General features: G+C 65.2%; 48 protein-coding genes. 17 read left to right on the top strand and 31 right to left on the bottom strand.

Annotated elements, in window-relative coordinates; all coding sequences use genetic code 11:
* A partial coding sequence (locus MF609_RS18235; protein WP_242417109.1) for an integrase catalytic subunit occupies nt 1-93 on the top strand: 93 nt, incomplete at its 5' end.
* Here the strand turns inward: MF609_RS18235 and MF609_RS18230 are convergent.
* The 8 genes from MF609_RS18230 to cyoA form a co-directional block, all read right to left on the bottom strand.
* Nucleotides 90-1,724: a diguanylate cyclase gene (locus MF609_RS18230; RefSeq protein ID WP_242417501.1), complete on the bottom strand. Its 1,635-nt coding sequence runs from the start codon at nt 1,722-1,724 to the stop codon at nt 90-92. The genes MF609_RS18235 and MF609_RS18230 overlap by 4 nt on opposite strands.
* 102 nt (nt 1,725-1,826) lie before the next feature.
* Nucleotides 1,827-2,654: a universal stress protein gene (locus tag MF609_RS18225; RefSeq protein WP_037447240.1), complete on the bottom strand. Its 828-nt coding sequence runs from the start codon at nt 2,652-2,654 to the stop codon at nt 1,827-1,829.
* A gap of 16 nt (nt 2,655-2,670) precedes the next feature.
* On the bottom strand, nt 2,671-3,741 hold the full coding sequence (gene adhP, locus MF609_RS18220) for an alcohol dehydrogenase AdhP (protein ID WP_037447237.1): 1,071 nt from the start codon (nt 3,739-3,741) through the stop codon (nt 2,671-2,673).
* A 107-nt stretch (nt 3,742-3,848) separates the two neighbouring features.
* Nucleotides 3,849-4,514 (bottom strand): SURF1 family protein, encoded by a 666-nt coding sequence (locus MF609_RS18215; protein WP_322788196.1) that lies wholly within the window; start codon nt 4,512-4,514, stop codon nt 3,849-3,851.
* A 67-nt stretch (nt 4,515-4,581) separates the two neighbouring features.
* Nucleotides 4,582-4,962, bottom strand: coding sequence for a cytochrome o ubiquinol oxidase subunit IV (gene cyoD, locus MF609_RS18210; RefSeq protein WP_037447234.1), 381 nt, complete (start codon nt 4,960-4,962; stop codon nt 4,582-4,584).
* Nucleotides 4,959-5,594 carry a cytochrome o ubiquinol oxidase subunit III gene (gene cyoC, locus MF609_RS18205; protein WP_037447231.1) on the bottom strand — a complete coding sequence of 212 codons (636 nt, stop codon included), beginning with the start codon at nt 5,592-5,594 and terminating at the stop codon, nt 4,959-4,961. Before cyoC ends, cyoD begins: the two co-directional genes overlap by 4 nt.
* Before the next feature lies 1 nt (nt 5,595).
* Nucleotides 5,596-7,596, bottom strand: a complete 2,001-nt coding sequence (gene cyoB, locus MF609_RS18200; protein WP_037447228.1) for a cytochrome o ubiquinol oxidase subunit I — start codon at nt 7,594-7,596, stop codon at nt 5,596-5,598.
* A 22-nt stretch (nt 7,597-7,618) separates the two neighbouring features.
* Nucleotides 7,619-8,785 carry a ubiquinol oxidase subunit II gene (gene cyoA, locus MF609_RS18195; protein WP_037447463.1) on the bottom strand — a complete coding sequence of 389 codons (1,167 nt, stop codon included), beginning with the start codon at nt 8,783-8,785 and terminating at the stop codon, nt 7,619-7,621.
* 129 nt (nt 8,786-8,914) lie between these two features.
* On the opposite strand from cyoA, the gene MF609_RS18190 reads away from it, so the two are divergent.
* From MF609_RS18190 to hemN, 4 genes are all read left to right on the top strand, one after another.
* Nucleotides 8,915-10,246, top strand: coding sequence for an MFS transporter (locus MF609_RS18190; protein WP_037447225.1), 1,332 nt, complete (start codon nt 8,915-8,917; stop codon nt 10,244-10,246).
* Nucleotides 10,247-10,273: 27 nt separating this feature from the next.
* Entirely contained in the window at nt 10,274-10,951 is a 678-nt protein-coding gene (locus MF609_RS18185; protein ID WP_051749601.1) for an NAD(P)H-dependent oxidoreductase, read from the top strand.
* 22 nt (nt 10,952-10,973) lie between these two features.
* The gene (locus MF609_RS18180; protein WP_037447224.1) at nt 10,974-11,501 is read left to right on the top strand and encodes a hypothetical protein; all 528 of its coding nucleotides are present in this window, start codon (nt 10,974-10,976) and stop codon (nt 11,499-11,501) included.
* A gap of 282 nt (nt 11,502-11,783) precedes the next feature.
* Nucleotides 11,784-13,175 carry an oxygen-independent coproporphyrinogen III oxidase gene (gene hemN, locus MF609_RS18175; protein ID WP_307724545.1) on the top strand — a complete coding sequence of 464 codons (1,392 nt, stop codon included), beginning with the start codon at nt 11,784-11,786 and terminating at the stop codon, nt 13,173-13,175.
* A 70-nt stretch (nt 13,176-13,245) separates the two neighbouring features.
* Here the strand turns inward: hemN and MF609_RS18170 are convergent, their stop codons facing one another.
* On the bottom strand, nt 13,246-13,902 hold the full coding sequence (locus MF609_RS18170) for an OmpW/AlkL family protein (protein WP_277991338.1): 657 nt from the start codon (nt 13,900-13,902) through the stop codon (nt 13,246-13,248).
* A gap of 139 nt (nt 13,903-14,041) precedes the next feature.
* Between MF609_RS18170 and MF609_RS18165 the strand changes: the two genes are divergently transcribed.
* The 8 genes from MF609_RS18165 to MF609_RS18130 all read left to right on the top strand — a co-directional run bounded on the left by MF609_RS18165 (nt 14,042) and on the right by MF609_RS18130 (nt 19,924).
* Nucleotides 14,042-14,737, top strand: coding sequence for a Crp/Fnr family transcriptional regulator (locus MF609_RS18165; RefSeq protein WP_239024935.1), 696 nt, complete (start codon nt 14,042-14,044; stop codon nt 14,735-14,737).
* 72 nt (nt 14,738-14,809) lie between these two features.
* Nucleotides 14,810-15,619 carry a universal stress protein gene (locus MF609_RS18160; RefSeq protein ID WP_037447218.1) on the top strand — a complete coding sequence of 270 codons (810 nt, stop codon included), beginning with the start codon at nt 14,810-14,812 and terminating at the stop codon, nt 15,617-15,619.
* A 101-nt stretch (nt 15,620-15,720) separates the two neighbouring features.
* Nucleotides 15,721-16,134, top strand: a complete 414-nt coding sequence (locus tag MF609_RS18155) for an ion channel (RefSeq protein WP_336945088.1) — start codon at nt 15,721-15,723, stop codon at nt 16,132-16,134.
* A complete protein-coding gene (locus MF609_RS18150; protein WP_234703088.1) occupies nt 16,131-17,621 on the top strand; it encodes a PAS domain-containing sensor histidine kinase in 1,491 nt (496 codons plus the stop codon). Before MF609_RS18155 ends, MF609_RS18150 begins: the two co-directional genes overlap by 4 nt.
* Nucleotides 17,618-18,250 carry a response regulator transcription factor gene (locus MF609_RS18145; RefSeq protein ID WP_037447212.1) on the top strand — a complete coding sequence of 211 codons (633 nt, stop codon included), beginning with the start codon at nt 17,618-17,620 and terminating at the stop codon, nt 18,248-18,250. The genes MF609_RS18150 and MF609_RS18145 overlap by 4 nt, the downstream gene beginning before the upstream one ends.
* A 34-nt stretch (nt 18,251-18,284) precedes the next feature.
* Nucleotides 18,285-18,647: a response regulator gene (locus tag MF609_RS18140; protein WP_037447209.1), complete on the top strand. Its 363-nt coding sequence runs from the start codon at nt 18,285-18,287 to the stop codon at nt 18,645-18,647.
* Nucleotides 18,648-18,738: 91 nt separating this feature from the next.
* Entirely contained in the window at nt 18,739-19,644 is a 906-nt protein-coding gene (locus tag MF609_RS18135; RefSeq protein WP_164523927.1) for a L,D-transpeptidase family protein, read from the top strand.
* Nucleotides 19,645-19,735: 91 nt separating this feature from the next.
* The gene (locus MF609_RS18130; protein ID WP_037447206.1) at nt 19,736-19,924 is read left to right on the top strand and encodes a hypothetical protein; all 189 of its coding nucleotides are present in this window, start codon (nt 19,736-19,738) and stop codon (nt 19,922-19,924) included.
* Nucleotides 19,925-19,936: 12 nt separating this feature from the next.
* Here MF609_RS18130 and MF609_RS18125 read toward each other — a convergent pair whose 3' ends face one another.
* The 4 genes from MF609_RS18125 to MF609_RS18110 all read right to left on the bottom strand — a co-directional run bounded on the left by MF609_RS18125 (nt 19,937) and on the right by MF609_RS18110 (nt 24,881).
* Complete coding sequence (locus MF609_RS18125; RefSeq protein ID WP_037447203.1) at nt 19,937-20,920, bottom strand: HWE histidine kinase domain-containing protein; 984 nt, start codon at nt 20,918-20,920, stop codon at nt 19,937-19,939.
* A 212-nt stretch (nt 20,921-21,132) separates the two neighbouring features.
* Entirely contained in the window at nt 21,133-22,275 is a 1,143-nt protein-coding gene (locus tag MF609_RS18120) for a TniQ family protein (protein WP_242417500.1), read from the bottom strand.
* A gap of 3 nt (nt 22,276-22,278) precedes the next feature.
* On the bottom strand, nt 22,279-23,202 hold the full coding sequence (locus tag MF609_RS18115) for a TniB family NTP-binding protein (protein WP_147035902.1): 924 nt from the start codon (nt 23,200-23,202) through the stop codon (nt 22,279-22,281).
* Nucleotides 23,199-24,881, bottom strand: coding sequence for a Mu transposase C-terminal domain-containing protein (locus MF609_RS18110; RefSeq protein ID WP_147035901.1), 1,683 nt, complete (start codon nt 24,879-24,881; stop codon nt 23,199-23,201). The genes MF609_RS18115 and MF609_RS18110 overlap by 4 nt, the downstream gene beginning before the upstream one ends.
* A 260-nt stretch (nt 24,882-25,141) precedes the next feature.
* On the opposite strand from MF609_RS18110, the gene MF609_RS18105 reads away from it, so the two are divergent.
* Nucleotides 25,142-25,840, top strand: coding sequence for a site-specific integrase (locus MF609_RS18105; protein WP_242417499.1), 699 nt, complete (start codon nt 25,142-25,144; stop codon nt 25,838-25,840).
* An 82-nt stretch (nt 25,841-25,922) separates the two neighbouring features.
* On the opposite strand, the gene MF609_RS18100 is transcribed toward MF609_RS18105, so the two are convergent.
* Both MF609_RS18100 and MF609_RS18095 read right to left on the bottom strand, forming a co-directional pair.
* A complete protein-coding gene (locus tag MF609_RS18100) occupies nt 25,923-26,747 on the bottom strand; it encodes a hypothetical protein (protein ID WP_126014483.1) in 825 nt (274 codons plus the stop codon).
* Between the two features lie 20 nt (nt 26,748-26,767).
* Nucleotides 26,768-27,349 carry a recombinase family protein gene (locus tag MF609_RS18095; protein WP_007406331.1) on the bottom strand — a complete coding sequence of 194 codons (582 nt, stop codon included), beginning with the start codon at nt 27,347-27,349 and terminating at the stop codon, nt 26,768-26,770.
* Between the two features lie 164 nt (nt 27,350-27,513).
* Between MF609_RS18095 and MF609_RS18090 the strand changes: the two genes are divergently transcribed.
* The 3 genes from MF609_RS18090 (at nt 27,514) to MF609_RS18080 (ending at nt 31,838) form a co-directional block, all read left to right on the top strand.
* Entirely contained in the window at nt 27,514-30,480 is a 2,967-nt protein-coding gene (locus MF609_RS18090) for a Tn3 family transposase (protein ID WP_018250482.1), read from the top strand.
* A 38-nt stretch (nt 30,481-30,518) separates the two neighbouring features.
* Entirely contained in the window at nt 30,519-31,274 is a 756-nt protein-coding gene (locus MF609_RS18085) for a DUF3800 domain-containing protein (protein WP_419723120.1), read from the top strand.
* Between the two features lie 171 nt (nt 31,275-31,445).
* Nucleotides 31,446-31,838 carry a hypothetical protein gene (locus MF609_RS18080; RefSeq protein ID WP_242417502.1) on the top strand — a complete coding sequence of 131 codons (393 nt, stop codon included), beginning with the start codon at nt 31,446-31,448 and terminating at the stop codon, nt 31,836-31,838.
* Between the two features lie 259 nt (nt 31,839-32,097).
* On the opposite strand, the gene MF609_RS18075 is transcribed toward MF609_RS18080, so the two are convergent.
* The 16 genes from MF609_RS18075 to MF609_RS18000 form a co-directional block, all read right to left on the bottom strand.
* Nucleotides 32,098-32,706, bottom strand: coding sequence for a DedA family protein (locus MF609_RS18075; protein ID WP_047867287.1), 609 nt, complete (start codon nt 32,704-32,706; stop codon nt 32,098-32,100).
* Between the two features lie 12 nt (nt 32,707-32,718).
* A complete protein-coding gene (locus tag MF609_RS18070; protein WP_047867288.1) occupies nt 32,719-33,096 on the bottom strand; it encodes a hypothetical protein in 378 nt (125 codons plus the stop codon).
* Between the two features lie 98 nt (nt 33,097-33,194).
* Complete coding sequence (locus tag MF609_RS18065) at nt 33,195-33,650, bottom strand: MgtC/SapB family protein (RefSeq protein WP_242417497.1); 456 nt, start codon at nt 33,648-33,650, stop codon at nt 33,195-33,197.
* A 523-nt stretch (nt 33,651-34,173) separates the two neighbouring features.
* On the bottom strand, nt 34,174-36,675 hold the full coding sequence (locus tag MF609_RS18060; protein ID WP_242417496.1) for a heavy metal translocating P-type ATPase: 2,502 nt from the start codon (nt 36,673-36,675) through the stop codon (nt 34,174-34,176).
* A complete protein-coding gene (locus tag MF609_RS18055) occupies nt 36,672-37,280 on the bottom strand; it encodes a cation efflux transmembrane domain-containing protein (RefSeq protein ID WP_041043238.1) in 609 nt (202 codons plus the stop codon). The genes MF609_RS18060 and MF609_RS18055 overlap by 4 nt, the downstream gene beginning before the upstream one ends.
* The gene (locus tag MF609_RS18050; RefSeq protein WP_037457577.1) at nt 37,277-37,963 is read right to left on the bottom strand and encodes a ZIP family metal transporter; all 687 of its coding nucleotides are present in this window, start codon (nt 37,961-37,963) and stop codon (nt 37,277-37,279) included. Before MF609_RS18050 ends, MF609_RS18055 begins: the two co-directional genes overlap by 4 nt.
* Before the next feature lie 3 nt (nt 37,964-37,966).
* On the bottom strand, nt 37,967-38,350 hold the full coding sequence (locus tag MF609_RS18045) for a hypothetical protein (RefSeq protein WP_058733671.1): 384 nt from the start codon (nt 38,348-38,350) through the stop codon (nt 37,967-37,969).
* 5 nt (nt 38,351-38,355) lie between these two features.
* Nucleotides 38,356-39,243, bottom strand: coding sequence for a bestrophin family protein (locus MF609_RS18040; RefSeq protein WP_242417495.1), 888 nt, complete (start codon nt 39,241-39,243; stop codon nt 38,356-38,358).
* Nucleotides 39,244-39,274: 31 nt separating this feature from the next.
* Nucleotides 39,275-39,616: a flagellar hook-basal body complex protein FliE gene (gene fliE / locus MF609_RS18035; protein ID WP_058733724.1), complete on the bottom strand. Its 342-nt coding sequence runs from the start codon at nt 39,614-39,616 to the stop codon at nt 39,275-39,277.
* 45 nt (nt 39,617-39,661) lie between these two features.
* Entirely contained in the window at nt 39,662-40,036 is a 375-nt protein-coding gene (locus MF609_RS18030; protein ID WP_058733723.1) for a hypothetical protein, read from the bottom strand.
* Nucleotides 40,033-40,521, bottom strand: coding sequence for an SRPBCC family protein (locus tag MF609_RS18025; protein WP_041043242.1), 489 nt, complete (start codon nt 40,519-40,521; stop codon nt 40,033-40,035). The genes MF609_RS18030 and MF609_RS18025 overlap by 4 nt, the downstream gene beginning before the upstream one ends.
* Before the next feature lie 55 nt (nt 40,522-40,576).
* A complete protein-coding gene (locus tag MF609_RS18020; protein WP_058733722.1) occupies nt 40,577-43,822 on the bottom strand; it encodes an efflux RND transporter permease subunit in 3,246 nt (1,081 codons plus the stop codon).
* Nucleotides 43,823-43,825: 3 nt separating this feature from the next.
* On the bottom strand, nt 43,826-45,004 hold the full coding sequence (locus MF609_RS18015) for an efflux RND transporter periplasmic adaptor subunit (protein ID WP_058733721.1): 1,179 nt from the start codon (nt 45,002-45,004) through the stop codon (nt 43,826-43,828).
* The gene (locus MF609_RS18010) at nt 45,004-46,281 is read right to left on the bottom strand and encodes a TolC family protein (protein ID WP_242417494.1); all 1,278 of its coding nucleotides are present in this window, start codon (nt 46,279-46,281) and stop codon (nt 45,004-45,006) included. Before MF609_RS18010 ends, MF609_RS18015 begins: the two co-directional genes overlap by 1 nt.
* A 60-nt stretch (nt 46,282-46,341) precedes the next feature.
* A complete protein-coding gene (locus tag MF609_RS18005; protein WP_126053548.1) occupies nt 46,342-46,638 on the bottom strand; it encodes a hypothetical protein in 297 nt (98 codons plus the stop codon).
* 244 nt (nt 46,639-46,882) lie between these two features.
* Entirely contained in the window at nt 46,883-47,065 is a 183-nt protein-coding gene (locus tag MF609_RS18000; RefSeq protein WP_170171054.1) for a hypothetical protein, read from the bottom strand.
* Nucleotides 47,066-47,089 lie beyond the last annotated feature (24 nt).

Below are 47,089 nucleotides of genomic sequence, written 5' to 3'. Positions count from 1 at the left end.
GCCCCGGAAGCGGCGACACCGCCATTGCCGGCCTCCGGTTCCGCTTCGCTCCACCTCCGACCGGCAATGGCGGCGGAGACGACAATGCACTAACTATCAACCCGGACCACCCGGTGGGGGCTGCTCACGCACGCGGCGCGTGCCTCGGCCAGCCTCACATCTAAGTAGAGCACAGCGAACTCTTCCCCACCAAGGCGTGCGACTGCATCCGTGCCGCGGGTATTCGCTGTGAGCACAGAGGCGAAGGTTCGAAGTACATCATCGCCCGAGGCGTGACCGAACGTGTCGTTCACCGCCTTGAAGCGATCTATGTCGAAGAGGGCGAGGAACTGCTGCCCAGGTTTGCCTGCCTGCGCGAGCCGCTCCCTAGCGATCTCTAGGCCACGGCGATTTGGAAGACCGGTTAGCGCGTCTGTCGCAGCGGCGCGGGCGAGGTCGAGCTCGACCGCCTTGCGGCGCGAGACCTCCCGCACCACGTTCACGGTTCCGCTCGCCTGGCCATGCTCGTCCGAAATGGCGCAGGCATGGCTTTCGAACCATGCCATCTCTCCCGACGCCTTCATCGCCCGGAACTCGAAAATGATGGTCTGGTCCGGCGAAAGCATAGCGCGCCGGTGCGCGTCGACGATCTGCTCCACGTCCTCAGGAGAGACGATCTCACGCGCAAGTTTGCCGACTACTGCTTCGGGCGCAAAGCCGGCGATCTTCATCAGCGATGGAGATACGAAGCTGATCCGGCCGTCTGCAGTGACCGCCATGATGATGTCGCCACTGCGGTCGGTAATGATTTTGTGAAGGGCGGCTTGCTCCTGCACCTCCGAAAAAAGGATCTTCCGCCGCTTCAGCTCCGTCGCCGCGGGAAGCGCCATCAGCGTCGCGACGGCAAGGTAGAGTTCGATAAGCTGGATTCTGCCGCCCGCACTCAGCTCCGGCATCGCAACAGGTCCCAGCCCGCGAGCAGTGCATACCGAGCCGATGATCGTCAGCAATAGTAGCGCCAAGGCGGCGCCTAATCGGCCGAACCGGAAGACCATCAGCATCAACGGAAGCAGCGGCACGAACAGGAGCGGCAGCTGCGTCTGAGCGAAGACGAGCACCGCAACCGTGACGTGCAGCGTGGTTAGGGCCGCGAGCTCATAAAGCTCTCTCCGGCGCACTGCCTTGCTCCACGCCGTGACGTCCCCGCCGATTACCAGCTTGACGATCGGCATGACCGTCAGTGTGCCCAGCGAATGGGCGACGAACCAGTTGAACGCGTTGCGCCAAACAGGAAGGTCTGCGGCCCCATGCGCAAGAAGACCTGCCGGTAGCGCGGTCGCGGCCGGGACCGCGAGCCCAGCGACCAGGAGCAAAAGGCCGAGTTCGCGCAGGGACGTGAGGTGACGAGGCGTCGGCTCGACCCGCCGCATGAGCCAGGCGATCGCAGCCCCTTCCGCAACGCCGAGCAGGGCGAATGGAAGGGCCACCTGCAAGCCAAGTCCGTGGATGGTGGTCGCGAGGGCGCTTGCGATTGCACAGCCCACCAGCCTCAGCGTCCAGGAGCGCTCCGGACGATAACGGAGATCGACCGCCAGCAACGGCGTGGCGAACCATAGAAGGGCAACGCCGCCTCCCACGCGCGTGTAGGTGACAGCTACATAGGCTGCGATGAAATAGGCGATGGCGAGAAGTGACGCTTGCGCAAGCTCCTTCCTCAGTATTTGCAAGAGGGTCACGTTCGGCATGCGAGAGTGTTAGGATAAAGTGCTTAACGAATGTTAATCGCGCCTCGGGCGAAGACGTCGTCGCGCCAGTTTGTGCCTCATTGTCGACGCGAGGAAGTGTCTCTAACCAACAACCACGAGCGGCGTCTCGGTGCGCTCGAGCAGGTCGCCGGTGACCCCACCGAGCAGGATCTCGCGGATGCGGGAATGAGCGAACCCGCCGATCGCGATCAGATCGGCACCGATTTCTTGCGCATAGAGAGTCAGCGTCTCCGCCTCGCTCTTGTCGTCGTTGACGACCCAGTGCCCCTGAGCGTCGAAACCGTGCCGGAGCAGGTGTCGTTTGACTTCGGCGTGCGCCTCCTGCTCGCCCTCGCAAGCGTGCAGGGACGTGCCGACCGTCACGACATCGATCAGCGCGCCCGGGTCAGCCAACTGCACCAGCGTGTGCATGGCACGGGTTGCCTCAGGTCCGGCCTTCCACCCGAGCACTGCGCGACGGACAGGTTTGAGCGTCTGCTCTTCAGGCAGGATCAGCAGCGGGGTTCCGCTGGCCCGGATGAGCGTCTCTGCGACGCGTCTGCGCAGCCACGGGTTCGCCCAGGTCTCGCGCGCGCCGATCGCGATCAGGTCGGCCACCTGCCGCCTTCGTTTGAGATTGCCGGCAAGCCAGCCGATGTCGTCATGCAGGCCGAAGATCTCGGCCGATGACCCGGCGGCGGCGAGATGAGCGCGCACCCGTTCGACATTGGCCTGATCGTCGCCCATCAACACCCACTCAGGAACGTATAGCGTTCCGAACGGCGCGGTCCCTGGCGAGGCTGTCGGAGCGGGCGTGAGCGCGGCGACCTCCAGCGTCGCTTCACGAGCCGCCGCGAGCTCGGCAACCGTCTTCAGGAAGGTTTGTGCGTGATCGCCGTCATCGACGATGGCCAAGATGTCCTTGATCATCGGCTTTCTCCCCAGGTCAGGCGGCGGTCGCCAGGTCGGTCTCTTGCAGCGGTGCCGCCTGGGCATTGATGTCCAGCACCACGCGTCCTTCGATCGACCCTGTCCGCATGCGATCGAAAACGTCGTTGATGCGCTCCAACGGCGCTGTTTCGACCGTCGCGCGGACCTTGCCGAGTGCAGCGAAGTCGAGCGCTTCCTGCAGGTCGAGGCGGGTTCCCACGATGGAGCCGCGCACGGTGATGCCGTTCAGCACCGTGTCGAAGATCGACAGCGGGAAGTCGCCCGGTGGCAGGCCGGTCAGCGACATGGTCCCGCCCCGACGCACCATCCCAAGCCCCTGTGCGAAGGCGGTGGTAGAGACCGCGGTTACGAGCACGCCATGCGCGCCGCCGATCGCCCGCTTGACGAAGGCGACCGGGTCGCTGGTAGCCGCGTTCACGGTCAGCGCGGCCCCGAGCCGTTCGGCCAGCCGCAGCTTGGCATCGTCCACATCGACCGCGATCACGTGCAGGCCCATCGCGACCGCATATTGGACCGCCATATGGCCCAGGCCGCCGATGCCGGACACGACCATCCAGTCCCCCGGCTTGGTGTCGGTGACCTTCAGTCCCTTGTAGACCGTGACGCCGGCGCATAGCACCGGCGCAATCTCGGCGAAGCTCACCCGATCGGGGAGGTGCCCGACATAGCCGGCATCGGCGACCACGTAGTCGGCGAAGCTGCCGTTGACCGAGTAGCCGGTGTTCTGCTGGCTCTCGCACAGCGTTTCCCAGCCGCCCAGGCAATGCGGGCAGTGGCCGCATGCGGAGTACAGCCAGGGCACGCCGACGCGATCGCCCTCCTTGACGTGGATGACGCCGGACCCGGTGCCGACGACGGTTCCGACACCCTCGTGACCCGGGATGAACGGCGGCGCCGGCTTGACCGGCCAATCGCCATCGGCAGCGTGGAGATCGGTGTGACAGACTCCGCAGGCCGCGACCTGCACCAGAATCTGCCCGGGGCCGGGGCGGGGGACGGCCACTTCCTCAATCACCAGCGGCTCGCCGAATCCGCGCACGACCGCGGCCCTCATCGTCTTGTCCATCGTCGATCTCCGTTGTGCGCGAAGTATCTCGCCCAAACAGAGATGGCGCGGCATTGGGGATGTTACGGAGGCGGCGAACCGGCTGACCCGCCCCTTGGTCGCCGATCTCAGGCGCGGGTCCGTCGTACGATCACCAAGGCGACGAGGCACAGGCCGGCAAGCCCGAACCAGGTCAGCGCATAGACGAGGTGATTGTTCTGGAAGCGGATGACGGTAAGCCCGGCGCGCGGCCAAGCGTGCTTCGGCCGGGCATCGGCGTCGGCATCGATAAAGTATGGCGCCACGCGAACGAGCTGGCGCGCAGCCGCGATCGCCTGGACATCGCGGGAGAACCAGCGATCTGCCACGGGATCATTGCGGCGGAGAAAGGCACCACCAGGCTCCGACGTCCTGAGCAGACCCGTGACGGTCGCGTGCGCCGGGAGGTTGCGAGCCCGGGTGGCCTGCACCGCACGCTCCGGGGGGACATAGCCCCGGTTGACGAGCACGACGAAGCCGGTGTCGGTGCCTAGCGGCGTGAGCACCCAGAAGCCCGTGCCCAGGTCCGTCACCGCCCGCACCAGCGTCTCGCGGTCGTGGAGGAAGCGACCGCGCGCGACGACGTGCAGATAGGCGTGGCGCTCACGTTCGATCGATGGCCAAACGGCCGGAGGCGGCGCAGACACGGGCGATGCCTGCACGCGCGCGTCCACCGCTTCGATCAGCGCCAGCTTCCAGCTTCGGCGCTCGACCTGCCAGATGCCGAGCGCGCTGAAGAGGACGATACCGAACACGGCCAGGACCGTGAGGGCGGTGCGCTTGCGCCTACCCGGACGCGACCGCCCCATCACCAATCTCGCTTCAGCGAACCGGGCCGGTCATGCCGCCGGGCATCGGCATCATGTTGGTGTTAAGGTGGAACATGACCCACACCGACCCACCGATCGTCAGCACCACGATGACCGCGGTGAACAGGAACGCCAGCAGCGTCCAACCGCCCTCGGAGCGGGTGTCCAGGTGCAGGAAGCAGACGACATGGACGACGATCTGCACCAGCGCGAGCGCGAAGATCACCGCGGCGGTCCAGCCCGGCGCGGGCCCCTGCTGCGACATGACAAGCCAGAAGGGCACGACCGTGAGGATGATCGCCAGCAGCGAGCCGATCCGGTGGCCGCGGCGGCTGCCGTGACCCATCGTGTCGCCGTGCGCGTGGAGCGCGTGATCGTAGGGTTCGGTGCTCAACGGATCACTCCATACAGGTACACGAAGGTGAAAACGCCGATCCAGATGATGTCCAGGAAGTGCCAGAACATCGACAGGCAGATCAGCCGCCGCTTCATCGGCAGCGACAGGCCGTGCTGCCCGAGCTGGATCAGCATGACTGTGAGCCAGATCAGGCCTACCGCGACGTGGGCGCCGTGCGTGCCCACCAGCGTGAAGAAGGCCGATAGGAAGGCGCTGCGCTGCGGGCTCGCGCCTTCGGCGATCAGCTGCCCGAACTCGTAAAGCTCGATGCCGAGGAAGGCGAGGCCGAGCAGCCCCGTGATCGCCAGCCACGCCCGGGTCTGCCCGACCCGGCCGGCCTCCATGTGCGGCATGGCTTCGCCGAAGGTGATGGAGGAGGCAAGCAGCAGCGCGGTGTTGAGCGCGACGAGCTTAAGGTCGAAGATCTCGCGCGGGATCGGACCGCCGGCATAGCTGGTGCTCACCACGCCGAACATCGCGAACAGCGAGGCGAAGATGAGCGCATCGCTCATCAGGTAGATCCAGAAGCCCAGGATCGTGGCGCCGCCTCCGCCGTGATCATGGTCCTCCTGCTCGGCAAGGTGCCAGGTCGGGCTGGCCGCGCGAGGGTCGAGTGCGTGGTCCGTCATGTCAGGCTCCGGCGCCGAGCAGCAGCTGCTGCCGCTGGCTTTCTGTGCGGGACACCTCGTCCGCGGGGATGAAGTAATCGCGATTGAGATTGAAGGTGTGGCCGATGGCGACCGCCAGCAGGCCGGCGAAGCTGAGCGCGGCGAGCCACCACATGTACCAGACCATGCCGAAGCCGAGCGCCAGAGCGAGGCCGGAGAGGATGACGCCCGTGCCAGTGTTGCGCGGCATGTGGACCGGCCGGAAGCCGTCACGGGGCCGCTCGTACCCGCGTGCCTTCATGTCGTGCCAGGCGTCGAGCGCGTGGACCACCGGCGTGATCGCGAAGTTGTAGGCCGGCGGAGGCGAGCTGGTCGACCATTCCAACGTCCGGCCGTTCCACGGATCGCCGGTCGTGTCGCGGAGCTGCTCGCGCTTCAGGAACCCGACGAGGATGCTCATGACGAAGCCGAGGATGCCGACCAGGATGATGAGCGCGCCGATCGCCGCGATCACGAAGTAGGGCTGGATACTGGGGTCGTCGAAGTGGTTGACCCGGCGCGGCTCGCCCATCAGGCCGACAATGTAGATCGGCGTCCAGGCGACCCAGTAACCGATCACCCAGCCCCAGAAGGCGACCTTGCCCCAGAACTCGTCGAGCTTGAAGCCGAACGCCTTGGGGAACCAGTACACCATCGCCGCGAACAGGCCGAATACCACGCCGCCGATGATCGTGTTGTGGAAGTGCGCGACCAGGAACAGCGAGTTGTGGAAGACGAAGTCGGCGGGCGGGATCGCCAGCAGCACGCCGGTCATGCCGCCGACGACGAAGGTCAGCATGAAGGCGACCACCCACATCATCGGCAGCTCGAAGCGGACGTCTCCCTTGTACATGGTGAACAGCCAGTTGAAGACCTTGGCGCCCGTCGGGATCGAGATCACCATGGTGGCGATCCCGAAGAAGCTGTTGACGCTGGGGCCCGCGCCCATGGTGAAGAAGTGGTGCAGCCAGACCAGGTACGACAGGATGGTGATGACCACCGTGGCATAGACCATTGACGAGTAGCCGAAGAGCGGCTTGCCCGAGAAGGTGGAGGTGATCTCGGAATACATGCCGAACGCCGGCAGGATCAGAACGTATACCTCCGGGTGGCCCCAGATCCAAACCATGTTCCAATACATCATCGGCGCGCCGCCAAGGTCGTTGGTGAAGAACGCGGTGCCGATGTAGCGATCGAGCATCAGCAGGAAGAAGGCGGCGGTGAGCGCCGGGAAGATCGCGATCGCCAGCACGTTGGAGCAGAGCGCGGTCCAGACGAACACCGGCATTTTCATCATGGTCATGCCCGGCGCGCGCATCTTCACGACGGTGGCGACCATGTTGATGGCGCTGAGCGTCGTTCCGACGCCCGCGATCTGGAGCGCCCAGAGATAGTAGTCGACGCCGGTATCGGGACTGTACTGCAGCCCGGCGAGCGGCGCATAGGACAGCCAGCCGGTGCGCGCGAACTCGCCAACGAACAGCGAGATCATCACCAGCACCGCGCCCGCGACCGTGAGCCAGAAGCTAAGATTGTTGAGGAACGGGAAGGCCACGTCGCGCGCGCCGATCTGGAGCGGCATGACGTAGTTGATGATGCCCACCACTAGCGGGATCGCCACGAAGAAGATCATGATCGTTCCGTGCGCGGTGAAGATCTGATCATAATGGTGCGGCGGGAGGTATCCCTCGTTCGCGCCGAACGCGATCGCCTGCTGCGCGCGCATCATCAGCGCGTCGGCGAAGCCACGCAGCAGCATGACGATGCCTAGGATGATGTACATGATGCCGACCTTCTTGTGGTCGACGCTCGTGAACCATTCGGACCAGAGATAGCCCCACAGGCGATAGCGCGTGACCACACCGACGATGCCGAGCCCCAGCAGCGACACGACGATGAAGGTGCCGAACAGAATGGGCTCGTGAATCGGGAACGATTCAAACGTCAGCCGGCCGAAAATAGTCTTGAGGATGGAGTCGCTCATCGTGGTTCCGATCGCGCGGGGGTCAGGCCCGCACGGCGCCAGCGGCGCCGCGGAGGAAGGAGGGAAGGGCGGAAAGGTCGCGGTTGCGCTGGTCGCCCGGCTTCAGCTGGCCTGGAGCCTTCCCGGGCTTCGCCGGCTTGGTGACATTCGGGCCTGAGCCCTTGTCTTCGGGCGCCTTCTGGAGCGCGGGCGTGGGCTTTTCACCCATGATCGGCGCGGCGCCGCGGCCGGGCGGCATGCCGGCGCCCATGCGGTGATCGTGCGGGTTGCCGCCGGCACGCGCCATGTCGCGCGTCATCACGTCCATCATGCACGGCTTGCCTGCCTCGACGCAGCGGTTGACGATGCGATCGAACAGCTGCGGCTGCACGGCGGCGAAGCGCATCACCGGCACCTTCTCGCTCGGCTTCGCCAAGGCGACGAAACGCTCCGTGGGAAGCGAGCCGCCTTGCGCCTTCACTCCGGCCACCCAACGTGCGAAGTCTGCCGGCGACTGCCCGTGCATCTTGAAGCGCATGTTGGAGTAACCTGCGCCGGAATAGTTGGCGGAGTAGCCCTCGCTCGTTCCCGGCTTGTTCAGGACCGCATTCAGCTCGGAGCGCATGCCCGGCATGGCGTAAATCATGCCTGCCAGCGTCGGCACGTAGAAAGTGTTGAACTGATCGTTGGAGGTGATGGAGAAGCGCACCGGCACGTCCACCGGCAGAGCCAGCTCGTTCACCGTGGCGATGCCCTGCTCGGGATAGATGAACAACCACTTCCAATCGAGCGCGACAGCCTGGATCTCGAGCGGCTTGGTGCCGGCGGGCACCGGGCGGCCCGGCGAGATCCGCTCCAGCGGCCGGAAGGGATCGAGCAGGTGCGTGCTGGTCCAGGTCACGGCGCTCAGCGCAATGATGATCAGCAGCGGGCACGACCAGATCACCAGCTCCAGCGTGGTGGAGTGGGTGAAGCTCGGATCGTAGGTCTTGTTCGCGTTGCCGCGGCGGTACTTGCGCGCGAACACCACGGTCAGCACCATGACCGGCACGATGATGAGCAGCATGACGCCTGTAGAGAACAGGATCAGGTCGCGCTGCTGGACCGCGATGTCGCCGGTGGGGTTCATGACCACCATGTCGCAGCCGCCGAGCAGTGCCGGCAGCGCCAGCATCGCCAGACGCTGTGGCAGGCGCAGAGCGCGTCGCATGAGGTTGGATCCTGTCTTGAGCATGCCCGTCCGCTAACCGGCACGCCGCCCTCTCGACTTTGACAAAAGTCAAAGGTTCGCCGGTCGCCCGAGATTACGAGAAGACGTCAGATTGAAGGACTTGGAAGCATGGTAGCCAGCACCCTGGGCCCGGCGAACTCGACGGCACTTGAGCGAGACGCCAGCCTCATCAATGCCGAACGGCACGACGTTCGCCCGGGCGACATCGCCGTCGGCGTCATCATCGGCCGCTCGACCGAGTTCTTCGACTTCTTCGTCTACGCGATCGCGTCGGTGCTGGTGTTCCCAAGCCTGATCTTCCCCGACGTGAGCCCGGTGACGGGAACGCTCTACTCCTTCGCGATCTTCGCGCTGGCCTTTGTCGCGCGCCCGTTCGGCGCGATGGCGTTCCTGTGGCTGGATCGGAGGCACGGGCGAGGGGTCAAGCTGACGGTGGCCATGTTCCTGCTGGGCGGCTCGACCGCGGCCATGGCGTTCCTGCCTGGCCATGCGCAGGTCGGCTGGATCGCTGCGGCCCTGCTCGCGCTCTTCCGGATCGGGCAGGGGATCGCGCAGGGCGGCACATGGGACGGGCTGCCGGCGCTCCTGTCGCTGAACGCACCGGCCAACCGCCGCGGCTGGTTCGCCATGATCCCGCAGCTCGGCGCACCGATCGGCCTGTTCGTGGCCGCGGCCGTGTTCGCGTTCCTGCTCAACACGTTGAAGATGAGCGACTTCCTCGACTGGGGCTGGCGCTATCCCTTCTTCGTCGCCTTTGTTATCAACGTGGTCGCGCTGTTCGCCCGGCTTCGGCTCATCTCGACGCCCGAGTTCCAGGAGCTGTTCGAAAGCCGAGAGCTGCAGCCCTCGCCCGTTACCCAGATGTTCCGGGAGGAGGGGCGCACCGTGGTGCTCGGCGCCTTCGCCGCGCTCGCCAGCTTTGCGCTATTTCACCTCGTCACCGTCTTCCCGCTCTCCTGGGTGGTGCTGAATGGGGGCAGCGCTATCCGCTTCCTGACCATCGAAATGGTGGGTGCAGCCGTCGGACTCCTTGCGGTCACGGCTTCAGGGGCCATCGCCGACCGGATCGGCCGGCGGGTGCTGCTGGGCGTGTCGGCGGCGATGATCGGCGCGTACAGCGGGTTCGCACCGCAGCTCCTTGATCGCGGGCCGGCGGGCGAGTGGACCTACATGATCCTCGGTTTCGTCCTGCTCGGGCTGTCGTTCGGGCAATCGTCCGGCGCGACCAACGGCAGCTTCTCGCCCCGGCATCGCTACACGGGTGCAGGTACCACCGCGACGGCGGCCTGGTTCGTCGGTGCCGCCTTTGCACCGTTGGCGGCGCTGTTCCTCGCCAGCCGCTTCGGGCTGATCGCCGTGGGGGCGTACCTGCTGTCGGGCGCCGCCTGCACGCTGGGCGCGCTCGCGCTGAACCGTGACTGGGGCCGCAAGGCCGCCTGAGCCGGCCACCGCTACTGGAGTGAAGCCATGATGTTCCGTCACCTCGTTGTGCTCGCCAACCCGACGCCTGAAGGGTTCGACCACGCCATCGTCGATGCCTATCGGGAGGCGGTTGCAGCCAACCACCATAGCGTCGAGGTCCGCGATCTCTATGCATTGGGGTTCGACCCGGTGCTGCGCACCAGCGAGCGTCCGACTGAACCCGGCTGGTCGCCTGCAGCGGACGTCGCAGCCGAACTAGCCCATCTGGAGCGCTGCGACATTGTCGTCTTCGTCTACCCGATCTGGTTCGGCCTGCCGCCGGCCATGCTGAAGGGCTATGTCGAGCGTGTACTGGGGGCGGGCTACACCTTCCGCGATCTGCAGGCTGCTTCCGGGCAGTCGGTGGTCGCAGGAAAGCCACTTCTGTCGTTCAGCACGTCAGGCGCCTCGCTCCCCTGGCTCAACGAGCAGGGGCAGGTACTGTCGTTGAAAGAGGTGTTTGACGTCTATCTCTGGCGTGGACTGGGTATGGGACAGGCCGAGCACATTCGAATCGACTCCGTCGTGCCTGACATGGATGCCTCTTACGCCGGGGAGCAGTTGGAGCGGGTGCGCCAGGCCGCGGACAAGGCGTGCGCGATGCTCGCTGACGGTCGGTACCGCGCGCAGGCTCAGGCGGCGCTGCAGCGGCGTTCGCAAGAGGATAGCAGCCGGACGCAGTGACCAGAAAGCTGGAGGCTTTGCCGTGGAACAGCCTTTCTCGCAGGTGCTGCCCTTCGTGCGCAGGTCCAAGGTCATCGACGAGGTCGATGTTGGAGCTCTTTTGTCGGATCATGCCGACATCAGAGAAATGTGCGACCGGGTGGAAGCGCTCGCCGATCGCCTCCTGGAGGCACCGGACCATGACGAGCGTAGTGCGATCGCCGACCTGATCCAAAGCCGCTTCAGAAAGCATGTCGAGATCACCAGCAGGTTTCTCGACCGCGTGTTCGCGGGCGAACAGCTCCGCGTCGGGGCGGGTATGTTGCGACGCATCCTTCTTGAGCAGGTCGCGATCGGCATGCACGCGGAGGATGTCGGCGAGATGCTCCGAGAGAAGGGTGTCGACGACTCGCGAACGGACATGCTCAGCTACATGCTTCGCTGCCTGTTCGATGGTTGCCGGCGCTTGCTGGACTATGAAGAGCTGGCGTTCCTGTATCTGGGCGCTCGCCGATACACGCCGGGCGCAAGAATGACGCTGGAACAGGCGCTCGACGGAGCGTCCCACTAGGTTGCTGCCGCGAGCGCCGGCCGATGGAGGGCTCGCGGCCAATCACCATTTGTGGGCCAGGCCCCAATCAGGGATGCCGGCGTTCGCTGACGGTCACGAACATCATGGTCAGCATAAAAAGGCCCATGGCGCCTGCCGCGAGATACAGAAACCAGTCGTTCGGAAGATGGATCATCGTCGCCTCCTTTTGCTCGAGGCCTACGGGGTGCCGCGCTACTCGGCTGCTGCCGTTGACCAACCGCAAGGGCGTTGATCCGGCATTATACGTAGCGGCTCTGACATTTGACGATCGTCAAGGCGCAGGCAAATGTCGCCGGTCATCGCACGCTCATGACCGCTTACCATGCTGACCTCGCCGCGCTGAGTGTGCCACGCTACACCAGCTATCCAACCGCAGTTTCGTTCAGCGGGAAGGTGGGAGCTTCCGAACAACGGCAAGCGCTGGGAGCGCTGGCCGATGACGCAAAGCTCTCGCTCTACCTGCACGTTCCCTTTTGCGAGACGATCTGCTGGTACTGCGGGTGCAACACCGGTGCCGTCGGCCGCGCGAGCCGGGTCACCCGGTACGTCGAGGCGCTGCTAAGTGAGATTGAAACGGTAGCGCAGCTCGTCCGCGGCTGCGTCACCCATGTCCACTTCGGCGGCGGCAGCCCCAATGCCCTGCCGGCAGCCGAGTTCAGTAGGATCTGCGCGGCGCTTCAGCGATCGTTCCGGGTCGACCCTGCCGCCGAATGGGCTGCGGAACTCGATCCGCGTAGTCTCGACGCCGATTATGCCCGCACGCTGGCCGGCTGCGGTATCACGCGGGCCAGCCTCGGCGCCCAAACCTTTTCCCTGCGGATCCAGCAGCAGATCAACCGAGTACAGCCGTTCCGGGAGGTGGCGCTCCGCGCGGCCGAGCTGCGCGCGGCCGGTGTTGCCGCCATCAATCTCGACCTCATGTACGGACTGCCCGGCCAGACGCTGGATGACATCGCATGCACGCTTGCGCGGACGCGGTTGCTTGCACCCTCCCGTGTGGCGATGTTCGGCTACGCGCACATGCCCCGGATGCTGCCGCGCCAGCGCATGATCGACGACACGCTGCTGCCGAACGCGCATGCTCGCTTCACGCAGTCGCTGCTGGCTCATGAGATGCTCGAGGAGCAGGGTTTTGCCACAATCGGCTTCGACCACTACGCCAGGCCCGACGACCCGCTCGCCGAAGCCGCGGCGGCCGGTCGCCTCCGGCGCAACTTTCAGGGTTTCACGGATGACGACGCCGATGCCCTGATCGGCCTCGGTGCTTCCGCAATCAGTCAGGTGGGCAACGTCATCGTACAGAACGGGAAGCACCTCGGTCGGTATGTCGAAATGGTGAACTCCGGTGGGCTGGCCGGGGTCAAAGGCGTCACGCTACAGCCGACTGATCGTGCGCGCGGCTGGGTGATCGAGCGGCTGCTCTGCGACGGGCAGGTGGACCTGGACATCGCGCACCGGACGTTCGGCATTCGTGGACTGCTCGACCGAAGGGCTCATGATCGGCTGGAAGATCTTGTGCTGCGCGGCCTGGTGACGATCTCGGGCGCGACGCTCGCGCTGACCCCGGAGGGGAAGCCCTACGCCCGCCTGGTCGCTAGCGCGTTCGACGAGCACTCGGCGCTCAACGTCCAGCGGTTCAGCCGCGCAGTCTGATCTTCGGGCGCAAAAAAGCGGCCACGTCGGGGAACCGGCGTGGCCGCTGAGTTCGGCCGGAGAAAGGGCGTTAGAAGCGCATGCCGACGCCGACGCCGATTACCAGCGGATCGATGCTGACACGCACACGGTTCGTCCCCGCGGCGGTGGTCAGCCGGGCCGTGGTGTCAATGTCGATGTACTTGACGTCGACGTTCAGGAAGGTGCGAGGCCCGATGTCGACATCGACGCCCGCCTGCAGTGCGTAACCGGCGCTGTCGCTCATGCGCACCTTCGTCGACCCGAGCGCGCCTTCCAGTGCGTCGCTGGCATTCTCGGCATAGAAGACCGTGTAATTGACGCCGGCGCCCACATAGGGCCGGATCTTGCCGGTGGGCGCGAGATGGTATTGCAGGGTCAGCGTCGGCGGCAGCACCCACGTACTCGCAACCGTATCGATGGCGGCGATTGAGCCTCGCCCCGTCGCCTTGTGCTTCGTCGTGGCGACGATCAGCTCCGCGCCGATGTGGTCGGTCGCCATGTAGGTGAAATCAACCTCGGGCATCACGCTGTCGGTCACGCCCACCCGGCTGCCCGGAAGGCCGGAAACCTCACCGGAACTCTCCGTCGGCGACACCACGATGCCGCGGACGCGCACCAGCCAGTCGCCGGCGGCGGTCTGCGCCGCGGCCATGCCGGGAGTGAGCAATGCCGCGGTGAACAGGGCGGCGGTCGGGTAGGCGCGCATGGGAGACTCCTCGAAGTGAGCTCCGCGGCTAGTCCCTGATCTCCCGGTCTCGATTTGACCTGCGACAACCCGGGACCTTCGTACAATCCCTTATGCCCGAGGGCGCGGCAGCTCCTTATCGGCGGTGGGGAAGGGAAGTATGATGCAATTGGCCGCCGCTCAGTCGACACTCTCATCGCGTTGCATGGGCTGCGCTGCCCGCAGCCGTTCGCTCTGCAGCAACTTCTCGCCGGAGGCGGCACGCGAGTTCGACCGGCTCGCCCGCCCGATCACGCTCGCGCGCGGCGAGACGCTGGTCTGGGAGGATGACGACACGCTGCTCGTCGGCTTCGTCGTGTCCGGAGTCCTTAAGCTGACCGCGTCGCTCGCCGATGGACGCGAGCAGATTCTGGGACTTGCCGGCATGGGGGACGTGGTCGGCAGGCCGTTCGGTACACGGAGCAGCTATTCCGTCACAGCGCTCGGACAGACCCGGCTTTGCGTTTTGGGGCGACCGGCCTTCGAGCAGTTCGCCGCAACCCACCCGGAGGTCGAGCATGCACTGCTGCTGCGCGCCCTGGACGAGCTCGACAGGGCGCGTCGATGGATGCTGTTGCTCGGCCGCAAGTCGGCCGGTGAGCGGGTTGCCAGCCTGCTAGTCGAGTTTGCGGAACGATCGCCAGAGGACAACGTCGCGTTTCCCCTCACCCGACAGCAGATGGGCGACCTTCTGGGGCTCTCGCTCGAGACAGTCAGCCGCGAGCTGAGCAAGCTCAAGGCCAGAGGCCTGATCACCTTGTCGGTGAAGCATTTCCGCGTCGAGGACGAGGCGTGCCTTCGCCAGCGCGCGGCCTGACATCCGGAACATTGCGGATATTGGCGCCGCGGTCGCCCTCCTAGCATCGATCCAGGCTAGAGGAGGGAACCCATGAAGAACATCCTGCTGCTGATCCACGGCGATGAAGGACAGGAGGCCCGGTACCAGTCGGCTCTCGACGTTGCGCGCGCGGTGGGCGGGCATCTCACCTGTCTCGACCTGACGATCATCCCCGAGGTGATGGGCGACTATGTGGCGATGGGCGTCGGCGGCCTTCTGCTCGCCGAGGAGCAGGAGAGCGAGACCCTTCACGGTGTCCGGATGCGGGCGCGGCTCGAGCGCGAGGACGTCCCGTTCGACTGGACAGAGACGACCGGCTTTCTGTCGCAGACGATCGAAGCTCGGGCGCGAATGACGGACCTGATCGTGCTCAGCACGGACGAGGACGGCAAGCTTCTCCCGCGCATGCGGGACGTGATCGGCGATCTGCTGGTGCACACCGGCAAACCCGTGCTCGCCGTACCTCCGGCTTCTCGCAAGCTCGATGTGCGGGGTCGCGCGATCGTCGCTTGGGACGGCTCGCCGGACGCGGAGGCGGCGCTGACTGCGGCCATGCCGCTCCTGTCGCTCGCCCGCTGCGTCACGCTCTACTATGCCGACGACAAGTCGATGGACACGCCGATCGAGGATGCGGCCCGCTACCTCTCGCGGCATGGGATCGAACCCGTGATCAAGAGGGAGCCGATCGGCATCGACCGGGTGGACGTCGCGCTCCGGTGCGAAGCCGAAATGGGTCACTATGACCTGGTCGTCATGGGCGCTTATGGCCACGCTCGCACGATGGAGACGATCTTCGGTGGCGCGACGCAGGGCATGCTGAAGCGGTGCCGGGTACCCCTGCTGCTCGTCCACCACCGCTAAAGGATCAGGGAAGGACGAGAACGTCGCGGGCGGCAGTATCTCGCTGTCGCCCGTGACAACCGTCACCGATGCAGCTCCTCGTTGAACTTGCCGCGGCCACCATGCTGGTCGCCATCACGTGCGCGGTTCACCTGATGGGTATCGCCGCGCTGATGCTGCTGCTGCGCCTGCATCGGCGCCGGCGGCCGGCCGATGCGAGGCTGATATGGGAAGGCCTGGCTATCGTGGGCGCGGCGACCGGCCTCTTTGTCCTGCATGGCATAGAGATTTGGCTCTATGCCGGCTTCTATCTGTTCGTCGGAGCGTTGCCCTCTCTTGAAGCGGCCCTCTACTTCTCGACCGCGTCCTACACGACGGTCGGCTATGGCGATGTGGTCCTTGCGCCGGGATGGCGGGTGCTCGGCGCCATCGAAAGTGCGAACGGCATCATCCTGCTGGGCTGGTCAACCGCCTTCTTCGTCGCCATCGTGGGCCGCATCCGCTGGCTGGAATCCGAGATCGAGAACACGCAGTGATCAACGCCGAGACCACCCCCGCCGCGACCGCGGAGGACCTGGCGCTGTTCGTTGCGAGCGTGACCGACCGCGCCCTGTTGCTGGCGGCGCCCGACGGAACGCTGACCTATTGGGGCGAGGGAGCGGAGCGGCTGCTCGGCACGCCGAGGAGCGAAGCGGTCGGGCGCAGTATCGACGCCTTCTGGCCAGCGGCGAGCGGTCGATGGCCACAAGCCGGCGCAAGCATCACTGTTCGGCTGGAAGACTGGTGCAAGCGTGCGGACGGTTCGGAGTTCCTCGCCGATATCACGGTCGCGCCCGTGTTCGACGGCCAGAAGCTCCGCGGCTACGGACTGATGATCGCCGACGTCACGGGGCGGCGCGCGGCCGAGCACATGCTGGCCGAGAGCGAGGCGCATATGCGCTCGGTGCTCGCGACTGTGCCGGACGCCATGGTCGTGATCGACGAGCGGGGGCTGATCCAGTCGTTCAGCGCCGCGGCCGAGCGCCTGTTCGGCTACGGGGAAACAGAGGTCCTCGGCCGCAACGTCAGCCTGCTGATGCCCGGCGACCACCGGGCGCGGCACGATCGCTACATCGGTCATTATCTCGAGACCGGCGAGCGACGGATCATCGGCATCGGCCGCATCGTCGTCGGGCAGCGCAAGGACGGCACCGAGTTCCCGATGGAGCTGTCGGTCGGGGAGGCTCACGGCGCCAACGGCAGGATCTTCACCGGCTTCATCCGCGACCTGTCGGACCAGCAACGCGCCGAGTTGCGGTTGAAGGAGTTGCAGGGCGAGCTGATCCATGTTTCACGGTTGAGCGCGATGGGGACCATGGCCTCGACACTCGCGCACGAGCTGAACCAGCCGCTGACCGCGATCGCCAATTACCTGGAGGCGGCGCGTGACCTGCTGGACGCGGAGGATGCGCCCAGAGAGCTTCTGGCCGAGGCGGTCGGCGAGTCCGCCAACGAGGCGCTCCGCGCCGGCCGCATCGTGCGGCGGCTGCGCGAGTTCGTAGCCCGCGGCGAGACCGAGCGTCGCATCGAGCCTGTACCGTCCCTCATTGAGGATGCGATCCGGCTCGGGCTTACCGGCGCGCGCGAGCGCGGCGTGCGCAGTTTCGTGTCGCTCGACCCGGCGGCCAGTCATGTGCTCGCAGACCGCGTCCAGATCCAGCAGGTGCTCGTCAATCTGCTCCGCAATGCGGTGGAGGCGCTGGGCAACGGCGAGGTCAGCGACATCACGACGTCCACGATCCGCGACGGCGCTCATGTGCGTATCGGGATCACGGACACAGGCCCGGGGTTGGATCCAGCAATCGCACCACGGCTCTTTCAGGCCTTCACGTCGAGCAAGCAGGACGGCATGGGCCTGGGCCTGTCCATCTGCCGGACCATCGTGGAGGCGCATGGCGGACGCATCTGGGCGGAGCCCGGCACGGACAAGGGCGCGGCCTTCTACTTTACGCTACCGGCTGCGTCGGAAGGGGACGAGGTATGAGCGAGCGCCGGCTCGTCCATGTTGTCGATGATGAGGATGCCGTCCGCCGCTCGGTCGGCTTTCTGCTCCGCACCTCGGGCTTCGACGTGCAGAGCCATGCCTCGGGCGTAGCCTTCCTCAAGGAGGTCAAAGCGGCGGAGCCTGGGTGCGTGCTGCTCGACGTCCGCATGCCCGAGATCGACGGGCTTGAGGTCCAGCAGCAGATGGCGCAGCGCGGCGTCGGCTGGCCGGTGGTGATCCTGACCGGACATGGCGACGTGCCTATCGCCGTTCAGGCGATGAAGGCGGGCGCTGTCGACTTTCTGGAAAAGCCGTTCGACAAGGCGTCGCTGCTGCGCGCACTCGCCGCCGGTTTCGCGATCTTCGACCGGCATGATGCGGCCGCTGCCTCGGCGCAGGAGGCTGCCACGCGCATCGCCGCGCTGACGCCCCGCGAGCAGGACGTTCTGCGCGGGCTTGCCGATGGTCTGCCGAATAAAACTATCGCCTTCGATCTCGGCATTTCGCCCAGGACGGTCGAGGTGCACCGGGCCAATCTCATGACCAAGCTCGGTGTTCACAGCTTGTCCGAGGCGCTTCGGCTTGCCTTCGCGGCCGGCCTCGGAGGGGAAGCTCGTACATCTACGTAGAGCGTTGTCGCCATAACGAGGGCAGGGTGGCTCGATGGAACAGAACCCCCGAGCGCTCGCCGTCATCGTTGAGGACGACCAGGCCGTCCGCCGATCGTTACAGCTGCTGCTGCACTGGCGCGGGTATGACGTGCGCGCCTACGGCACGGCGCAGGCGAGCGTTGCGGGCGACGACCTCGCCTCCGTAGGCCTGCTGGTGGCGGACTACCAGCTGCCTGATGGGGATGGGATCGGCGTTCTCCGGGCGCTGCAGCGACGTGGCTGGTGCGGACGAGCCGTTCTGGTCACCGGACACCCCAGCGCCGGGCTGAAGGATGCGGCGCTCGCGAGCGGTTTCAATGCTGTTCTCGAAAAGCCGCTCCGCCGACACGAACTGCTCGGCGCGCTCTCACGCTGAGCGATCGCCCACGCGGCACGGGGTGATTTCGCGGTAGACTGAGGGAAGATACGGATAGGCCACGACCCGGCTTCGGTCGATGGTCCATTCCATGTTGTCTATTGCCTTCCTTCTTATGCTCGCGTCCGTGCCGGAAGCGCCTGCGCTGACCGCCGGCACCGTGGCGCAAGCTGCGGCGCGGCTTCGACCGGGCCAGTATCTCTGGGCCCCGCAGGTTGCACCCAGCGGTCCCATGATCATGGTCGTGAACCTCAGGACGCAGCGAGCGACGGTGTACCGCAACGGCATACCGATCGGCATCACCACGGTGTCGTCCGGTCGGCCCGGGCACGAGACACCGCCGGGCGTCTATACAATCCTGCAGAAGGAAGCGGACCACCGCTCCAACTTGTACAACAACGCGCCCATGCCGTTCATGCAACGCCTGACCTGGGACGGCATCGCGCTGCACGGCGGCGCTCTTCCTGGCTATCCGGCCTCCCACGGCTGCATCCGCCTGCCGGAGGCGTTCGCGCGCTTGCTCTTCGCCGAAAGCCGACTGGGCATGATGGTGGTCGTCACGCGGCTTGATACGATGCCGGTGATGGCGGCTACGGAAGCGGCGCCGCTCCTGCCTGATCGGATCGAGCCTACCCTCTGGAAGGCGGAGAAGAGAGGTGCCGCTGCCCTTTCGGTCGTAGTGAGCACGACTGATCGTGAGGTGCGGGTCATTCGCGACGGAAAGGAGATTGGGGCGGCGCCCGTGACGTTGACGGGCAACGTCACGGGCCCGGTCGCTTACCAGCGGCAGGTCGACGGCCGTTGGCTGCGCCTCGACCTGCCAGGCTCGGGGAGGGCCGTCGTACCCGATCTCGGGCCGGACGTGATCGGGGTCGATCCCGACTTTAGCGCCCGCGTGCTGGATGCAGCGGGTCCGGGGACCACTGTGGTGGTTACTCCAGATCGCCTTCGGCCAGAGCTATCCCTTACGTCAACCTTGATGACGGGGAACGAGTAGACCCCGCAATCAGGCAAACGTGACCGATCGTGGCCGCTCTTGGACCTGAGTGCTCCTGCCAGCGTTGATCGTTGCGGAAAGGAGAATTGAGATGAAAGAGGTCCATGATGAGGCCTCGGCAGCAACCGCGAACAACGGCGTCGTCGACGTGAGCGGTCCGGACGCAGTCAATGTGAGCCTCAAGCCTGCCGCAGCGCTCAAGACAGCGGAGCGGATCAGCAGCGCGGCAGTTGAGGCGCTCCTGGAGCAGACGAGCCAGGCATCGAAGGAACGCCACTAACAAATCAGACTTTCAGGTGGCGAGGCGCTCTAGTGGCGCATGGAGGGACCAGACGAGGCCGGACGGTAGCTCCTGTATCCCGCATTGCCCACCGAGACGACGCGGCGTTGCCACGCTTAGCAAGCGGTCGCTCCAAGCTGAAAGTGGTGCCCTCATCTGCGGTCCGTCGCGATCGGCCCATTGCAGCCATAAGTAAGACGCCTCGACATCGTTGGCGCTCCAGCTGATCTCGACGTAGCCATTCCTGCTGCTCAAGGCCCCGGTCCTGAATGAGTGAACGTGCAGCTCGTGAAGCGCCAGGCCAAGCGTCACCGCGGCGCCAGGACCGACCAGCACTGATGGACCAGTTACCTTGCAGCGCTTGTCACCGACAACGTTCATGAGGCGAGACACAAGGACCTGCAGATCCGTAGAATGCGATTGCGGCTGCAGGAGAAGATCGCCGATGCTGCTCAGCATCGCAGTCCGCGCGGCGAGATCCCGAGCCTTGTCGATCAAGGGTCGATCCTCGTCGAGAACTTGATTTGTTATCGCGGAGACGATCGCAAGGAGGTTGCGCAACTGGTGACGTGCGGTACTCGCGGAGACGTAATCAACGGATTGGGATAGGGCGACAGATGGCAAGCCCAAAGCCGGCGCCACTTGCGCAAGATCACCGCTGATCCGTACCTCGGAGCCGTCAACCAGCGACACAGTGGTCGTGGCCTCGACCCCCCGAACCTGCACGATAGCTTCAGGGTTGATCACGAGACGGGACCCGTCCGAAGCGACCAACTCACGAGAATGAGCATCAACCCTAAAAAGAGCTGAGCCGCTGGCACCGGCGCTCACGTCCTGTGTTAGCACTTGATCGCCGACACGATCGGCTTCGGCATGGTCCAGCGCTTCCGCCAGCTTGCAGGCAAACAGGCTTGATCCGTTTCCGTTATCGTCCAAAACATTCAGCGCTTGACGCGCCAGTGCAATTGACGTGAGTTCCGTCTCTCGATTGTTCATGCGGCTTAGCCCAGGACCACGCCAGCAGTGCGCTGTTCGCTCAAATTGGTGCTACCGCACAAGCATGTAGCGTGCAATCTGATGGGAACGGCGTCGCGATCTGTTCACTCATTGGCGCGCTCAGAGAAAACCTCATTTTACATAAGATATATTATCGGACTGGCGGATTTCTGTTCCTTCAGAGATGCTTACGTGCCGTCCGACGGGCATTGTCACCCGCTCAGCAACAGTCGCTCGCGGTGCCGCTGATCCCGCTCGGCCCGCCACGCGTGAAACTGCGCCAGAACGCTTTCGGCGTCCATACCAGTTCGTCGCTGATGGGCCTCAATGCGGACGCGTAGGCGTGCCGGCCAAGCCGTGCTGTTTCGGATCAGGGTGGCCTGCACCCAGCGAGGCACGTAGCTGAGCAGCTTCTCCAGAATGTGGCGCTCGCGAAACGGCAGATGAGCGCCCGACATCAGGCGGCTGACGGGCTCGTCGGCGAGGAGCGCTACCACCGCGCTGAGAATGTGAGCTCGGCCGTAAGGCGAAAGCTCATGGTAGGGCTGTTCGTCCCAGGTCTGTGGTTTGTGCTCCGGCATGATCGGCAGCACGGGGCAGTCGACCAGGTTAATGTAACTGGTCCTGAAGAGGCTCGGCGCCAGCAGCGCCCGGGTGAGATCGCGCAGCACGGTGAGGAACTGGCGGGCGGGCACCGGCTCCATCCCCGGCAAGCATGCGGGATGCCCGAGCAGCGCCTTGCGGACCTCCCCGTCAAACGCAAACAGGATCGAAAGCGCCGCAGCCGTCTCTTCCGGCTCGAAATACGCCGCTGGTGTCGGCTGCGTCCAGCGGCTTGCCCTTAGCGGGGTGCCGCAATCGCCGCACACGAACTCGATGCCATTCGACCAGATGAACCGCGGCGCGTGTCTCGGCCGACAACGCCGACAGTAATCCTGTCGCCAAGCGCGATGCTGGTGACAGAAGACGATCGGCAGCGCCGCCTCTGCGTCCAGGTAAGCTCCGCCCGCCTCGTGCGCTTCGGCAAGGCAGTAGCGGCACCAGGCGAGATCGAGTTCGCCTCGCGCTCGGCCGAAACCGTCGATGCTTGGCAACCAGTCCACCGCCAGCCCTGGCCAGCGGCGCTTGACCCCGAGATTGAGCACGACATCCAACGCGACCCGAAGACCGGCTGCGACGCTTCTCGCCTCGTGCGGATCCCAGCGGACATCCGGCTGCGCCTTCGGACCGGCCGTCCATAGTGCCTCCCGAAGCTCGGCGACCGATACATCGTAGAAGGCCGCGGTCCGTCCGAGCCAGGATGACGGCAACTCGTCGGAACGAGGACGCGGCGCGAACGGCAGCGCTCCCGCCACGGCTCAAGCAGCCGCCGTCGCCCGCCCGCGTCCACGGCGCTGGGCTAACGCCTTCATGCTGACGGAGGGAAGCACAAGGTCGTCGGCGTCGAGGTCACTCACTTCGATACGCTCGGTGCCGTTCTCGATTGCCCGCACAGCGAGCGTTTCGACGAGCCGGAAGATGCGGCCGGTGTTCCCGTCGCTGAGGTCGAGGATAGCGGTGCGGCATCGCTCCTCCTCCAGCTGAGATGGCTTGCGCAGAGGCAGGATCGCGGCGAGCGTGACCATCAGCAGCCGAAATGGCTCGTCGTTCTGCCACCGGACCAGCTCGACCGCGTCGAACCGCTCGGCCAGTGCCGCATCCGTGAGCAGCGCCGCGCGCGCCTCGTGGTTGCCGGTGCAGACGAGCGGAATCTGCAGGTCGTTGGCCAGATAGCGAAGCGTGTTGAGGAAGACGCGCTGCTGCCGTGGCGTGCAGGCCAGCATGTGGTTGATCTCGTCCAGGATCAGCATACGAGCACCCACCTGCCCCATGATCCGGCGGGTGAGCTGCCGGGCTCGCTGGACGTCGCCGCGCCCCGCAAAGCCGGCGCCAAGCTTCTCGAGAACCTCCCCGTAGAACTCGCCATCGGTCGGCTGTGGCGGCAGCTGAACGGCCACGACCGGGATCGTCGCCGTTCCCGTTGTGTCGTTGAACCCGCGCGGGTTCTCCGCCTCGAAGCGCTCGACGATGCGGGACTTCCCCATCCCGGTCTGGCCGTAGATCAGGAGGCACGGCATGCGCGTGCGCGGCGGGTAGCGTAGCATCGCATCCAAGGTCTTGCGCACGGTTTCCGCCTTCGGGAAGCCGAGCCAACGATCCATGCGGATCCAGGCAATTCGCTCCTTGTCGGCCCACATCGCACGCTCGCGGTAGTCCTCGGCAAGATGCGACAGATCGCTCATCTGGGCATCTCCTCGACGAGGTACGGTAGCGCCTGCCGATCACCGCCCTTATCCGTTCCCGAGGCACCCGGCAGAGCTGTGGCTCTGTCCTCCTCAATGGTGGGCTTGCCGCTGCTTCTGGCGCGCCGTGCATCAGCCAAGGCTGCCCTTGTCCTCTGGAGCGCGAGCCGTGCGGCCTTCGTCTTGTGAGCGGCTTCCGCTACGATCAGCCGCTGTGTCTCGACCGCCTGGAAGATCAGCGTCTCGTCGACCGCTTGCTGACCACGCTCGCGCAGGGTGCGAACCGCCTCCTTCTGTTCCCAGCGGGTGATCGCCGGCCGCCGGAGGTCACGATAGGGCACCTCGAGGTGCTCGCCATGCGGGAGCTCGAGCCAGATGCGAGAAAGGTCACGCGGGTCCCACCGGATCGGCATGGCCTGCCCGGGTCGCGTGTACCAGCAGGACAGCGCGTCATCCCAGTAGTGCGTATGGAACAGTTCGATGCCGTGCGGGGTCACCGCGCGTAGTTCGCAAGGCAGGAAGTCGAAGAGGAAGCTGGCGCGATCGACCGGCAGCCGCGCCAGCTCCGGCCGCCGTTCCATCGCTTCGGCCCAGGCGAGCGCCGGCGGGATGCCGATGCCGCGGTGTCGCTCTGCATGGTACGGCCCAATGATCTGTGCGGCGAGCCAGCTCTCCAACTCGCCCAGCGTCATGCACGCTTGGGCTTCGGAGTCGTATTCGCCTCGCTCCGCCACGTTGGAGAACGTCGTGCCGGGCAGAAGATGGACAGCGCCCATCACTGTCCCGATCAGCCGCTCGATATGGCCACCGAAGTGCGGACGCCGAACCGGACGATACTCGAGCGAGATCGAATGGGCACGGCAGCCCCGTTTCAGAGCGTCGGAGCGGTGCTCGCGCGCATTGTCGAGGTGTAGCCGATCCATGAGACCCTGATTGTCCCAAGGTGCCTCCATGCCGCGCTCGGCCAACCAGGCGGTCTTGGGGAGAACGGCTTGGCGCATGCACATGCCAACCGACACGGCCGAGGGTGCAAGCATATCGAGGTGGAACCCCGGTACCGTGCGGCTCGCGATATCGATCATCAGCGTGAGCCACGGCCGACCGATGGGCTTTCGATACAGATCGTCGACGACGATCACGTCGACCAGCGTGTGATCCGATTGCACGAGCTCCAGCGCGTAGCTGGCATCCAACACGCCTCGCGTCGGCTCCCACTTGTCAGCGGCGGCTTTGGACCCTTGCCTACGGGCCGTGACGGTCTGGGGAGGCAGTCTGTCCAATCGTGCTTGGATTGCCTTGGTGCTGGGCACCTTCAGCCCGATCTTCTGCGCCTCATGTCGGAGCCAGCGGCGGAGCGCCTGCACGTTCGGCTTCTCGAGGGTGAGATAACACTCCGCGATGCCTCGGGCGATCAACTGCTCGGCAGCAGATGAGAGCCGCCGCTCTCCCCTCTCCCGCCCTCGCGGGCGCGGCAACAGCGAAGCGGCAACGGGCGACGCCCGATAAAGCTGGAGAAGCTCATGAAAACGGGCGCGACCCAGCCCAAGCTTATCCAGCGCTTCGGCGGCTGCGTTGCCCGGGATGCGGGTCAGCGCAGCAAGTGGGCGGATGATCTTCTCGCGGCGGTGCGCTTCTGCCCAATTAGCGTCGCTCGCCGTCTTCAGGTCCGCGGTTCGCATGGTACGACGCCTCGGCTGATCCAGCCTGGCAAGCGTCCGCTCTTTTGGGGAGAATGTCCACCATTTCAGGAGTGGACTGACGCCGGGCGACGCTCGCCGTGTGCGTCCACCGTTTCAGGACAACCGACATGATCGGGCACCTCCGGATCATTCTTTCTAGCGATAACACCGATTCCCGCTAAAAAGGTGATGGCCAGATTTCGCGCGCTCCGGTAGCCAGTTCGGCACCCGAAAAGCTGGACGGAGCCGATCGAGCCGACATGCGTAACGAAACCACGGACGATGCCGCGAACAACGGGAGAGAGCTTGATGCGATCGTGGCTGGCGCGGTGGTGGTGCTGGATCAGGTCACGTCCCTCGAGCCCTATCTCCCCGATCTTGCCCCCGACGATCGCGAACGCGTCGACGCCTATGTCGGCCGCGCCTCGGCCGACGCGACACTGCGCGCGTACAAGTCCGACTGGCGGCTCTTCTGCGCGTGGTGCGGCGAGGCGGGCTACCGGCCGCTCCCCGCGACACCGACGACCGTTGCCGCGTTCCTGACGCTGCTCGCTGAAACCGGCTTCGCGCCGCGCGAGCCGCAGCGCACCAAACGCGGGCGGATCATGCCCCGCCAGGAGCCGCGCCCGCTCGGCAAGGCGACGATCGGGCGGCGCCTCGCCGCGATCGTGTTCGCGCATCGCGCGGCCGACATGGAGCCACCCACCACCCAGCCCGATGCCGCCCGGCTTCAAAAGGCGATGCGCGCGATCCGCAAGGACAAGAAGGACGAGTTGCCCGCCAAGAAGCGCGCGGCCGATGGCGACGTGCTGCGCGACATGCTCCGCAGCGTCACCGGCGAGGACCTGCGCGCCTATCGCGACCGCGCGCTGCTCGCGATCGGGATGGCAGGCGGGGGGCACCTCAAGGTTTGTCATATGGACAGCGGCAGTCGGAACAAATGGTCAACAAAAGCCTGAGCGTTGCCGCAAAGTATATTAAGTTTCGTGGGTTTGTGAGGTTGGACGAGTTGGAAGTTACCGGATCACCTCTCGTGATGTTTCACCCGCGGAGCTCGTAGTAGACGATCTGCCATCCATTCTTGGGACCGCGCCACTGGGTGATCTGAAAGCTATGGGCTTGTGCAGACCCGTCCAGGACGCGGCTACTCCACCGTAGCGTTTCATCGTAACTGCTTCCGGACGATAACGCACCCGCTATGCGCCGAATGGGCAGCTTGGCGGGGAGCCTGCGGATGCGTCGGCCATCGTTGCCGACAAAGATAACGTCTTCGGCCACGCTTCGTCTTGGAACAGCCAACCAGTCGACCTGTTTGCCGGCCTGCTCCTGTCGCAAAACAGACGCGATCTCTTTCGCATCGCTAACGGCTTGGATTTGGAGCTGTTCATTGGTGAGTTTTGCCGAGCACTCAGGTTCGATCGCTTGTAAACTTTCTGCCGCTAATGCCTTCGATCCATCCCGACGATAGTCGTCGATTTCCCAGCGCCACCCCTCAGCACTGTTCCGCCAAAGCGTCTTATATGATCCAACTCGATTTCCGCCATCGTACAGCCCGCCGATAACAACTGCCGACCCGCTCGGATCACAGGACGGAAAGACAAGTTCGGGTCTGCGCTCGGCATGGCTCTCGACACTCATCATTGTGAGCCACCACCTTCGGCTACTCTCGGCTGCTTGCAACATGCTGGCCACAGATGGAGAGCGCGCGGTTTCGGGCGCATGTTGTATTGGCCAGGGGTCGCTTTGTGGACCGAAACTGCGTGCCGCTGCCTGACGGCCACTGGCAAGTACAGCTTCCGAGTAGGCCCGCTCCGCCTCCAGCGCGGAATTCGGCGAACTTGCCGCTAGTAGAAGCGCGAAGATCATGGCGAAATCCTACTCCTCAATCAACGTGTCGAGCGATGTACGGGCATCTGCGCCGGATGGTTGAGCGCCCGATAGAGCGTGGCATGATGACACTTCAGCAGCTTCGCCGCTTCGCGCACCGATGTGCCTTCGCCGACGAGACGCTGTCCGAGCGCGATCTGGTCCGGAGTGAGCTTGGGCTTACGCCCGAACTTCACGCCGCGCGCCATGGCTGCCGCGCGGCCGGAACTGGTACGCTGGTGGATCAGCTCGCGCTCGAACTCCGCGATGCCGGCGAACACGGTGAGCACCATGCGTCCCGCAGGCGTGGTCGTGTCGGCCCAGGGCTCGGCGAGCGAGCGCAGCCCCGCTCCCGCCTCGTTCAGCTTCTCGGCGATGTCGAGCAGGTCGCGCGTCGAACGCGCTAGGCGATCGAGCCGGGTGACCACAACCACGTCGTCGTCGCGCAGCTGCTCCAGCATCCGGTCGAGTTCCGGTCGGGCGCGCTTGGCGCCGGACACCTTCTCCTCGAATGTCCGCCGGCATCCGGCCGCCTTCAGTGCCGTCTTTTGAAGCGTGAGATCCTGATCGTCGGTAGATACGCGCGCATAGCCGAGGAGCATGTCGCAGATGTGCATTGGAACACGGCTGATTAGCAACAGACATTTGCGACAGCGTCCGCCCTCGTGGCGTGACCGGTCAGGGCCGCTGTCGCGAAACTTGAGAGTTACGCGACACCTCGCACGTGTCGGCCATAAACTATACGCTCCCGGACAGGGGGTGATCGATGGCCAGACGCGATCTGTTAACGGGCGACGAACGCCGCGCGTTGTTCGGCGTGCCCCTCGACCATGCCTCGCTCGCCAAGCATTACACGGTTGCCGATGAGGACCGGCCACTGATCGAAGCGAAGCGCGGCGACGCCAACCGGCTCGGCTTCGCGCTGCACCTCGCCCTGCTGCGTCATCCCGGCTTCGGCATACGCCACGACGATGTCGTCCCCGATTTTCTGATCCGGCACCTGGCCGCGCAACTCGACATCGCGCCCACAGCGTTCGAGGGCTACGCGCATCGCGCCCAGACCCGGCTCGAACACGCCTGGGAGGCGATGGAGCGTTTGCGCCTGCGCGCGTTCGAGGCGGCCGACGTCCCCGGCGCGCTCGGCGCAGCCACCCGCGCGGCGGAAGCGACCGAACGGGGCAAGCCGATCGCCGCGGCAGTGCTGGGCCATTTGCGTGCTGCCCGGATCGTTCTGCCCGCGCCCGCCCGTATCGAGCGGATCGGGGTGGCGGGGCGCGCCATGGCGCGCCGCCTCGCGGCCGACACGCTGGTCGATGCGCTTGCTCCGGAGCAGGTGACGGGGCTGGATGCGTTGCTGATCGTGGACCAGGATCGCAGCACGACGCCGCTCGCGTGGCTGCGCGACACGTCGGACAGCCCGACCGCGCGCAATCTCGCCGGCATTCTCGCCCGGCTCGCGCACGTGCGCCGGCTCGGGCTCGACCCGGGCATGGCCGGCCGCATCCACGAGCACCGCTTCGAGCAGCTCGTGCGCGAAGGCCACGTCGCGCCCGCGTTCCTCCTGTCCGACTACTCGCTCCGCAGAAGGCGCGCGACACTCGCCGCAGCCGTCATCGACCTGGAAGCGCGGCTCGCGGACGCCGCGATCGAGATGTTCGGCAAGCAGACCGGCCTCCTGTTCGCCAGGGCCAGGGCCGCGCAGAAGCGCGGCATCGAGGCGACCACACGCGACGTGAACCGGCTCATGCGGCTGCTGGGCGCCACGGTCGGCGCACTCCGGGTCGCGCGCGAGGACGGGTTGGACGTCTGGGCGGCGCTCGACGACGGGGTGGGCTGGACGAGGCTTCTGGACGCCGAGAGCGAGGCGACCGCGATCGCCGACCTGACTCGCGACGAGCCGCTGATCCGCGCGGCGGGGCGCTACATGACGATGCGGCGCTACGCGCCCGCGTTTTTTGACGCGTTCCGGTTCAAGGCGGCAGGCTCGCGCGACGGCGTGCTCGGCGCGATCAAGGTCGTGCGCGCGCTGAACGCGACCGGGCGGCGAGACGTACCGGCCGATGCGCCCATGCCGTTTTCCAGAAAATGGAAGGCGGCGATCACCGAGGGCGGCGTCATCGACCGCCGTCGCTACGAAACCGCCACGGTCGCGACCGTGCGCGAGCGGCTCCAATCGGGCGACCTGTGGGTGGAGGGTACGCGCGAACACCTGCGCTTCGACAGCTATATGCTCCCGCCCGGCAAAGCGGCCGAGATCGCGCTCACGCTGCCGTTCGACACCGACGTCGGCCGCTACTTGGAGGGGCGCGCCAGGCTGCTCGACTGGCGGTTGCGCCGGTTCGCAGGCTCGCTGAAGCGCGGCACGCTCGACGGCGTGGAGCTGCGGGGCGGTAACCTCAGGGTCAGCCCGCTCGCGGCCGTAACGCCCGCTGCGGCCGACAGGCTGGACGCGGCCGTCGACCGGCTCATGCCCCGCGTGCGCATCACCGAGCTGCTCGCCGAGGTGGAAGCCCGCACCGGGTTCCTGTGCGCATTTCCGGAACTGCGCTCGGGCCGCGCCCACTCCAACCCGCAGGCCGTGCTCGCCGCGATCCTGGCAGACGCGACGAACCTCGGCATCGAGCGCATGGCCAACGCCAGCCAGGGCGTCACCTACGCCCAGCTCGCCTGGACGCATGGCTGGTACGTATCGGAAGAGAATTACGCGGCAGGGCTGCGCCATCTGGTGGACGCGCAAGCCGCGCTGCCGCTCACGCGCGTGTGGGGCGACGGCACCGCGTCGAGCTCGGACGGGCAGTTCTTCCGCTCGGGCAGGCGGGGCGCGGCCGGCAGCACCAACGCGCGCTACGACCGGGAGCCGGGGCAGAAGATCTACGCCCATGTCGCCGATACCTACGCGCCCTACCATGTCCGGCTGATCTCGGCGACCGCGGCGGAGGCGCCCTATGTGCTGGACGGGCTGGTCGCGCACGGCTGCGGCATCGAACCCGCGACCCACTATGCCGATACGGGCGGCGCGTCCGACCACGTGTTCGCGCTCGCGCACCTACTCGGCTTCCGGTTCGTGCCCCGCCTGCGCGATCTAGCCGATCGCCGGCTCGGCCTGTTCCCGGGCACGGCCCGCCCCGAGGCGCTCGCGAAGCTGATCGGGCGCCCGTTCAACATCGCTGCCATCCGCGAAAGCTGGGACGAGATCGTCCGGCTCGCCGCGTCCGTGAAGGCCGGCGTGGTGCTACCGTCGGTCATGCTGAAGAAGCTGGCCGCGTACCGTCGCCAGAACCGGCTCGACTTCGCGCTCCAGGAGCTGGGCCGGATCGAGCGCACCCTGTTCACGCTCGACTGGCTAGAATCCAGGGCGCTCCGCCAGCAGTGTCAGGCTGGGCTCAACAAGGGCGAGGCGCGTCACACGCTCGCCCAAGCCGTGTTCGTCCACAAACAGGGCCGCCTGCGCGATCCGCAGTTCGAGAACCAGGCGCTGAAAGCGTCCGGGCTGACGCTGGTCACCGCCGCGATCGTGTACTGGAACACGCTTTACATGGGCCGCGCCGTCGAGCATCTGCGCGCCAGCGGCGAGCCCGCGCCCGACGAGCTGCTCGCCCATGTAGCCCCGCTAGGCTGGCGACACATCAGCCTGACCGGCGATTACCTCTGGCAAAACGCCGCTGCCGAGCTCGATCAAGACGGCTACCGCGCACTCAACATCGCCGGCGGACCCGGAGCCAAGGTGGCCTGAGCCGCCCTGTTCGCTACCTGTTCAGCTTACCGCTGTCCGTGTCACAAACCTTGAGGTGCTCCCTGATACTCCCCGCATCGTCCGTTCGCCAGTTCTCGACCTGGTTCTACCAGCTCAAATGCAACATGCTGGCTTGGGAGATCGGGCAAAGCGGCCAGCATCCCGCGACATGGGAGAAGAAGGGCTCGGCCCTCTTCACCACCATGAACGTCGAGAAATATCGACAGGTTCGCACGGCGGCCAATCGCATCCTCAACAAGATCCGCGCGTGCGGCGGACATGTCTTCTACGTTGGACTCGAGAAGAACCGCCCCGTCGCGGAGTTCAAGGCGCAGGCGCTCTACCTCACGGTTCTGGGCGAGGCGATGAAGCGCCTCAACCAATATGCCGATCAGAACAACGCCGATATGGTCATCGTCATGGACGAGCATCAGGATCGCGAGGCTATCCTGACCCGCGCGAGCCAAGCCATGTATGGCGGCCCCTCCCCCCGCCGCCGCATCATCGAGCCTCCCTTCCAAGTCGAAAGCGAACGCTACCAGACGTGCCAGTGCGCCGACTGGCTGTGCGGTCTGGTTGGTCGCGTCGGCGCCTATCAAGCACGTCCCGACGAATGGGCTGACATGGCATGGTCGCAGACCTACTTTCAGGATCGGCTCGACGCGGCATCGGTGCGAAGCTCGATCCGCCTGCAAACGGCTGCCGCCGAAGTCGAAACGGTGGAAGCCCTGCCCGCCGTCGTCGATACGGGTCTCGCACAGCCTGTTTCGGACAACGACGACACGACAGCGTGATCCGGCAGGTCATTCCTCCGGCATATCGCTCAGCCGGGTCGGATGGACGTTCCAACGATGAAGACGGGTGTGCCACGTGGCACACCTATGGACGCGCCCAGCGCGCGGGGTGAACCCGTTCACGCCGCTGCCCTCCACCTCTGCAACTGCGATGCCGTTATTTCCGACGATATGCTGATCGTCATGGCCTATCTGGCGGCCGAGCCGACCGTCTATGCCGATGCCTGGGGCTACCGCGACGCGATGGCGGCCCGCATGATCCCGCTGCGCCACGCCATCGACATTATGACTGGTGAGCCGATCGACGCGATACGGGACGCGCGCGGCTTCTCGCCGCGCGCCGCAAGCCGATCGGGAGCATCAGCGTCTGGACTGGGTAGGGGGCTGTCGCCGCGCCGCCGCGTCGAGCTCGGCCACGGCCTGCGCCGCCGCCTCGCAGTCGCGGCCGGTTTCCTGACCCCGCTCGCAGCGTGTGACGACCAGTCTCGCCTCGTCCGCGTGGAAGCGGAAATAACCCGCATCTCGCGGCTTAATCACCCCGCAACCGGCCAGAATGATCGTTAGGGCAGCGGCGATGGCCACCCACTGCTTACTATTCCCCATTATGTTGATCCTCTCCATATTCCAGCCCAACGCCACTTTCCCCCGTTGCGACGCCATGCCTGAAACCCGCTGCGGTAAAGTCTACCGACCCACCTGATGAGAACGAGGGCGCTGGCCGGAGAGATCAAGCTAAAGGCGCGTGCGAAACGTGTGATGCGGATGAGCATCGAAGCTGCCATGAGCCAAAGTCCGGCAGGGAATATGGGCAGCAGGCCAGCCATTAATGGCCACCTCTTGATCGCCCGAACATCACGACCCGCCAAAGATACCAGATGACGGCCAGCGCGAGCACGGCGTTGCTCACCGGTTCGATGACGTTCGCCACCTGACTATAGCGCTCGCCCAGCTCATAGCCCGCCAGCACGAGGATAACGGTCCATATGGCCGAGCCTGCGAGCGTCGAGACCAAGAATGGGCCAAGGGGCATCCCGCTGACCCCAGCGGGTACGGAAATCAGGGTCCGGACCCCCGGGACCATGCGCCCGAACAGAACCGCCCAACGACCGTAGCGGTCGAACCAGCGGTCGACATGATCGACCTCATCGGGCGTCAACGTCAGCCATCGGCCATGGCGGGACGCAAAGCGCTTCAATCGATCGATGCCGATCCAGCGACCGGCATAGTACCACAGCACTGCCCCTGTAGCCGATCCGAGGGTACCAGCGATCGCCACTACCCACAGCGAGCCGCGCCCTTGGGCAGCGGTGTAGCCTGCAAGTGGCAGGATCACTTCCGACGGGATCGGCGGAAAGACGTTCTCGGCCAGCATCAACAGGAAAACGCCAAAGCCGCCGAGTGACGCGAGGATCGATGTTATGATGTCGAACACAAACTGGCCTCGTCAGAAGATCCAATAGGAGATGGCGAAAATCACGAGCAGGAGGGCGACAACGGACCCTACGATCCGGTTTTCCAGGCGCGGACACTCGACGTTCCTGATCCGCACGGCGACCTGCCAAGCGGGGCGAACCGGACACCGCCACGAACCTGCGGCAATCCGATCCAGTTCGGCATCCGACAACCCGAAGAACGATTTTGCTTCACCGCGCGATCGTCCCGCCAACCCCATCACCCGCAGCACCACGTCGCTCCATGCGACATCGATCGCGCTCGGCCGATCGACCATCGTGCTGCGCGCGTCACCGCCCGCCCACGAGGGGGACAGCAGGCCGATGATCTGGTGGGGATTGCGCTCCAGCAGTGTCGCCCAGCGCAGCAAGCGATGTTGGCGGTCCCGCGCCGCGATGGTCCTCGCCGGTGCCCAGCGCCGGGTAAGGCATCGCACAGGCCGCGTCCATCGGCTCGCCCAAGGGCTCGTCATGGGCTCGCCGAGGTGCCGACGTCGCCATTGGTGGCGCGCTTGAGCGGACGAGAACAGCGCAGGGTGAGGAAGGTGGTGGCGCTCAGGATGAAGGCGATGTCGTATAGGCCGTAGCCCACGGCCGCGCCGAGTGCCCCAGTCGCCCACAGACTGGCCGCCGTCGCCGTACCTGACGCCTTGTCGCCCTTCTTCAGAATCGCGCCGCCCCCGATGAAGCCGACGCCCGTAATCAGACCTTCGAGCAACCTGGCTTGCGCTGGAGACGTGCGGCCGAGGATCGCGATGCCCACCAGCACGAAGCCGCAACTGGCGATGGCCACCAACGGGAATGTGCGGATGCCTGCGCTGCGGGCGTCCTTCTCGCGATCCCAGCCAACAGGAAGGGCGAGCCCATAGGCGATGGCGAGACTGACAATATGGGTAGCTATTTCGATCCACGAGCTTTGAAACATGCCTTCCCCTGCCCAGAAGCGGCAATCTGGTTGCCCCGATCCTCGTTCTTTTCGTCGGCGAGGCCGACGGCAAATCGACAGAGCCTATTGGGGGCGAGACTTCTCGGGCCTGATAAATTCTAGTTCCATGCTCATCAGTTGATCGGGTGACCCATTGAACCCAAATTTGAATGGAATTTCACGTCGGCGAGAACTGTCAGTCATGAGGACAAATCTCTCTTTGCACTCGCGGTTTCCTGAATACCACGTAGCACAGGCTTTCATATATCCGTGAGTTGGATAGTGTCCAATGGAGTGACTGACGTTGCCGATCAGTATAATTCCGCTGCCTTTGGCATATATATTTGATGAAACAAGCATGTTTGGATATCTAGTAATTTTTATACGATCGTTTAATATGGAAGGTGAGCATCCTGCGCCGAGGGCGCATATAGCGACGGTTGCTAAAAGATACGTTGGCTTCACTGAGATTATCTCCCTTAAACTGCGTCAGCGATCCTGTCAGGCTTGATGGGGGGCGTTTTCATGCCGCCTTCCCCGCCGGATCGCGGTAGGCGAGCAGCCTGAGCGCGTTGACGACAACAAGCAGCGTTGATCCCTCATGAACCGCCACCGCTGGCCCAATGCCGAGGCCAAGGATGGTCGCAGGAACGAGGAAGGCGACGACACCCAGGCTGACGAAGACGTTCTGCCGGATGATTCCACGCGTATGCCGGCTTAGGCCCACCGCGAACGGTAAGTGCGCCAGATCGTCGGCCATTAGCGCCACGTCGGCCGTTTCTAGCGCAACGTCCGACCCCGCCGCGCCCATCGCAATGCCGACCGTGGCGCTTGCCATCGCCGGGGCATCGTTCACGCCGTCACCCACCATTGCGACCTTGTCTTCGCCGGCGAGTTTCTTGATCGCGGCAACCTTGTCTTCGGGCATGAGGTCGCCCCACGCCTCGTCGATCCCGACATCGTTGGCGATCGCTTCGGCGACTTTCTGGTGGTCGCCAGAGATCATTATCATCCGCGATACGCCCATTTCGTGCAGCCGGCGTAGCGCGGTCTTTGCCGCTTCGCGGGGCGTGTCCATCAGGCCGATCGCGCCCAGGTCGCGGTCCCCCTTGCGGACCACCATCGTCGTGCGACCGTTCTCGCGCAGTTTCGCGATCGCGTCCTGTGCCCCCTGCCCCAGCGCCGGAATGCCCTCACTCCCGAACATCTCGGCCTTGCCGATCCAGACCGTCTCGCCATCCACGCTCGCGGTGACGCCCCGACCGGTCAGGCTCTTGAGGTCGCCGGCAGTCGGCACGGCACGATCGTTCAGTCGTTCGCGGCCGTCCTTGACGATCGCTTGGGCCAGAGGATGGTCGCTCAACGCTTCGACAGCGACGGCCAGCGCCAGCAGCTCGCCTTCGTCGGCGCCATCGACGGGCACGACATCGGTGATGCGCGGACGACCTTCGGTCAGCGTGCCCGTCTTGTCGAAAGCAATCGCCTTGAGCGACCCGAGGTTTTCGAGCGGTGCACCGCCCTTCACGAGCACGCCGCCCCGCGCTGCACGGGCAACGCCAGACAGGACAGCGCTCGGCGTTGCGATGGCGAGCGCGCACGGGCTTGCCGCAACCAGTACCGCCATCGCGCGATAGAAGCTGTCGCGGAACGGCTCGTCGACGACCACCCATGCGAAGAGCAGGAGCACCGACAGGATCAGGACAGCAGGCACGAAGATCCGCTCAAACCGATCGGTGAAGCGCTGCGTCGGCGACTTCTGCGTCTCCGCTTCGCTCACCATCTTCACGACCTTGGCGAGTGCGCTTTCGTTGGAACGGCGCGTCACCTCGATCTCGATCGCGCCGCCGCCGTTGATCGTACCGGCAAAAACCCGGCTTTCCGCGTCCACCGCATCGGGCTTTGCGCGTGCCGCCGCAGCGTCGGCGACCGGCACCTTGTCGACCGGGATGCTTTCACCCGTCACCGGGGCCTGGTTGATCGCGCTCGTGCCCTTGATGACGAAGCCGTCGGCGGGCAGGCGCTCATTCGGGCGCACGATGGCGATGTCCCCGACGACCATCTGTTCGACAGGGATTTCGCTAGTTTCCCCGTCGCGACGCACGGTCGCGGTTTCCGGGGCGAGCTTCGCCAGCGCCTCGATCGCCTTCTTGGCGCGACCCATCGCGTAATGCTCGAGCGCGTGACCAAGGCTGAACAGGAACAGCAGCAGCGCGCCTTCGGCCCATGCGCCCAGCGCAGCGGCGCCGGCGGCAGCGACCAACATCAGCGTGTCGATCTCGAACTTCTTCATCCGAAGGTTATCGATCGCCTCGCGCAGCGTGAAGAATCCGCCGAAAAAGTAGGCTGTGATGTAGCAGGCGGTCGGCAGCCACTCCGGTGCGCCGGCAACTAGCCTCTCGATCGCATAGCCGATCCCCAGCAGCGCGCCGCAGGCGAGCGCGAAGATCAGCTCGGTGTTGGGGCCAAGAAACTCGGCATGGCTATGGTCGTGGCCATCGCCGGGACCGTGCTTCTCCTCGCTCATGCCGTGGCCCCCCGGCCCGTGGTCGTGGCCGGCATGGTCGTCGGCCGCGACCCGCTTGCCCACACCGACCTTCAGCTTGCCAAGTGCGGCGCGGACCTCCTCTTCGGTGGTTTCGCGTCGATCATACTCGACCCGAACCGAGCCGCTGGTGCTGGCGCTTGCCTGGACCACGCCGGGCAAGGCGCACAGCGCATCGCTGACGGTGCGTGCCCGACGCTCGTGATTGATACCTGTAACCTGCCAGATTGCATGGCCATAGCGGTCGGTGATCTCGGCGCCCGCGGCGCGCACCATCTCGCGCACGCGCGGCAGCGGCAGCTTGGCAGCATCGAAATGGATGCACAGCGCCGCCGGCGTGTCGCCGTCGAGGCAGATCACATGCGCCCGCTCCACGCCTTCGCGCTTGGATAGGGTCGACACAAGACGGTCCAGGCAGGCATCGGCCGCATCAGGCAGGTCCGGCAACAGCACTGGAATATCGAGTTCGAGCTTGTCGTTCATGACGACCTCCTTTCGCTTTTCTTGGTTTCGGCGCGCGCATCGCGCAGGATTTCGACACCGCCCTTGATGGCGATGATGGCGGTGGCGAAGCCGACCAGCAGGTCCGGCCAGTTGGTGCCCAGCCACAACACCAGCACGCCGGCGATCAGGATGCCGCCGTTGGAAATGAAGTCGTTGAAGCTGAAGGTGGTGGCGGCCCGGAGATTGACGTCCGGATCCTTGAGGCGCTGAAGCAGCCGCAGGCAGAGGTAATTCACGACACCGGCAATCGCCGACATGACCATCATCGTCGGTCCGATCGGTTCGCTGCCTTGAAGGTAGCGCCGGCCAACGTCGATCAGGATGCCGCCCGCGAAGATCAGCAGCATGACGCCCGAAGCGACCGCGGCGCGTGTCTTCCACGTCTGGCCCCGGGTGAGCGCCACAAGGCTCAGCGCATACACGGCCGTATCGGACAGGTTGTCGACGCCGTTGGCGATCAGAGCGCTCGAGTCCGCGAAAAATCCTGAGACGAAGAAACCCCCCGCGATCGCCGCGTTCAGCAGCAGGACGATCCAAAGTGTGCGACGCTCTTGCCCGCCATTGTTGTCGTTGCTCGAAATCATCCCATGATCTCCTCAAGCGTCAGCAGGGCAAGGAATCCCACGAAGAACATCGAGCTGATGAGTGGGGTGTCAGGCTTCTCGTGCGCCTCGACCAGCAGCTCTTCCGTGACGAGGTAGAGCAGCGCCATCAGACCAAAACTCAGGAAGCCAGCGACCATTACCGGTGAGAGCGTGGCGACAGGAACAGCCGCGAGTGCGCCGATCGGCAGCAGCAGCGCCAATGCCGACACAGTCACGATGATGCGCAGGCGCGAGCGATAGGTTTCCGCCAGCTCGTCGGTCAGTGTCAGACCAAGGAAGAGCACTTCGAGCGTCAGCGCGATCGTCAGCAGAAATCCCGCCTTCTCACCCGCGACGAACGCGAGGCCGAGCACCAGACCATCGACCAGAATGTCAATGCCGATCGCGGCGAGCAGTGCCATTGGCCCCTTGAAGCGGGCCTCGAAAGCCTTGAGACCCAGCATCGTCGCAACGCCCGCCGCCCCGCCGATCAACGTAGCGCTAGGTGAAGCCTCATGCTTGACCTGCGGCAGGATTTCAGTCGCTGCCGCCGCAAACACGACGCCGGCAGCGAGATGCTGGAGGCCCGCCACGACGCCAGGATTTAATTTGGTCCGGCTCGCGATGATCGCGCCGAGCACGACCGCCAGCACAGGCGCAAGCGTGTACAGCAATGCCTGCATATCCTATGATTCCTCCGGGGTTCGATGACAGACGCGGATCTTCCCGCGCTGCGTGAAGGCGATCGACCCGCCGGCCACGACTGCCCGCGACCGGTCGCCGCGAAATTCCTCGCCAGTACGTTGCGCGCGCAGGATCTCAGTTCTGCCCCTGGGCAGCCAGGTGACAGCCATTTTCAGGCCGTCGTCGATGAAGTCGACATCGGCGCGCGATCCGTCGTCGCAATACATGATGCGTTGCGCAATCAATCGGGGCGTCAGATGCTTTTCATGCGCCGGCTCAGTCGGTCCGCTCGGCGCGGGATTGCACGCCCCTACGACCATACCCGCGAACAGAACGGCGCCGATGCGCGCGGCTGTCAGGCCAGGCAGGTGCCGCACGGCGTGCATCGCCCTCACCACAGCACGCCGTGATCGGGCGTCACCGGCTCAGGGGCTGGCAGTCCAGCCGTCTGAAGAAGGTCGATCTCGATCGTGCGGCACATGGCCGTGAGCGGGACATCGTGGACGCTATTGGCGAACGGATCAGTCAGATCCTCGCCGATGCTCAGCACCGCAAGGAAGACGAGTCCGATCAGCGTCGATCCGATCGGCGTGGCGAGCCCCAGGGATTCGACCAGCGCAATCGGGAGCAGCACGCAGAACACGCGCGTGAAGAGGTTCGGAAAGAACCGAAAGCCATTGGGCAGCGGCGTGTTCTTGATCCGCTCCATGCCGCCCTGCGCATTGGCGATGTCGATCAGGACGCGCTCTACAGTCGCCTGCTGGATTTCGGTGATCCGACCTTCCGCGAGCGCGTCGGCGTAGATGCCCGATATGTCCTCCAAGAGTGCGTTCGCAGGGTTCAGGCGAGCGACCGCCATATCGGCGACGTCCGTTCCAGCGATCCGGCCAATCTCTTCATAGGGCGACTGTCGGCGAAGCTGGCAGCGCATCGAGTGCGCGAAGGCGATCTGCCGCAGGATGATGTTGTGCCGCATCTCGCTGCCCTCGGGTTCTCCCTTGGTCAGGCTGCGTGTGATCCTAGCCAGGCTGCGCGACGCATTGATGAGCGCGCCCCAAAGGGTTCGCGCTTCCCACCAGCGAGCATAAGCAGCGTTGGTCCGAAACCCCATGAAGAGCGCGATGGCAGTGCCAAACAGCGCCGTCGGCAAAGGCGGTTCCTTGATCGGGGTCATCATGTGGAATGCCGTCACCGCCACGTCCCACACGAACAGGATCGTGAGAGGCTTCCAAACCTCGATAATGATCTGCTTAGAACGAGGCCTCGCGCCGACTATCATATCAATTACGCCCTAAATCTCGTAGCGATCGTCATCCGATCGGCATGTTCATGATGTCCCGATAAGCGGACAGCAGCTTGTTCCGGACTTGCAGGGTCGCCTCGAAAGTAATGGATGCACGGCTCTGGATGAGCGCGACGGTTGCGATGTCGGTGGTTTCGCCACGCTCATATGCTTCGGTGACGACATCCTCTTGCTCCTGGGTCTCGTTGACCTTCGCGACCACGGCATTGAGGGTGTCGGCGAAGTTCGACACCGGAGCGGTCGGCGTCACGCCGGGTGGTGCCGTCGGCTGCGCCTCACGCAAAGCGCGGCTTCGCGCGATCACTTCGGCGCGAATGGCCATCACATTCGAGATCGACGTGTCAGACATCGTTTCTCTCCCGTTGCAGTGCGACATGTCGGAAGACAGGACGGTTCATCGGGTGCCCTCCCGTTCGCAGATTCGGGTGCGGCCCTCGCCTTCCACGACGGTGAGCTGCGACCCCTTGAAGGTCGCGGTGGCTGTCTCGCCGACATATTGGAGGCCCTGCGCTGGCGCGGTCAGCGTTATGGGCACGGCGCTGCTGGAGCGCCGCAAATCGATCTGCAGGCCGTTGTCCTTGTAGTCGACGAACAGCGGTTCCCCGTCGGAACAGCGATAGGGATGGCGCCCCATTTCCCCGGTCGCCACGGCGCTGTCGGACGAATGGATTTGCTGCTCCGTTGGCGGGGCTGGCGGCTTGCCTTCCGTGCAAGCCGCCAGCCCGACAACGAGGATGAGGGCGGGCAGTACCCGCTTCGACGGCATCATCGCGCCTTCCTCCTGTAGCGGGAGGGGACGCGCTGACGATTGATCCCAAGGGCAGGCTGACCCACCCGCCAGCGCAGATAGGTTGCGAGGCGATCGTCAGCCTCGATCATCAGGGACCGCAGGCGACGCAACATCATCGCCGCGAACGGCAGAGACAGCGCCCCGCGCAGCGTGCAGCTATGTGTTAGCCTGGTGCCACCATCGTCCCCTGCCAGCTCGTACCGCTCTTCGAGCGTGAACAGATAAGGGATGCCGCAGGACCAAGCGAAGGCTCGCGGCTTATCGAATTGATCGATCCGTGCCGGCGTCCGAATCGGCCGGTTGATGCCCTGGATCGCAAAGGTTCCTCTCGTGTCGCCGAGCTGACCCGGGTTATCGAGGAGTACCAGCGGGCTCCAAGCTCGGCGATGATCCGGGTCGGTGAGTGCCGACCAGATCCGCAGTGGCCCGCCGTGAAGCATTGAGCTGGTTATGGTGCGAGGCATATCCTCATCTCCCAGAGATGAGCGGGGGCGATCGCGGATCGCCCCCGCTCACCCATCAGGCCAAGTTGTTCACGAAGGTCTGACCGTGGTCGTCCCCTTCATGCTCCTCATTGTAGTGCTCGGATTTCTCGATCACCTTCTGACCGAAGCGGGCATAGAGGGTCGGCAGCACGAACAGCGTCAGCAGCGTCGCCGAGATCAAGCCGCCGATGACAACTGTCGCCAAGGGCTTCTGCACCTCCGCACCCGCGCCCTCGCCAAGCGCCATCGGCACGAAGCCGAGGCTGGCGACGAGCGCGGTCATGACCACGGGCCGCAGTCGCTGCATTGCGCCGACATGGGCCGCCTCTTCGCGCGATAGCCCCGACCGGATCAGATCCTGGATCGAGCTGACCATCACGAGGCCGTTGAGGACCGCGATGCCCGACAGGGCGATGAAGCCCACCGCCGCCGAAATCGAAAAGTCCATGCCTCGCAAGAAGAGCAGCAGGACACCGCCCACCAGCGCGAAGGGCACGCCGGTGAAGACGATCGCGGCATCGCGGACCGATCCCAATGCGCCATAGAGCAGCAACAGGATCAGGATGAAGCAGGCCGGAATAACCAGCTTCAGCCGCTCGCTTGCCGATTGCAGGTTTTCGAATTGGCCGCCCCATTCGAGATAGGTACCGGCAGGCAGCCGAACCTGGCTGGCGATCGCTGCCTGCGCATCCGCAACCACCGATCCGACGTCGCGGCCACGCACGTTGGCTTGCACCACCACGCGCCGTTTGCCATTCTCGCGGCTGATCTGGTTGGGACCGTCGACCACCTTGATCTCGGCGACGCTGGACAGCGGCACATAGCCGCCGCCTGCGACCGGCACCTGCACCTGCTGGAGCAGGCCGATGTCGGCGCGCTGCGCCTCAGACAGGCGGATCACCACCGGGAAGCGACGATCGCCCTCGAAGATCTGGCCCGAGGTTCGCCCGCCGATCGTGGCAGTCACGGTGTCCTGCACGTCTTGCGCCGTAACGCCCAAGCGCGCCATCGCGTCACGATTGACGCGAATGTCGAGCATGGGAAGACCTGTCGTTTGCTCGACTTTCACGTCCGCGGCACCCTGCGTCTTACGCAGCGTCGCAGCGATTTGCTCGGCCGTCCGGTTCATCTGGTTGAAGTCGTCCCCGAACACCTTCACCGCGATGTCACCGCGCACGCCGGCGATCAGCTCGTTGAAGCGCATCTGGATGGGCTGGGTGATCTCGTAGGCATTGCCCGGGATCTTCGCGAGCTTACCCTCGATCCGGCTGACCAGCTCCTCCTTGGGAAGCTCAGGATCCGGCCAATCCTTGCGCGGCTTCAGGATAACGAACATGTCGGTTGCGTTCGGCGGCATCGGGTCGGCCGCCAGCTCGGCGGTGCCCGTCTTGGAATAGACGAACTGCACCTCCGGCTGCTTCGACATCATTCGCTCGATCGGCACCTGCATCGCCTGGCTCTGCTGGACCGACGTCGCCGGAATACGGAGCGACTGGATTAGCAAATCGCCTTCATCGAGCTGCGGCAGGAACACCGAGCCGAGCGTGGTGAAGGCCAGCGCCGCCACCACAAGGCTCGCGACACCCGCCCCGATCGTCACGGTCGGACGCTTCATGGCCCGATCAAGACCAGGTTCGTAGCGCTTCTTCAGCCACGTGATGATGCGGCCGTCCTTCTCCTCAACCTTCTTCGATAGCCAGATCGCGATCATCGCCGGCACGAAGGTGAGAGAGAGGATGAAGGCGAAGGCGAGCGCGATGATGACGGTGAGCGCCATCGGCACGAACGTCTTGCCCTCCACGCCTGTCAATGTGAGCAGCGGCACATAGACAAGAATGATGATCGCCTGCCCGTACACCGAGGGACGGATCATCTCACGCGCAGCGGCTGCCACGGTCGCGAGCCGTTCCTTGACGCTGAGCAATCGGCCTTCATGATGCTGTTGCTCGGCAAGCCGGCGCAGCGCGTTTTCGACAATGATGACGGCGCCGTCGACGATCAGACCGAAGTCCAAAGCCCCAAGGCTCATCAGATTGGCCGAGACCCCAGCGCGCAGCATACCAAAGCCTGTCAGCATCATGGTGATCGGGATGACCAACGCCGCGATCAGGGCCGCACGGAAGTTGCCGAGCAGCAGGAAGAGCACGACGATGACCAGTACCGCGCCTTCCGACAGGTTCTTGGCAACCGTTTTGATCGTCGAGTTGACCAGTTCGGTGCGGTTGAGCACCGGCTGGATTACGACGTCAGGGGGCAGCGACGCGTTGATCGTCTTAAGCTTCTCCGCGACCGCGGTCGACACGACGCGGCTGTTCTCGCCGATCCGCATGATCGCGGTGCCGACGACGACTTCCGTGCCATTCTCCGAGGCCGAACCCATGCGGATCGCCTGACCCGTCTTCACGGTCGCGACTTGTTCGACCGTGATCGGCACGCCGTTACGTGTCGCGATCACGGTCCTGGCCAACTCGCCGGCATTGCGCACCAGCGCATCCGAGCGGACAGCCAGACCTTCGCCATTGCGATTGACGAAGCCGCCGCCGACGCTGGTGTTGTTGCGCTCCAGCGCATTGCCCAGGTCGGTCAGCGTGATGCCGAGCGAGGCCAGCTTCTGCACATCGGGCACGACGAGGAACTGCTTGGCGTAACCGCCAATCGAGTCGACGCCGGCGAGGCCCGGAGTGTTCTTGAGAAGCGGCGTGACGATCCAGTCCTGCGCAGTGCGCAGGTAGGTCGCCTTGTCCTCTTCGGTCGTCAGTCGCTCGCCCTCTGGCGTGATATAACTGCCATCGGGCTGTTGGCCCGGTTCACCGGGCTTGTGCTTGTCGTCTGCGCGATGCTCGAGCCGAACGGTGTACATATACACCTCGCCCAAGCCGGTCGCGATCGGACCCATTTCGGGGTTTACGCCATCGGGCAGGTTCTCCTGCACGCCCTGCAGACGTTCACCCACCTGCTGACGGGCGAAATAGATGTCCGTGGCGTCCGAAAAGACCGCGGTGATCTGCGCGAAGCCGTTGCGGCTCAGCGAGCGCGTATATTCAAGGCCTGGAGTGCCGGCGAGCGCGGTTTCGATCGGGAACGACACCTGCTTCTCGACCAGCTCGGGCGAGAGCGCGGGTGCGCGGACGTTAATCTGGACCTGATTATTGGTGATGTCCGGCACCGCGTCGATCGGCAGCCGGTAGAGGGAAAACGCGCCGATGGCGGCGACGATGACGGTGAGCAGCAGGACAAGCCAGCGCTTCTCGACCGCCCATGTGACGATGCGGGCGATCATGGCTTAATCCTCGTGGCTCGCTTCGCCCTTGCCGATCTCGGCCTTGAGCGTGAAGCTTCCGGTGGTGGCGATCTGTTCGTTGCCGGTCAGGCCCGAGCGGACGATCACCGTGTCGCCCGATGCATCGCCGAGCTGGACCGGAGTCGCCTTGAAGCCCGTAGGCGTGCGAACGAACACGACCGACTTGCCCTCGAAGCTCTGGACCGCCGTTGTCGGCACGCGGATTGCGCCGCTACCGCCGCTGCCCGTGAGCTGGACGGCAGCCGTCACCGGCTCGCCGACCCGCCATTCACCACCGCGATTGTCGAGCGTGGCAAGGGCGGGCACGAGCCGCGTCTGCGGATCGAGTGCTGGCGACACGAAGGTCACGCGCGCGGTCGCCTGACGGCCCGCCGCCTTGACCAGCACCGTGTTGCCGGGACGCACCCGACCCGCATCCTCAGCCTTCAGGTTGAGGGCGATCGACACCTGGCTCAGGTTCGCAATGCGATAGAGTTCGGCGTCCGCCGCAACCGTCTGTCCCAGCGTCACGGGGCGCGCGATGATCTGTCCCGAGATCGGCGCGGCGATGCCGAGCCGGTTGAGACCACCGCCGCCGACACCGGCGGCCGACACCATGCTCCGCGCCTGCGTCAGCGCGATCCGCGCTTCCGTCGCCGCCGTGCGGGCAGCAATCAGATCCTGCTCAGGAGACACCTTCTGCGCGTACAGCCGTTGCTCGCGTGCGAGGTTCGAATTGGCGAGCTGAAGCCGTGCCCGTGCCGCTTCGACCTCGCCCTTGATTTGCGCCGCCTCGCGGCTCTCGATTACCGCAATAGTCTGGCCGCGCCCCACGGATTGACCAAGGTTGCGCGTCAGTGCGACCACCCGTCCCGCGATCGCGGCCGAGACGACTTGCGTGCCTTGGGGATCGCCCTCGATGATCGCGGGAAGCTCGATCGTTCCGGCTCCGCCGATGATCGGCCGTCCGACTTGGACGCCCGCCGCAGCGATCTGATCGGCACCCAATAGGACGACGCCCTCATCAGCGTGACCGCCTTCAGCACCGCCCTTTTCCGCACCAGCAGCCGCTTCATTGCCGGCTGCTCCATTGGCGGCCGCCTCGTTCCCGGTGTCTTTGCCACCGCAGGCAGCCAACAGCAGGGCGAGTGACGCCGCGCCCGCGAGATAGAAGCTCTTCATCACTGATTTCCCCCATTGGGCGCAGGAGCGGTCAGTCGCTCCACTTGCGCGCGGGCATTCTGGTAGTTGGCAAGCGCATCGATCGCGGCGACCCGCGTTTCAGCGAGAGTGCGTTCCGCATCGAGCAATTCGAGCTGGCCGAACTTGCCCTCGCGATAACCGATCCGCGCGATGCGGGCGGCCTCCTGTGCAGCCGCCAGCGCCGGCCCAGACGCCGCACGAGCCGTCGTTGCGGCATTGGCCGCTTGCGCCTGCGCGTCCGTGATCGCCTGTTCGATGTCGAGCGCGGTCACGCGACGCTGTGCATCCGCCTGTGTCCGCTGCGCGGTCGCCTGCGCGATCGCCGCGCGACCATTGTTGAACACCGGGATCGGGATCGACACGGTGAACACCGCCGCCATATCGTTGGTCGCTTCCAGGCGGCGGATCGCAGGCCCGACATTGAGGTCAGGGACGCGATTGGCGCGCGCGAGCCGCACGCCGGCTTCCGCGATCGAGAAATCCGCGTTCGCCGCCGCCAGCGCGAGCGTGCCGGTTGTGTTGACCGGTGCCACCGGCCCATAGACGTTCGCCCCCGGCAGGCGATCGAGCAGCGTGTCATCGAGCGCGCCGTCGATCGGTCGGCCAATCCGACGCGCCAGATTGGCGCGGGCGGCCTCTGCCAAGCGAAGCTGCCGCTCCACATTGGCATCGGCATTGATGCGCGCGACATCCGCGCGCTGTTGCTCCAGCGGCGACGCACGTCCCGCCTGCACCCGGACGCTCGCAGCGCGCAGCGCGTCGCTGGCGATCCGGGCCTGATCCCGCGCCGTCGCCACCCGCCGGTCGGCTGCGACCGCTTCGACATAGAGCTGCGTCACCTGAAGCCGGACATCGGCTGCGATGATCGCGGCCTGGATCTCGGCCCGGGACAATTGCGCATTGGCGACCGCGACGCGGGCGCCGCGCTTGCCGCCTAGCTCGATCGGGATCGCAAAGCCGACCGTGGATTCCGCGCTGCGGACCCCCCGATATGGCCCCGAGCCAATGATGTTTTCAACCTGACCCTGGACCACCGGATTGGGCCGCAAGCCGGCGACCGTGCGGCCCGCACGGGCCGCGTCGATCGCAGCTGTCGCGGCTTCCGCAGCGGGGGCCGAACCGCCCGCCGCACTGACCGCTTGGTCAAGCGTGTAGACCGGCGCGTCCTGCGCAACAGGCGCGGACGGTCCGACCTGCGCCTGCGCCATAGTTGCGCACGACGCTGCGGCCAGCATGGCCGCGAAGATACGATGCATGAGACTAAAACTCCTGACGCTGATCGACAGGCGCGCGCCAACGCACACCCGAATCGGGCGTCAGGCTTGGGGGGGCCTCAGATGGACTATCCCGGTGTGGCCATCGAGCGATGCAGAGGCAGAGATTGTCGGCTCGGGCGCCGTGAGGACAAGGGTGTATTCCATTGTCGCGCGCGCAGGCGCACCCACGTCATGCCCGTGACAATAATTGTGGTGGTGCGGGACGTTCTTGTCCGAATCTGACGGCACCTCATCGCGGTCGCCCGCGGTATGGACGGTAAACTCAACGCCCGCGATGCTTCCTCCCGCCAAATCGGCGGCGTGAGCCATGCCGGCGAAGCTGGTGAGGACCAGCATCAGGCATGTCAGGAGAGGCAGAAAGGCTCGCACGAATTGACGCTTACCACGGAAAGGTTTCCATGTCATTGCAATAACTCGAGCGGAGTTTGGCGCTGTGAGGAAGGCGATCGCCTCTCCGCTCGAAGTCGGTTCGGGATCGAGCAGGCCACGATCCAGACGGAGATACCGGGCAATGTCCGAGGACGACGCGCTTCTTGACCCGTGAATATGGGGGCGGTTGCCCGCCCCCATACCAACACCGTCAGCGGCGCTGCATCTCGCCCGCATGATCGGCGTGATCGCCGGCCTTCTTGGCGTGATCGCAGCAGTCCGCGCCTTCCTTGCAGCACGTCATGTCCGGGCAGCAATCGGCCGCGCTCGCGGCGAAAGCGGTGGAGGACAGGGTGAGCGCGACGGCCGCGCCAATGAGCTTGAACTTCGACATTTAAACTCTCCATAGAACAGTGTG

The organism is Sphingomonas panni, from assembly GCF_022664435.1.
Classification (GTDB): Bacteria; Pseudomonadota; Alphaproteobacteria; order Sphingomonadales; family Sphingomonadaceae; genus Sphingomonas; species Sphingomonas panni.
This window is presented reverse-complemented; position numbering and strand designations above follow the sequence as displayed.

Excerpts from the sequence above, each read along its gene's own strand:
- MF609_RS18230 (WP_242417501.1), bottom strand. The coding sequence starts at position 1,724 with ATGCCGAACGTGACCCTCTTGCAAATACTGAGGAAGGAGCTTGCGCAA.
- MF609_RS18225 (WP_037447240.1), bottom strand. The coding sequence starts at position 2,654 with ATGATCAAGGACATCTTGGCCATCGTCGATGACGGCGATCACGCACAA.
- adhP (WP_037447237.1), bottom strand. The coding sequence starts at position 3,741 with ATGGACAAGACGATGAGGGCCGCGGTCGTGCGCGGATTCGGCGAGCCG.
- cyoC (WP_037447231.1), bottom strand. The coding sequence starts at position 5,594 with ATGACGGACCACGCACTCGACCCTCGCGCGGCCAGCCCGACCTGGCAC.
- cyoB (WP_037447228.1), bottom strand. The coding sequence starts at position 7,596 with ATGAGCGACTCCATCCTCAAGACTATTTTCGGCCGGCTGACGTTTGAA.
- cyoA (WP_037447463.1), bottom strand. The coding sequence starts at position 8,785 with ATGCGACGCGCTCTGCGCCTGCCACAGCGTCTGGCGATGCTGGCGCTG.
- MF609_RS18190 (WP_037447225.1), top strand. The coding sequence starts at position 8,915 with ATGGTAGCCAGCACCCTGGGCCCGGCGAACTCGACGGCACTTGAGCGA.
- MF609_RS18185 (WP_051749601.1), top strand. The coding sequence starts at position 10,274 with ATGATGTTCCGTCACCTCGTTGTGCTCGCCAACCCGACGCCTGAAGGG.
- MF609_RS18170 (WP_277991338.1), bottom strand. The coding sequence starts at position 13,902 with ATGCGCGCCTACCCGACCGCCGCCCTGTTCACCGCGGCATTGCTCACT.
- MF609_RS18165 (WP_239024935.1), top strand. The coding sequence starts at position 14,042 with ATGATGCAATTGGCCGCCGCTCAGTCGACACTCTCATCGCGTTGCATG.
- MF609_RS18160 (WP_037447218.1), top strand. The coding sequence starts at position 14,810 with ATGAAGAACATCCTGCTGCTGATCCACGGCGATGAAGGACAGGAGGCC.
- MF609_RS18155 (WP_336945088.1), top strand. The coding sequence starts at position 15,721 with ATGCTGGTCGCCATCACGTGCGCGGTTCACCTGATGGGTATCGCCGCG.
- MF609_RS18145 (WP_037447212.1), top strand. The coding sequence starts at position 17,618 with ATGAGCGAGCGCCGGCTCGTCCATGTTGTCGATGATGAGGATGCCGTC.
- MF609_RS18140 (WP_037447209.1), top strand. The coding sequence starts at position 18,285 with ATGGAACAGAACCCCCGAGCGCTCGCCGTCATCGTTGAGGACGACCAG.
- MF609_RS18135 (WP_164523927.1), top strand. The coding sequence starts at position 18,739 with ATGTTGTCTATTGCCTTCCTTCTTATGCTCGCGTCCGTGCCGGAAGCG.
- MF609_RS18130 (WP_037447206.1), top strand. The coding sequence starts at position 19,736 with ATGAAAGAGGTCCATGATGAGGCCTCGGCAGCAACCGCGAACAACGGC.
- MF609_RS18125 (WP_037447203.1), bottom strand. The coding sequence starts at position 20,920 with ATGAACAATCGAGAGACGGAACTCACGTCAATTGCACTGGCGCGTCAA.
- MF609_RS18115 (WP_147035902.1), bottom strand. The coding sequence starts at position 23,202 with ATGAGCGATCTGTCGCATCTTGCCGAGGACTACCGCGAGCGTGCGATG.
- MF609_RS18110 (WP_147035901.1), bottom strand. The coding sequence starts at position 24,881 with ATGCGAACCGCGGACCTGAAGACGGCGAGCGACGCTAATTGGGCAGAA.
- MF609_RS18105 (WP_242417499.1), top strand. The coding sequence starts at position 25,142 with ATGCGTAACGAAACCACGGACGATGCCGCGAACAACGGGAGAGAGCTT.
- MF609_RS18100 (WP_126014483.1), bottom strand. The coding sequence starts at position 26,747 with ATGATCTTCGCGCTTCTACTAGCGGCAAGTTCGCCGAATTCCGCGCTG.
- MF609_RS18095 (WP_007406331.1), bottom strand. The coding sequence starts at position 27,349 with ATGCTCCTCGGCTATGCGCGCGTATCTACCGACGATCAGGATCTCACG.
- MF609_RS18090 (WP_018250482.1), top strand. The coding sequence starts at position 27,514 with ATGGCCAGACGCGATCTGTTAACGGGCGACGAACGCCGCGCGTTGTTC.
- MF609_RS18080 (WP_242417502.1), top strand. The coding sequence starts at position 31,446 with ATGCTGATCGTCATGGCCTATCTGGCGGCCGAGCCGACCGTCTATGCC.
- MF609_RS18065 (WP_242417497.1), bottom strand. The coding sequence starts at position 33,650 with ATGTTTCAAAGCTCGTGGATCGAAATAGCTACCCATATTGTCAGTCTC.
- MF609_RS18060 (WP_242417496.1), bottom strand. The coding sequence starts at position 36,675 with ATGAACGACAAGCTCGAACTCGATATTCCAGTGCTGTTGCCGGACCTG.
- MF609_RS18055 (WP_041043238.1), bottom strand. The coding sequence starts at position 37,280 with ATGATTTCGAGCAACGACAACAATGGCGGGCAAGAGCGTCGCACACTT.
- MF609_RS18050 (WP_037457577.1), bottom strand. The coding sequence starts at position 37,963 with ATGCAGGCATTGCTGTACACGCTTGCGCCTGTGCTGGCGGTCGTGCTC.
- MF609_RS18045 (WP_058733671.1), bottom strand. The coding sequence starts at position 38,350 with ATGCACGCCGTGCGGCACCTGCCTGGCCTGACAGCCGCGCGCATCGGC.
- MF609_RS18040 (WP_242417495.1), bottom strand. The coding sequence starts at position 39,243 with ATGATAGTCGGCGCGAGGCCTCGTTCTAAGCAGATCATTATCGAGGTT.
- fliE (WP_058733724.1), bottom strand. The coding sequence starts at position 39,616 with ATGTCTGACACGTCGATCTCGAATGTGATGGCCATTCGCGCCGAAGTG.
- MF609_RS18030 (WP_058733723.1), bottom strand. The coding sequence starts at position 40,036 with ATGATGCCGTCGAAGCGGGTACTGCCCGCCCTCATCCTCGTTGTCGGG.
- MF609_RS18025 (WP_041043242.1), bottom strand. The coding sequence starts at position 40,521 with ATGCCTCGCACCATAACCAGCTCAATGCTTCACGGCGGGCCACTGCGG.
- MF609_RS18020 (WP_058733722.1), bottom strand. The coding sequence starts at position 43,822 with ATGATCGCCCGCATCGTCACATGGGCGGTCGAGAAGCGCTGGCTTGTC.
- MF609_RS18015 (WP_058733721.1), bottom strand. The coding sequence starts at position 45,004 with ATGAAGAGCTTCTATCTCGCGGGCGCGGCGTCACTCGCCCTGCTGTTG.
- MF609_RS18010 (WP_242417494.1), bottom strand. The coding sequence starts at position 46,281 with ATGCATCGTATCTTCGCGGCCATGCTGGCCGCAGCGTCGTGCGCAACT.
- MF609_RS18005 (WP_126053548.1), bottom strand. The coding sequence starts at position 46,638 with ATGCTGGTCCTCACCAGCTTCGCCGGCATGGCTCACGCCGCCGATTTG.
- MF609_RS18000 (WP_170171054.1), bottom strand. The coding sequence starts at position 47,065 with ATGTCGAAGTTCAAGCTCATTGGCGCGGCCGTCGCGCTCACCCTGTCC.